We start from the raw sequence: 54,812 nt of genomic DNA, 5'->3' as shown, positions 1-54,812 counted from the left end.
CTCGGCGTCGGACTCGGCCAGTTGCTGGAGAACGGGCGCAACAACTCCAGCATGCCGCAGGTGTTCCTGGCCATCTTCCTGATCCTGCTCGTCGGTATCGCCATCGACCTGCTGATCTTCAGCCCGCTGGAGCGGTGGGTGCTGCGCAGCCGCGGCCTGCTGGTCACCCGCTGAGCGAACGGACCTCGATCGACACGAAGTGCGCGCCCGCCCCGTCAGCCACGCGCACACGGCACCGGCCCGCACAGGCATCATCGCCGCACGCGAGCCGGTGCTGTCGTGTGCGGAGGAGGCGGGTGCTGCCCGCGTTGGGGTGCGCAGGGAGAACCAGCTTTGCGAAATCTCGCGCTGAGCGCCTCGTCGGTTCTCGTGGGCCCGTAGACCCCGGCGCTGGCAGATCTCCCCGCCTGTCCGACGAAACCCCAGTTCAGGCGGGCATCTGGTCCTGTGTCAGGTGGCGCAACACTCCAGCAACACCGCTTTCCCTACCAGATAGGTATGGTCCGAAACATGTCACCCGCCGACCGCATCCGAGACCACGCCGGCCAGGGCGCGACCACCGTCGCCGCCCACCGTGCGCGGCGGCGGCTGCGTGCGGACCGTGCTCGCCAGCTCGCCGACCTCCTCCGCCACCAGCTCCTGGCCGGGGGGTTCCCGGACGGCGCACTTCCTCATGAGACGACCCTCGCCACGGACTACAGCGCCTCCCGCAACACGGTTCGCCAAGCCCTCGACCTGCTGCGCGCCGAGGGCCTGGTCGAACGCCTCCCCGGCGTCGGCACGGTCGTCGTGGCCCAGAAGTACCCCCACGGACTCGACCGCCTGATGGGCCTCGCGGAAACCCTGCGCGAACACGGCCATGTCACCAACGAGGTCCGCACCGTGGGCCCCGTCCCCGCCCCGTCCCCAGTGGCCGACCGCCTGCACGTCCCACCCGGCACCGACGTCCTCTACATCGAACGTCTGCGCCGGCTGAACGGCCTGCCCCTGTCCCTCGACCTCACCTACATCCCCCTCGACATCGGCACCGCCCTGCTCGGCGAGGACCTGGAGAACACGGACATCTTCCGGCTCCTGGAGACACTCACCGGCCGGCATCTCGGTCACGCCGAGATCAGCCTCGAGGCGGTGAACGCCGACGCCCACTCCGCCGCCGTACTGCAGGCACCGCGGGGTGCGGCTGTCCTGATGCTGGAACGTCTCACGTACCTCGCCGACGGGCGACCCGTCGACCTGGAATTCATCCGCTTCCGCGGCGACCGCATCTCGATGAGCGGTCTGCTGCACCGGTCCCTGTAAACACCCCGCTCGCGCACATTCCTGGAGACAGCCATGCCCTTGGCGCCCCAGCGGGCCGACGTGCCCGTGACCATCGACGAGTCGAAGTGCATCGACGGCTGCACGCTCTGCGTGGACATGTGCCCGCTGGACTCCCTCGCCATCGACGACAGCAGCGGCAAGGCGTACATGCACGTCGACGAGTGCTGGTACTGCGGCCCGTGCGCGGCCCGCTGTCCCACCGGAGCCGTCACGGTGAACATGCCTTACCTGCTCCGGTGAAAGGCCGAACTCCCATGAAACGCATAGCACTTGCCGCAGCCGCTGCCCTGCTCCTCGCGCCGCTCACCGGCTGCGGCGGCAACGCCGCGGCCGGCGCCGGCGGCTCCACCGTCACGGTCACCGTCGGCTACCAGTCCAAGACCATCAACACGGTCACCGCGGGCACCCTCCTGCGCTCCCTTGGCTACTTCGAGAAGCAGCTGAACTCCCTCCACGACGGCCGCACCTACAAGGTCGACTGGCAGGACTACGCCACCGGCGCCCCCATCACGGCCCAGATGATCGCCGGGAAGATCGACATCGGCTCGATGGGCGACTTCCCGCTGCTCATCAACGCCGTCCGCGGCAAGCAGCTGAACCGCCCCACCCACCTGGTCTCCATCACTGGCTACAACCTCCGCGGCGGCCTCAACACCATCGTCACCGCACCCATCTCCAAGCTCACCTCCCTGAAGGACCTCAAGGGCAAGAAGGTCTCTACGAGCGTCGGCTCCGCCGCCGACGGCACCCTCGTACGGGCCCTGCAGCGCGCCGGCATCGACCCGAACGACGGCATCGAGAAGCTCAACCAGCAGCCCGCCGTGGGCGCGTCGGCCCTGACCGCGGGCAGCGCGGACGCGCTGTCGCAGTTCGTCGCCTGGCCCGGCCTGCTCACCTACCAGGGCAAGGCGAAGGCCCTCTACGACGGCGCCCAGCTGAACCTGCCCACCTTCCACGGCGTCACCGCCCGCGAGGACTTCGCCAAGAACAGCCCGGCCGTGCTGGAGGCCTTCCTGAAGGCCCAGGCCGAGGCCACCGACTACCTCGACGCCCATCCCGTGGCCGCCGCCGAGAAGGTCGCGAAGGCCACTGGCCTGCCCGCCGAGGTGGTCTACCTCTACAACGGCGCCCATGGCATCTCCACCTTCGACCCGGCCGTCAAGCCGCAGCTCGTCTCCGCGCTGAAGCAGGACGTGTCGGTCCTGAAAGCGGCGAAGCTGACCGGCGATGTGGACGTGGACTCCTTCGTCGACGACCAGTACGTCAAGAAGGCCCTCGGCGCGTCGTACGCGAAGCAGCTCGCCGCCACGCCGCCCACCGCCGCGAGCGAGGTGTGGCCGAAAGGCGCCCAGGAGACCAAGACCTTCACCTCCCCGGCGGAGCTCCTGAGGTACGTGGCCGCCCACAGCGACGGCATCCGCGCCGCCTACGTGCCCGACGCCACCACTGGCACCCTCTGGTTCGCCGACAAGGCGGTCTGGGTGGCCGACGGCGAGAAGCTCCTGCCGTTCGTCGCCCCGGCGACCGCGCAGGCGTATGCCTCCGCGCACGGCGGTGCCCGCGTCATCACCTACGCCGACGCCCTGGAGCGTGCCGCATGAGCCGGCCCGCGCCGCGAACGGGCCGCTACCGGCGGCCACTCCCGCCGATCGGCCGGTATGCGCTGCGGGTGGCCGCCGTCGCGGCCGCCCTCGGCCTGTGGCAGCTGCTGACCAGCCTGAACGTCGACCTGTGGCTGCGCTTCTCGCAGTTCCCCACGGTCACCGACGTGGCCCACGCCTTCGCCGACCGCCTGTCCGGGGCGGACTACTGGACGGACCTCACCGACAGCCTGACCCGGATCGTCACCGGTTTCCTGCTGGCGGCGGTGCTGGGCGTGGCGGGCGGCGTGCTCGTGGCCCGCTCGCGACTGGCCGAGGATCTGCTGGGCCCCCTGCTGGAGGTGGTCCGCCCGATCCCGGCGATCGCCCTGGTGCCCGTCGCGATCCTCCTCTTCCCCTCCAACGAACAGGGCATCGTCTTCATTACGTTCACCGCCGCCTTCTTCCCGGTCCTGGTCTCCACCCGGCACTCCGTCCGGGCTCTGACCCCCGTGTGGGAGGAGGCCGTGCTCACGATGGGCGGCGGCCGGTGGCGCATCCTCGGCTCGGTCGTCCTGCCGGGCGCGCTGCCCGGCATCTTCGGTGGCCTGTCGGTCGGCATCGGCGTCGCGTGGATCTGTGTGATCTCCGCCGAGATGATCTCCGGCCAGTACGGCGTCGGCTACCGCACCTGGCAGGACTACACGATCGTCAACTACCCCGGCGTGTTCGTCGGCATGGTCACGATCGGCGTCCTCGGCTGGCTCACCTCCACGACCGTCGAGCTGTTGGGCCGACGCCTGACCCGCTGGCTGCCCCGCACGTCGTACGTCCCCGGTACCCGGCCGACGGCACCGCGCACGCTCGCGCACGCCCGGCCTGCCCCCGCCGCCGTACGGACCGGGCGGCCCTCCGACACCGAGGAGGCACGCGATGAGCACCTCGTCTGACACCAGGCCCGAACTCCGTACGGTGGACCAGGCGCCGTCGTCCGCACGCGGCACCCGGCTCATTCTCCACGCTGCCACGCTCGGCCGCCCCGACGCGCCTGTTCTGGCCGACGTCGATCTGGACATCGCGCGGGGTGAGATCCTCACCGTCGTCGGACCCTCCGGCTGCGGCAAGTCGACGCTGCTGCGCAGCCTGGCGGGCCTGCTGCCTCCGCTGGCCGGAGAGATCGACCAGGACGGACACCCCCTTGTCGGACCCTCGGCCGAACGCGCCCTGATCTTCCAGGAGGACGCCCTCCTGCCCTGGCGCTCCCTGCGCGCCAACGTCGAACTCCCGCTCGCCATCCGCCGCGTCCAGCGTTCCGAGCGCCGCGTCCAGGCCCAGGAGTGGCTGGCCCGCGTCGGACTCGCCGACCACGCCAACCAGTTGCCGCACCGCGTCTCCGGCGGGCAGCGCCAGCGCGCCCAGTTGGCCCGCGCCCTGGCCGGGCGTCCGCGCGCCGTCCTCATGGACGAGCCGTTCGGCGCCCTTGACGCCCAGACCCGGGTCGGCATGCAGGACCTGCTGGTGGAGGTGCTGCGGGGCACGGGCGCGACCGTCGTCTTCGTCACCCATGACGTGGACGAGGCCCTGTTCCTCGGCGACCGCGTGGCCCTGCTCGGCGCCGGCCGCCTGCTCGCCGTACGGGACGTACCACGCCCGCGCGACCGTACGGCCCTCGGCGCCCCGGCCCGCGTGGCCCTGCGCCGCGACGTCCTCACCTCGCTCGCCACGTGAAAGGCACCCCGGTGAACCCCCGCGCGAACACCCCCACGGAGCCCCTCCGGATCCCCGTTCTCACCGACGCCGAGGAGCTGACCTGCGACGTCCTCGTCATCGGCGGCGGCACCGCCGGCACCATGGCGGCCCTGACCGCCGCCGAGCACGGCGCGAACGTCCTCCTCCTGGAGAAGGCGCACGTCCGTCACTCCGGCGCCCTCACCATGGGCATGGACGGCGTCAACAACGCGGTCATCCCCGGCCGCGCCGAACCCGACGACTACGTCGCCGAGATCACCCGCGCCAACGACGGCATCGTCGACCAGTCCACCGTCCGCCAGACCGCCACCCGCGGCTTCGCCATGGTGCGGCGGCTGGAGTCGTACGGTGTGAAGTTCGAGAAGGACGAGCACGGCGAGTACGCGGTCCGGCAGGTGCACCGGTCGGGTTCGTACGTGCTGCCGATGCCGGAGGGCAAGGACGTCAAGAAGGTCCTGTACCGGCAGCTGCGGCGGCGCGAGATGCGCGAGCGGATCCGCATCGAGAACCGGGTGATGCCGGTGCGGGTGCTGACGGCGGGCGACGGCACGGACCGGCGGGCGGTGGGGGCGGTCGGCTTCAACACCCGCACGGGCGCGTTCGTGGTGGTGCGCGCGGGCGCGGTGATCCTGGCGACCGGCGCCTGCGGCCGACTCGGACTGCCCGCCTCCGGCTACCTGTACGGCACCTACGAGAACCCCACCAACGCGGGTGACGGCTACGCCATGGCCTACCACGCGGGCGCCGACCTCACCGGCATCGAGTGCTTCCAGATCAACCCGCTGATCAAGGACTACAACGGCCCCGCCTGTGCCTACGTCGCCAACCCCTTCGGCGGCTACCAGGTCAACCGGTACGGCGAACGCTTCGTGGACTCCGACTACTGGTCGGGCCAGATGATGGCCGAGTTCGCGGCCGAGATCGCGAGCGACCGGGGCCCGGTCTACCTGAAGCTGAGCCACCTTCCAGAGGAGTCGATCTCGGCCCTGGAGTCGATCCTGCACTCGACCGAGCGCCCGACGCGCGGCACGTTCCACTCGGGCCGCGGACATGACTACCGCACCCACGACATCGAGATGCACATCTCCGAGATCGGTCTGTGCGGCGGCCATTCGGCGTCCGGCGTACGCGTCGACGACCACGCCCGGACCACGGTCCCCCGCCTGTACGCCGCGGGCGACCTGGCCTGCGTGCCGCACAACTACATGATCGGCGCGTTCGTGTTCGGTGACCTGGCGGGGGAGGATGCCTCCCAGTACCAGGCCTACGAGGGCGAGTTGCCGCAGGAGCAGCTGCGCGAGGCGCACGAGCTGATCTACCGCCCGTTGCGCAACCCGGAGGGCCCGCCGCAGCCCCAGGTCGAGTACAAGCTGCGCCGCTTCGTCAACGACTACGTGGCCCCGCCGAAGTCCGGCGCCCGACTCTCACTCGCCCTGGAGGCCTTCGAGCGGATGCGGGACGACATCGCCGCGATGGGCGCCCGGACCCCGCACGAACTCATGCGCTGCGCCGAGGTCACCTTCATCCGCGACTGCGCGGAGATGGCCGCGCGCGCCTCCTTGGCCCGCACCGAGTCCCGCTGGGGCCTCTACCACGACCGCCTCGACCATCCCGAGCGCGACGACGCGTCCTGGTTCCACCACCTCGACCTGTACAAGTCCCCCTCTGGTGCTATGGAGTTCACGGTCCGTCCCGTGGCTCCCTACCTGGTCCCGGTCGACGGCTTCACCCCGGCCGGCGGCCCCTCCCGGCACATCGGCGAGGTCCACCCGGAACGTGTGGCGACGGCAGGGGCCCGGGAAGCGGCGCCGGTGGCGTGGCGGCAGGAACCCACCGTGGCCGACACAGCCGCCCACCCCCGGGCCGACGCGGACGCGCAGGCCACACCTCGCCTGCTCGCACTCCTCGCTCTCGCACAGGACGAGCCTGATCTCTCCGTGCTCTCCGAGTACTTGACGGACCCCGAGCCCAGCGTGCGCCGAACGGCCGTCACGGTCCTCACGGAGATCGTGCCGCCGGGCACCGGACCGGCACTGGCCTCGGCGCTCACCGATCCCGACGCCGGCGTCCGCGCCGCCGCAGTCGCCTCACTGCGCGAACTGGTCGAGACGCTGCCGCCGGAGCCGGCGCTTCGCGACGGTCTCGCGGCCGCCCTGTCCGAGACCGACGCCGCCGTCCGTGCCGCCGCACTGGACGTGCTGCGTGCCCTGCGACTCGGTGACGCCGAGCTGTTCGCGCACTCCCTGTCGGATTCCGACATCGCCGTACGCATCGCGGCCGTGCGCGCGCTGGTGTCGGTCGACGCCTCCGCAGAGGTGGCCCGCGCAGCGGCCGTCGATCCGTCCCGCGAGGTCCGCGTCACGATCGCCAAGGCCCTGGCCACCATGGACACAGGCTCGGACACGGCCCGCTCGGCCCTCGCCGCGCTCATCGACGATCCCGACGCCCTGGTGCGGGGGGCCGCCTACGAGGCTCTGGGCACGACGGGCTGCCCGGCAGGCCTGGCCGCACGCGCCGAGGCGGCCCTGTCAGACCCGGCCTGGCAGGTCCGGGCCGGCGCCGCCACCGCTCTGTCCGTCGCAGACTCCGACCTGGCCGTGCCGGCCCTCGCCAAGGCCCTCACCGACCTGAACGCCGACGTCCGCAAGGCCGCCGTACTGGCCCTGACCCGGCACCGTGCCGTCGAAGACGCCCGAGCCGCCCTGACCACCGGGACGACGGACCCGGACGCGGATGTCAGGGCCTATGCGGCGCGGGCGCTGTGACCGCGACCTGCCGTGCGGCCAGGAGGCGTCCCGTGTTCTGCAGGACGTACCGGGCCACGTTCGTGCCGAGCGTGATCCCCGCCTCGTCGACCGACCTCGTGTGGATACCGGACAAGACCCGGGCGTCGACGTTCTCGTCCGAGAGCTGCTTCCCGGCGGTGTAGGTCCGGGTCACGCCCGGCGCGGTGGGGCTGGTCAGTGGGAACGGCACGGTACACGGACCTGCGAGCACCGACAGGATGGTCAGTACGGCGCCCGCGCAGGTGTTGTGGCCGCTGGGTAGTCCGGATGCGCCGGGGGGTGTCGGTCAGGGATTCGTCCAGGCCTCGGGGTCCTCCGCGAGGCTCACGACCTCGTCGGGCAGCTTGGCCGCGGCCACGTGGGCCAGGGTGACCTCGCCGAGGATCTTGCGGACGTTGGCGCGTACGGCGATCCACAGCGGCAGCAGCGACTCCGCGGGACCGCAGTAGGAGAGCTCGGGTGGGCGCACTCCCCGCACCGAGACCAGGGGGCCGTCCGCGACGCGGATGACGTCGGCGATGGCGATCGACTCCGCCGCGCGGGCGAGCCGGTAGCCGCCCTTGCCGCCCCGCTGGCTGACCACAAGACCGCCCCGGCGCAGGTCGCCGAGGATGCCCTCCAGGAATTTGTGCGGGATGCCCTGCGCCGCGGCGATCGCCTCGGCCTTGAGCGAGGCCTCGCTCCCTGCTGCGGCCAGCTCCAGTGCCGCTCGCACCGCATAGTCCGCCCGCGCCGAGATCCGCATGCCGCGATTATCCATCACTGTCGTGTCGGCCCCCCGCACCGGTCGCCCTCCCGGTCAGGCTGGAAGGGCGAAGGGTGGGTGCGCGCCGTTGAGGAAGTAGTCGCCCACCTCGCGCAGTCTGTGGGCGACCGGCTCGCGGAGGGTGTGTGTCCGGGCGTTGCGCCAGAAGCGGTCGAAGCCGTGCCGCGCGGAGGCGGCGTCGGCGCCGAGGACGTCCAGGGCACGGGTGGTGATCTCCTGCGCGGCCCGGGAGGCGGCAGACTCGGCCACGCTCGCGAGGACGGCGATCTCCGCGCACTCCTCGTCGTCGAGATCCTCGCCCTGTACGAGGCCGCGCACCAGGGCATCCACCGCCTGCTCGGCGAGGGCGGACGCGGCACGTGCGACGACGGTGAGCTCGCCGTACACGGTCAGCGCGTAAGGATCTTGCGGCGGACTGTCGGGCCAGGGCTGAGGCGAGAAAGGCTGCCAGGGGGACCTCATGCCCCTTCCGCACTCGCGAACCTCGGCCAGCAGGCCCTCTGCCACGCCAAGACAGAACTGGACGGAGACCAGACGCGCGGTCGGCGCGGCCAGAGAGGCGAAGGGAGACAGGACGCCCTCGTCCGGCGAGAGGGAGCCGAGCACATCGTCGGCCGCGACCGGCACGGAATCGAACTCCACGCCGCCACCGGCCGCCAGCCGCTGGCCGAAGCCGTCCCCGCTGCTACCGCTCACGACGCCCGAGCGGGCGGGATCGACCAGGACGGCCAACGGCTCACCGGTGCCGTACTTGGCGGCTCGAACCATCAGCCGGTCGGCGACTCCGACTCCGGTGGCATACCTCTGGTAGCCGTTGAGCAGATAGCCGCCCGACGTGGGGGTCAGGATGAGTGGTGGTTCATGTGAGGCGATACCGCCTCCCCAGCACCACTGTCCCGCCGTCGACTCCCGCTCGATGCGGGCGGCACGGGTGCGGTCGGCGAAGAACCGGGCGCTGCAGGACAGGAAGTAGTGGTTGCCCAGCAGGTGGCCGATGGCCCCGTCGGCCGCGGCGACGGTCCGGATGACCGCGTAGGCCGTGCGCCAGTCCCCACCCCCTCCCCCGAGTTGGGCCGGTGCCGGCAGTGTCAGCAGTCCCGACTCGCGCAACCGCGCCACCTCGTCGAGCGGTGCCTTGCCGGCCTGTTCGCGCTCGACCGCGTCCGTGGCCAGGTCGTCCGCCATCTCACGGGCTATGTGCAGCCAGTCGGCCTGCCCGGCTCCCGCGTCGGTCACCTCGTCCGCCGTCACCGTCATATCCTCACCCGCTTCATGCGGCTGCGGCTGTCGCTACAGCTCAGTGCTGTGGTCATGGCGTCTTCCTTCAGGGGACCGAGGACGACGCGGTGCCCGGCGAAGCGGCGTGGGAGTGCGGCGGTGCGCAGTGACGCGTCGGCTTCATCATCCTCACTCTCCTCTCCGACCACCGTCAACACTTTCCCTAGTAATTCGATAGGAAAACTATGAAAGCTGGTGTGTTCCGGCTGATTCACGCTCCCGGATGGCGAGTTCGCGATGGCGGGCGGCCGAGTCCGACAGTTCGTCGAGTTCTGTGCGCGGCAGGATGGGTCCAGCGTCGCGCAGGGCGGCCTCGCGGGCGAACTTGGCGGCCAGCTCGGCGGCGACGGCGACCGCCTCGGCGTCGTCGGCGATCACATGGGTCATCGCGCGCTCCCGGCACCGGCGAAGGGGACCTGGGCGGCGGGGGCCACCTGCTGCCCGTACGGGTGCCGCCACAGACCCTGCGCCTGAAGCTTCGGCAGCACGCCCTCGCCGAACCAGTACGCCTCCTCCAGATGCGGATACCCGGAGAAGATGAACTCCTCGATCCCCAACGCGGCGTACTCCTTGATCCGCTCGGCAACCTCGGTGTGACTGCCGACCAGGGCGGTCCCCGCCCCACCCCGCACCAGCCCGATGCCCGCCCACAGGTTGGGATGGATCTCCAGCCCGTCCCGGCTCCCACCCCCGTGCAGGGCCAGCATCCGCTGCTGTCCCTCCGACTCACTGCGAGCAAGCCCGGCCTGAACCTGCCGCACGGTCTCCGCATCGAAGCCCGCCAGCAGCCGCTCCGCCTCGGCCCAGGCCTGCTCGGAGGTGTCGCGGGTGATGACGTGCAACCGGATTCCGAAGCGGACGCTGCGGCCCTCCTGCGCGGCCAGCTTCCTGATCCAGGCGATCTTCTCGGCGACCTGGGCTGGCGGTTCACCCCAGGTGAGGTAGGTGTCGACGTACTTGGCGGCAACTTCTCCGGCGATCGGCGAGGAGCCCCCGAAGTACACCTCGGGCACCGGGTCGGGCACCCGAGCCAGCCTGGCGTCCTCGACCTGGAGGTGCTCGCCGTGCAGGTCGACGGTCTTGCCCTCCCACAACCCGCGTACTATCGCCAGGAATTCTCCGGTACGGCGGTAACGGGCGTCCTTGTCGAGGAAGTCGCCGTAGGCCCGCTGCTCGTGGCTCTCGCCGCCGGTGACGACGTTGAGCAGGAGCCGTCCGCCGGTCTGCCGCTGGAAGGTGGACGCCATCTGGGCGGCGAGCGTGGGTGAGACGAAGCCGGGGCGGAAGGCGACGAGGAACTTCAGGCGCTCGGTGTTCTGGCTGACCATGGCGGTGGTCAGCCACGCGTCCTCGCACCACGCGCCGGTCGGGGTGAGCGCGCCGACGAAGCCGAGGTCCTCGGCGGCTCGGGCGATCTGGCTCAGGTAGGCGACCGTCGGCGGCCGGTCGCGCCCGGACTCCGTGGCGGGGGTGCCGTGGCCGCCGCCGACGACGTGGCGGCTGTCGCCGTTGGTGGGCAGGAACCAGTGGAAGGTGAGGGACACGTGGGGGCTCCGATCGGTGTTCGTCAGCGTTCGTCAGAGGAGGCCGTGCCGGGGCGGCTTGGTGCCGTTCAGCACGTAACGGCCGATGTGCTGGACCTTCCACCGGGCCGGGTCGTGCAGCGTGTGGGTGCGCGCGTCGCGCCAATGGCGGTGCAGGCCCAGGGAGTCGAGCGCCGAGCGGGTGCCGGAGACCTCGAAAAGGGCGCCGGCGACCTCCACGGCGGCCTCGGCCGCCGTCACTTTTGCGGTGGCCACCGCGATCGAGGCCTCGGCGGCCGAGTCCTCGGTCAGGTCGGCGCGGGCGTCGTCGACCGCGCGGGCGGCCTCGCGAAGCAACGCTTCGGCAGCCCGTTCGCTGATCGCCAGTTCGCCGAACCGCTGGATCAGCAGCGGATCCTCCGCGGCGGTCGCGTACCCTTCGGCGGCGCTCTCGAACCAGGGGCGGCTCTTCGTGCGGACGAACTCCACCGCCTCGGCCAACGCCCCGGAGGCGATCCCGGCATCGATGGCCGCGTGCAGCAACTGAGCTACCGCGCCATGGAGTTGGGGGCCTTGGAAGGTGAGGTGGTGCGGCACGACGCGGTCGGCGGGCACGGGCACCGACTCCAGGCGGACGGTTCCGCTGGCGGTGGTGCGCTGTCCCATGCCGTCCCAGTCGTCCACGACCGTGAGGCCGGGCGCGTCGCGCGGGACGTACGCCACGTGCAGGGTGTCGTCCTCGGTGCGGGCGAGGACGGGGATCCAGTGGGCGAACAGCGCGCCGGTGGAGTAGTGCTTGACGCCGTCGAGGACGTACGACCCGTCCGGGAGCCGGGCGAGGCGGGTGCGGATGTCCTGGACGTGCTCGGTGCCCGCCTCGGACTGGGCGTTGCCGAACCGCTTGCCGGCCAGTACCTCGCCGAAGAAGAACTCCTGCTGCTCGTCGGTCCCCTGCCGGCGCAGCACGTTGACGTACACGAAGTGGCTCTGCGGGATCTGGGCCAGGCTGGCGTCGGCGGCGGCAAGCAGTCGGAAGATCTCGGCGAGTGTGTCCGCACGGACGTCCGCGCCGCCGAACCGGGCGGGCACGGTCACGGCGAGCAGCCCGGAGGCGGACAGCCGCTCCAGCTCCGTGTGCGGGAGCCTGCGCCGCGCGTCCCGCTCGGCGGCGCCCTTGCGGAAGTCCGCGGCCAGCTCCGCGGCCACGGCAAGGGCCTCGGCGTCATCCGCGATGACGTGCGCGACGCTCATCCGGCGGCCGCCAGCAGCGTCGTACGCCCGCCCAGCGCGGCCGAGAACTGGTCCGTGACCTGCGCCAGAGCCTCGGCCGATCCCGGCGCGACGGTCAGCGTGCCGTCCTCGCCCACCGTGATGTCCTTGTCGAGCGTGAACCAGCCCGGCGTGATGTGCGCAGGGCCCATGGAGGCCAGCACCGGGCGCAGGGCGTAGTCGATGGCCAGGACGTGGGCGGTGGTGCCGCCGGTGGCCAGCGGGAGGACCGTCTTGCCCGCCAGGGCGTACTGCGGGAGCAGGTCGAGCAGGGACTTCAGCAGTCCGGAGTAGGCGGCCTTGTAGACGGGGGTACCGATCACCACCCCGTCCGCCTGCTCGAACAGGGCGGTGGCCCGGACGATCGCCGGGTGACCGAAGTCGGCCCCGAGCAGCGCCTCGGCAGGCAGGGTACGAACGTCCAGCGCAATCACCTCATGCCCCTGCGCGATGAGCCGCTCGTCCAGGTGGCGCAGCAGCCGAGCGGTGCGGGAGGTGGCGGAGGGGCTTCCGGAGACGGACAGGACAGTGGCCATGGGAGGACCTTTCGGTTCGTCGTTTCGTGTGCGGGCCGCGGTCAGGCGTGGGCGGCGGCGGGCTCGGACGCGGCTTCCTGTGCCTCCAGTTCGCGCACCAGGGGCAGCACCCGCTTGCCGAAGTACTCGACCTCCTCCAGGTAGTGCAGGAAGCCGAGGAGGAAGAGGTCGACGCCGAGCCGCTTGTAGGCGACGATCCGCTCGGCGATCTGCTCAGGGGTGCCGATCAGACCCGTGCGGAAGCCGTCGTTGTACTGGACGAGGTCCTCGAACGTGGAGTCCTGCCACATGCCCTTGCCGTCGCCGGTGGACGGCCCGGCCTGCTGGACGGCGTCGCGGAAGCCGTGCACGGCCTGCGTGTCGGCCTTGGCGACGATCTCGCGGAGCGTCTCGCGGGCTTCGGCCTCGGTGTCGCGGGCGATGAGGAAGCCGTTGAGGCCGAACTTCGGAGCCCTCCGGCCCGCTTGGGCGGCGGAGGCGCGGACGTCATTGATCTGCTCGGTGACGCCGTCGAAGTCCTTGCCGTTGCTGAAGTACCAGTCGGACACGCGACCGGCCATGGCGCGCGCGGCGGTGGAGTTGCCGCCCTGGAAGATCTCAGGGTGCGGACGCTCGGGGGTGTTCAGCGGCTTGGGCTTGAGGGAGAAGTCACGCAACCGGTAGAAGTCCCCGGCGAGCTCGGCGTGGTCCTCGGTCCAGATCTTCCGCAGGGCGCGGATGAACTCCTCGGAGCGCCGGTAGCGTTCGTCGTGTTCCAGCCAGGGCTCGCCCAGCGCGGTGAACTCGCCCTTGAACCAGCCGCTGACGACATTGACGGCGAAGCGGCCGTTCGACAGGTGGTCGGCGGTGGCGCCGAGTTTGGCGAGGACGCCCGGGTGCCACAGGCCGGGGTGGACGGCGGCGATGACCTTCAGCCGCTGGGTGGCGAGCAGCAGGGCGAGGCTGAAGCTGGTCGACTCGTGCTGGTACTCGGCGCCGTAGCTGGCCATGTAGCGGACCTGGCTCAGGGCGTAGTCGAAGCCGTTGTTCTCGGCGAGGACGGCGAGTTCGCGGTTGTAGTCGTAGCCCCAGTCGGTGCGCTGCTCGACGGTGCTGGTGACCAGACCGCCACTGACGTTCGGCACCCAGTAGGCGAAGCGGACGGGATCGGGTCCGGGGTATGCGGAGGATGCGGGCATGGGAACTCCTGGCAGGAGAATGCTGCGCGGGCAGGACGAATGGGCTCCGCGGAATTCAGGCACGCTGGAGCGGCGTTTCCGGGAAAGCCGTCGTCACGGCGGAAATGAGCCGGGACCGGAATTCACGGAAGGAAGTCACAGAGGGAGCGGGTGGGAGGGTTTCCCTCGGGTGCGCTCAGACCCGACAGCGACAGAAGGCGCTGGAAACACGCGCAAGGTCGACGTGGCGCCGCCGCGTGAGGTCCTGTCGCTTCATGCCACCGATCGAACCAGGAGGGAGTCCGGCCGGTCAAGAATGCCCGGATGTGATTCCACATGGTGAGAGTCGGTATTCACGAGGTTGTGACAGGGATTCCCTTGAACCCGGTCCCGGGAGGGCGCAGTCTCCTGTTCGTGCGCATCGAACAGCTCGAATACATCGCTGCCGTCACACGTCTCGGTTCGCTGCGGCGCGCCGCCGAGGAACTGCACCTGTCCCAGCCGGCGCTCAGCGAGACCGTACGCAATCTGGAGCGCGAGCTCGGCGTGGACCTGCTGGAGCGCAAGCGGTCCGGGGCAAAGATCAGCGACGAGGGACGCGAGCTGCTGCCGCACATCATGAGCGTGCTGGACGCGGTCGACCGGCTGCGCGGCGCGGCCGGCGGCCAGCACCGCATCAGCCGCATGGTCCGGCTCGGCACGGTGAACACGGCTACCGTGCCGCTGGTCATCCCGACCGTGCGCGAGTTCCGGGCCTCGCACCCGGTCACCCAGGTGGAGCTGGTCGGCGCGCAGCAGGCCGACATCCACCGCGGGCTGTTGGAGGGCGCCTTCGACCTGGGACTGGTGAACTACCTCCGGGGCGACGACATGCCGCCCGGCTTCGAGACGACGGAGTTGCTCTGCGGCCGGCCGGTGGTGTGCGTGCGTCCGGACAGTCCGCTGGCGGCCCTGGACGCGGTGGACGCGGACAGTCTCCTGGCCGAGCCGCTGGTCGTGATGCGGTCCGGCTATGTGATGCACCGTTTCGTGCACCGGCTGCTCCGCAGCCGGACTCCGTCCTTCTCGTACTCCACCGACGGCGCGGAGATGGGCAAGCTGATGGTGGCCGAGGGGCTCGGGGCCACGGTGCTGCCGGACTTCAGCGTCGTCGGCGACCCGCTGGAGCGACGGGGCGCGATCACTGTGCGGCCGCTCGCGGGGGATGCGACCGACGTACTGCTGGTACTTCAGCGCCGCCATTCCGGCTCCGTTCCGCGGGCGGTCCGCGACCTGCACGAGCTCTTCGTGCGCAACGCCCAGGCGTACGGCACTTCTTCGCGACGGCTGACGGAGGGATGATCCTGTGCTCATCGTCATGGGCGGCCTGCCCGGCACCGGCAAGACCACGCTCGCCCGTCTCCTGGCGGCCCGGATCGGTGCGGTCCATCTGCGGGTCGACACCATCGAGCAGGCGATCGTCCGTTGCGGGGTGGCCCGGCACCCGGTTGGCCCCGTGGGCTACGCCGTCGGATATGCCCTGGCCGAGGAACATCTGCGGCAGGGGCTGACCGTGATCGCGGAATCGGTCAATCCGCTGAGTGTGACGCGTGACGCCTGGCGGGACACGGCCGTCGGGGCGAGCGTGCGTGTCGTCGAGGTGGAGGTGGTGTGCTCGGATCCGGCGGAGCACCGGCGCCGCGTGACCTCGCGGTCCGCCGACATTCCAGATCTGCCGCTGCCCAACTGGCAGCACGTCGTCGACCGGGAGTACGAGCCGTGGGACCGCGAGCGCGTCGTCGTCGACACCGCGGGACAGAGCCCGCAACAGTCACTGGCTCTGCTCCTCCGCGGCCTGGCATCGGGCTGATCGGTACCGTGCGGCTGTGCAAGCGCCCGGCTCGGCCAAGTCGTCGCGTACGTCCGGCGGTTCAAGCACCTCGGCCTCGGGACCGAAGTCGAGGAGGCGGCATCGGGCCGCGAGCGGAGAGCCGCGGCAAAGGACGAACACGAGGTCGTCTCAGCATGATTGTCTTCACGTGGTCGTCTTCACGTGGTCGCCTTCACGCAAAAAGGTCTTCCGCTGTCGGCGCGGTGACGAGGCGGGCCGCGCCGAAGCGGTCGCGTGCAGCCGGTCGGTGGGGCACTCCCAAACATCAGCTCGACTGGAAGGAGTGACCCCGTCGACGCCATTCCTCCGCGAGCAGTTCGTACGAACGGACCCGGTCCGTGTGGTCGTGGGTGATCGTCGTGATGAGCAACTCGTCGGCGCGCGTTGCCTCCTGGAGTTGTTCCAGCTGGTCGGCCACCCGGCCCGGCGAGCCGACGAACTGGGTGTCGAGGCGGTCCTGGACGAGGGCCTGATCCTCGTCGGTCCATGGGTGGGCGCGCGCTTCCTCCGGCGTCGGGTACTCGATGGCGCCCTCGGCCGTGCGGATGCTGCGGACCCACGGGCCGTAGCCGGTGGCGAGTGCGCGGGCGGTGGCGTCGTCCTCGGCGACGACGACATCAGCCGAGACACTGACGTACGGCTTGTCGAGGAACTCGGAAGGCTGGAAGAAGGACCGGTAACCCTCCACCGCCTCCAGGACCGTGGCCGGGCTGACGTGGTAGTTGGCGGCGAAACGCAGACCGCGTGCGCCCGCGACCTCGGCACTCTCGCCACCGCTGCTGCCCAGGATCCACAGCTCGACGTCGGCTCCCTCGCCGGGTACGACGTGTGCCTCGACCCCCTCCGGGGAGCGGTAGGTGCCGGCCAGCAGGGCGAGGATGTCGTCGATCTGCTCGGCGTAGTCCTGTGACTCGGCGCCCGGCAGCAGAAGCAGCCTGCGCTGCAGCGCGATGCGGGGTGACCCGAGCAGATGCTCGAAGGAGAAGCGGGGCGGGATCAACAGGCCGTTCGGGGTGTGGCCGTCGACGACCGGGGTCGCCGTCGGCAACGGTGCGGCCGGCTGTCCCGGCGGGCGGCCGCCCGAGCGGCCCAGGCCCAGATCGAAGCGGCCCGGGTGCAGCGCGTCGAGCAGGCCGAACTCCTCCACGGTGGACAGCGCCGTGCGGTGCCCGAGCTGCACGGCCCCGGAACCGAGCCGGATGGTGGAGGTGGCGGATGCGGTCAGGGCCAGGACGACTGCGGGTGACGTGCCGGCCACGCCCGGATTGAGGTGGTGCTCGGCGAACCAGTAGCGGGCATACCCGAAGCGCTCGGCGTGCTGTGCGAGGTCGATGGAGTTGCGCAGGGCATCGGCTGCCGTCGAGCCGGAGGGGATCGGGACCAGGTCGAGAACGCCGAGGGCAATATCAGACATGGACGGACTCCTGGGTGAGCGGTGGCGCCGGAAGCACGGGTCCCCACACGAACGGCGGGTCCGGGATCTCGCGGCGCAGCACGGGGGCGACCTTGGACTGGAACAGCTCGAGGGAGGCACGGTGCTGGGACTCCGTCAGCCCGCTCGCGTCGGCGTGCAGGTGGAGCACGGTGTGCCCGAACTGTTCGTGGTAGCGGTGCACCTTGTCGATGACCTGTTGCGGGCTGCCGATCAGAGCGGAGCTGCGTTCGACGAAGTCCTCCAGGGTCTCGAAGACGACCGGCAGGCCGGCCTTCTTGAAGAACGCCAGGTTGGACTCGAAGACCGGCCGGTACGCGGCCAGCGCCTCCTGGGAGGTGGGCGCGACGTAGATGCCCGCCGTGCCCGCGCCGACGGTGATCTGCGCCGGGTCGTGGCCGTAGTGCTCCCAGCGCTCGCGGTAGTGGCGGATCAACTCGGCATACGGCTCTATGGGGTTGGTGACATTGGCCGAGAACAGCGGGTCGCCGTAGCGGGCCGCGAGATCGACCGACTCCTTGCTGGTCGCGCTGCCGTGCCAGACCCGGACGGGCTGCTGATACGGCCGCGGCCACACCTCGGCCTCCGTCAGCGGCGGGCGGAAGCGGGTCGCCGCGGTGACCTTGTCCTGCCGCCAGATCTTCCGGAACACCTCGTAGCTCTCGGCGTTGCGGTCCCACTGGTCCTCGGGCGTGACGTGGAACAGGTCGCGCTGGGCGGCGCCGTTGCCCTTGCCGATGATCAGGTCGAGCCGGCCCTCGGAGAGATGGTCGAGGGTCGCGTAGTCCTCGTACGCGCGGACCGGGTCCAGCAGGCTGAGCGTCGTGACGGCCGTGAACAGGCGGATGCGCCTCGTCAGGGCGGCCACATGGCTGAGTACGACGGTCGGGGAGGAGGAGATGAACGGCCGCTCGTGCCGCTCCCCCACCCCGAAGCCGTCGAAGCCCAACTCCTCGGCCAGCACCGCGTTGTCGAGGACCTCGCGGAAGCGCTCGTGGGTCGACTTCCGCACCCCGGTGACCGGGTCCGGCCGGTGCACGATCAGGGTGATCGCGAGGAACTTCACGACGCCACCCGCTCGTTCGACGCCTCGTCCGGGTGGGCGAGGCCCAGGTGGTGGCGGAGGGTCGGGCCCTCGTACTCGGTGCGGAAGACGCCCTGTTCCTGCAGCAGCGGAACGACCTGGTCGGCGAAGACGTCGAGGCCACCCGGGGTGATGTGCGGGACGAGGATGAAGCCGTCACTGGCGTCGGCCTGGACGTAGTCGTTGATGGTCCTGGCGACGGTGGCCGGGGAGCCGACGAAGTTCTGGCGGTTGCCGATGTTGATGACCAGGTCGCGGATGGACCAGTTGTTCGCGGCGGCCAGCTCGCGCCACTCGCGCGCGGTGGCCAGCGGGTCGCGGTACATGCGCACCTGGGCGCGGCCCTTGGAGATGTGGTCGCCGCTGACGTCCGGGTCGACGTCGGGCAGCGGGCCCTCGGGGTCGTAGGAGGACAGGTCGCGGTTCCAGACGAACTCCAGGTGCTTGATGGCGGTGGCTCCGCTGACCTGCTGGCGGCGCACCTCCCTGGCCAGTTCCTCGGCCTCCGCGTCGGTGTCGGCGAGGACGAAGGTCGCGGCAGGCAGGATCAGCAACTGGTCATGGCGGCGGCCGTACTTGGCCAGGCGGCTCTTGACGTCCGTGTAGAAGGCCTGCCCCTCCTTGAGGGTGGCGTACCGGCTGAAGATGGCGTCGGCGCCGGAGGCGGCGAACTCGCGGCCCTCGTCGGAGTCTCCGGCCTGGAAGACGACCGGTCGGCCCTGCGGGGAGCGCGGCACGTTGAACTGGCCGTGGATGTCGAAGTGCCGGCCGGTGTGGACGAAGGAGCCGGCCTTCGCGTCCCGCAGGAAGACGCCCGTCGCCCGGTCGGCGATGATCTCGTCGCCGTGCCAGGAGTCGAAGAGTTCGTGGGCGGTGGTGAGGAACTCCTTGGCGCGGGAGTAGCGCTCCTCCTGCGGCAGGAAGCCGCCGCGGCGGAAGTTCTCGCCGGTGAAGGCGTCCCAGGAGGTGACGACGTTCCAGGCCGAGCGACCGCCGGAGAGGTGGTCGAGGCTGGCGAACTGGCGGGCCACCTCGTACGGCTCGTTGAAGGTGGAGTTTATGGTGCCGGTCAGACCGAGGTGCTCGGTGACGGCGGCGAGCGCGGCGAGGATCGTGAAGGTGTCGGGGCGGCCGACCACGTCCAAGTCGTATATTTTGCCGCCCTGTTCACGCAGCCTGAGCCCCTCGGCGAGGAACAGGAAGTCGAACTTGGCGCGTTCGGCCGTCTGCGCGAAGTGGACGAAGGAACTGAACTCGATGTGGCTGCCGGCCTTCGGATCGCTCCACACGGTGGTGTTGTTGACGCCGGGGAAGTGTGCGGCCAGATGGATCTGCTTCAGCGGCTTGCTGCTCATGTCGGTGCGGTCCTTCCGGCTCAGGCGGTGGCTGCGGCGTAGCGGTTGGCGGGGCGGGCGAGGCCCAGCAGGCCGCGCAGGGTGTCGGCTTCGTAGGCGGTGCGGAAGGCGCCCCGGCGCTGGAGTTCGGGGACCAGGCCCCGGGTGATGGCCGGCAGGTCGTGCCCGGTGACGGCGGGCCGCAGCCGGAAGCCGCTCAGCCCCTCCTCCGCCAACTCCTGGATCAGGTCGGCGAGTTCGGCGGGCGTACCGGCGAAGATGTGCGCGTCGCTGGTGTACGGCTCCCCCGCGAGGGCGTCGAGGCGGGCGCGCCGGTCCTCGGCAGCGGCCTGGTCGTCGTCCAGGAAGACCACCAAGTCGCCGAAGACATGCAGGAGTTCACCGGCGCGCCCGGCCGCCTCCTGCTCGGCGCGGATCTCGGCGACGATCGCACGGGCGTGGTCGGCGTCGTGCGGGGTGACGTAGCCGACGTCGGCCTGGCGGGCCACGAGCCGGTACGGAACGGTCTGGTGGGCGAGGGCGGTCACCAGCGGCTGGCCCTGCGGCGGGCGCGGGGTGATGGACGGACCCTTGACGCTGAAGTGCCGGCCCTCGAAGTCGATGTAGTGCAGCTTCTCCCGGTCGATGAAGCGGCCGGTGGCCACGTCCCGGATCTCCGCGTCGTCCTCCCAGCTGTCCCACAGCCGGCGCACGACCTCGACGTAGTCGGCGGCCTCGTCGAAGTGCTCGGTGAGCCGTTCCTGGCCGACCGGGCTCTGGAGTTCCTCCAGGTTGATCGGCGGGAAGGTGCGACGGCCGAAGTGGTCGGCCTCGTGCGGGCGGGCGCTGATCTGCACCCGCAGGCCCGCGCGGCCGGAGCTCACGTAGTCGAGGGTGGCGATCGCCTTGGAGATGTGGAACGGCTCCGTGTGGGTGGTGATCACGGTCGGGACCAGGCCGATGTGCCGGGTGAGCGGGGCGATGCGGGAGGCGATCAGGACGGCGTCGAGTCGGCCGCGGACCTGGTCGGTGCGGCCGTCCGGCTCGCCGTAGTGCGAGGACTGCAGGCCGAGCCCGTCCTCGAAGGTGACGAAGTCGAGCAGGCCGCGCTCGGCCTCGGCGACCAGATCGGCCCAGTAGCCGGCGGTGAACAGGTCCCGGGGGCGGGCGGCCGGCTCGCGCCAGGAGGAGGGGTGCCAACCGGTTCCGTCGAGGGCGACGGCCAGATGCAGGTGGGAAACGGGAGTTGAGGACACGAGGGTGCCTTCCTGGAGGTCCGTACGAGATCGCCGGCCCTCGGACATGGGGCGAACGGCGGCTGAAAAACGGGGTCAGGAACAACAGAGGGCGCCGGCCACGCGCTGGAGGTCGATATGGGGCCGGCTGTGGAGGGGCACGGCACGCAGTACACGTGTCACGCGGCCCACCTCCAAGTCATCGCCTTCGACAAACACAACGGCACGGCTATGCCGTTTCTTCCAGGGCGGCGGCTTCGGTCTGCCGTACGAGCGAGAAGACCGTACGGCGGCGCAGGGTGAAGCCGATCGACTCGTACAGCCGGATCGCGTTCGCGTTGTCGGCCCTGGCGTGCAGGAAGGGCCGCTCGCCGCGCTCCTTGATGCCGGCCGCGACGGCGCGGACCAGGCGGGTGGCCAAACCCCGGCCGCGATACGCCGGGTCGGTGCACACGGCGCTGATCTCGGTCCAGCCGGGTGGATGGAGGCGTTCGCCGGCCAAGGCGATCAGGCGGCCGCGGTGGCGGATGCCCAGGTAGGTGCCCATCTCGACGGTGCGGGGCAAATAGGGGCCGGGTTCGGTGCGGGCGACCAGGTCGAGGATCTCGGGCACGTCGGCGGGGCCGAGCCGTACGGCCTCGGGGTCGGGCTCCGCGCGCAGGCCGGTGTCCACGGGCTGGACGCCGTGTCCGGTGCCGACGACCTCCCAGCCCTCCGGGGCCTCGGTGACGCCCCGCACCGAGGCGGTGCCGCCGGGTCCGACGAGCGCGGCAAGGTCGACCCAGGCGCGCGGGTCGTCCTCGTCGGAGACGGCGTAGAAGGGAGCTACGTCCTGGTGATAGCGGGCGGCGTGGCCGATTCGTTCGGCGATGGGGGTACCACCCATGCCCTTAAGGCTATGGGGGAGGGCGTGGGGGCCGGTGAGCGCGGCCCAGGCGGGGTTGTCCAGGATGTGCGAGGAGCTGGCGTCGAGGGTGGTGACGGACATGGTGTGGCGGTCTCCGGGGTGCGGCTGGGGGGTGTCCGGCGTGCCGGGACTCCACTGCGGGGCGGCGGTGGAGTCCCGGCACGCGGTGGTCAGGAGTTGTCGAGCGGCAGGCCCGGCGGGTTGACCTCGGACTTGGCGACGGCCTCGTCGGAGAGGTTGTAGGCCTTGAGCCACTCGGCGTACTGGCCGTTCTTGATCAGGTAGTTGATGGCGTCGGCGAGCGGCTTGGCGAGTCCGCTGTCCTTCTTCGCCGTTGCCGCGATCAGGCCCTGCAGGCTCGCGCCCGCGCCGGAGTAGGTGCCCGCCGTGCGGGTGGCGTTCGGCGTGTTGGCCACCTGGCGGTTGTGGTAGGCGAAGCCGGGGTTGGGACCGAAGGAGGCGTCGATCTTGCCGCTGTTCAGGGCGAGGTAGGTGCTGGGGCTGTCCTGGAAGTACTTGACGGTGAGCTTCTTGCCCTCCTTGGCCAGCTTGTCCTTCCACTCCAGGAGGATCTTCTCCTGGTTGGTGCCGGAGCCGACGGCGATCGTCTTGCCGGCGAGGTTCTCGTAGTTGCCGTCGAAGTTCCAGGTGCTCTTCTTCGGCACGATGAAGGCGAGGTTGTCCTGCCGGTAGGAGGCGAACTCGTACTTCTTCTTGCGCTCCTCGGTGTCGGTGACGTTGGAGAAGGCCACGTCGACCTTGCCGCTGTCGATGCCGACGAAGAGGTTCTCCCAGGTGGAGTTCTTCACCTCGGCCTTGAGCCCGAACACCGCGGCGACCAGGCGGCCGAGGTCGGGCTCGGAGCCGGTGAGGGTCTTCTGGTCGTTGCCGACGTACGCCAGCGGCGGGAACCCGGCGGGCAGGGCACCGATGCCGATCTCCAGCTTGCCGCTCTTCTTGACGGCCGCGGGCAGTTCGGCGCTGATGGACTTGACCTCGGAGACCTTGATGGTGGTCTGGGTGGCGGCGCCGTTGGAGACACGTCCGATGACGACCTCGCCCGACTTGGCGCTGTCGGTGGTGGTGGCGGCGTCGCTGTTGCCACCGCAGGCGGCGAGCCCGGTGGCCAGGGAGGCGACGGCGGTCGCCGCGGTGATGCCGCGTATCAGGCTGCGTCGGGTGAAGTGGGTGGGCATGGCCGTTCCTTGTCGCTGAAGGTGATGAGGGTTGCGTGGGGGGAGGTCTTGGGGGTGCGGCGGGTCAGAGGACCTTGCTGAGGAAGTCCCTGGTCCGCTCGTGCCGCGGTTTGTCGAGGACCTCGGAGGGCGGCCCCTGCTCGATGATCTTGCCGCCGTCGATGAAGACGACCCGGTCGGCGATCTCGCGGGCGAAGCCGATCTCGTGGGTGACGATGACCAGGGTGGTGCCGCTGGTCGCCAGGTCCTTGATGACGGCGAGGACTTCACCGACCAGTTCGGGATCGAGGGCGGAGGTGGGCTCGTCGAAGAGGATGACGCCGGGGCGCAGCGCGAGGGCGCGGGCGATGGCGACGCGCTGCTGCTGGCCGCCGGAGAGCTGGCGCGGGTAGGCGCCGGTCTTGTCGGCGAGACCGACCCGGACGAGCAACTCGCGGGCCAGTTCCTGAGCTTCGGGCTTGGTGAGTTTCCCGGTCGCGACCGGGGCGGCGGCCACGTTGTCCAGGACGGTCAGATGCGGGAAGAGGTTGAAGTTCTGGAAGACGAAGCCGATCCGGCCGCGCTGGGTCAGGATCGCGCGCTCGCTCAGCTCCTTCAGCCTCCCCCAGCCTTCGGTCGGGGGGACCCCCATCTCCCTTCGGTCGCCCTGCCGCTTCACGCCGATCAGCTCGCCGTTGATGCTGACGTAGCCGATCTCGGGCTTCTCCAGGTGGTTGATGACCCGAAGCAGGGTGGACTTGCCGGAGCCGGAGGGGCCCAGGATGACGGTGACCTCGCCGGGGCGGACGGTCAGGTCGACGCCGTCCAGTACCCGGTGGGTGCCGTACCACTTGTGCACGTCGTGGACCTCGACGGTGGCGGCCTCGACGTCCTCCACGGCTTCGAGCGTCTCGGCGGTCATACGGCGGCCTCCCTGCGGATGCGGGCGCCCAGGTCGGTGAAACCGGCGCGGAGCTTCTGCAACGGCGTCGGCGGCAGGCTGCGGGTGGCGCCCCGGGCGTAGTGCCGCTCGACGTAGAACTGGACGACGGACACGATGCTGGTCAGGATCAGGTACCAGAGGGTGACGACCAGCAGCAGCGGCACGATGTCGCCGGGGTAGGTGGCACCCATGGTCTGCGCGGAGCCGAACAGGTCGAGCAGGGAGACGTAGAAGACCAGCGAGGTGCCCTTGATCAGGCCGATGAGCTGGTTGACGTAGTTCGGGATGATGGAGCGCAGCGCCTGTGGGAACACGATCCTGCGGAACTGGTATCCCTTCGGCAGGCCGAGCGCCGCGGCCGCCTCGTGCTGGCCCTGGTCGACGGAGAGGATGCCGCCGCGGACGACCTCGGCCGCGTAGGCGGCCTCGTTGAGGCTGAGGCCGATGACGGCGACGACCATGTCGGTGGCGAGTCTCGACTCGTCGAAGGAGAAGAAGGCGGGGCCGAAGGGGATGCCGACGCTCAACGTCTTATACAGGGCGCTGAAGTTGTAGAGGAAGATCAGCACCACGATGAGCGGGATGGAGCGCAGCGCCCAGACGTAGGTCCAGCTGACCGCGCGCAGCACCGGGCTCTTCGAGAGCCGGCCCAGTGCGAGCACGATGCCGCCGACAAGGCCCAGCACCGCACTGTAGGCGGTGACTTCGAGGGTGATCAGCAGGCCGTCGAGGATGGTGGGGCGCAGGAACCAGTAGCTCCAGCGGTCCCACTGGTAGAAGGGGTTGGTGACCAGTCCGTGCACGAACTGGGCGACCAGGACCAACACGACCGCGGTAAGGATCCAGCGGCCTGGTCGCCGCCGAGGAAGAACTCGCTGGGCGGTGAGGGCTTTTGACGGTTGGTCGGTGGTAGGCGCCTCGGCGAGGGTGGCGGTGGCACCAGGGGGTTCACTCATGGTGGGCTCCGGCTGGGTGGGAACACCCCGGAAGCACGGCGGCATACGGCGGCGCACACGACGGCGAGGTACCGGGGGGGGAGGGCAACGGCACACCGCGGGCGCGGTGTTCGTCAGGACGTGCGGGGGCTGCGGGGAGGTGTCAGCCCCGACAGCGGGCTCGGCCCGGTGCGGTACACAGTGCGCTGTTCACGCGGAGCAGATCGACGGCACGATCGGCGACGAGCAGGTTCGCGTACGACGGTACGCAGCCCCGGGAGCGGCGTGCGGCCGTCCTGGGAGCTGCGTACATGGCGTCACCGTCACTGTTCCGGCCCTAGGGGCCTCGCGCTTACCGAAACTTCATCGGTCGGGTCGTCACCTGGGGCACCCCACCGCGGTGGGAGGGTTGCCGGTCAGCAAGCCAGGGCTTGTCGCTGACGCTCATGACCGTTCTGAGCAGTAGTTAAGGCAACGGCCCGAACATTTGTCAACGCCGGTCCAGCAAGTGGAACGGCCAGTGGTAAGGAGTCCGGGTGTTGAGCCTGCGCCGGCCCAGGCCGGTCAGTCCGGATACTCCGGTCCGACCGCGGTGCGGGCACCGAGCGTCCTTCCCCTGCCCCAGCCGAGTTCACGCCGGTACCCGCCGAGCAGACCGGATTCCTCGAGCTGTGTCACATCACGCAAGCGCGAGCCCGGAGCGACCGCGGTCACCAACGGGGCGACGAACAGCGCGTCGGTCGGGCAGTACGCCTCGCACTGGAAACAGGTCTGGCAGCTGTCCTGTCGCGCGATCACCGGAACGCCGTCGGCACCGCGATCGAAGACGCGCGTCGGGCACACCTCGATGCACCGGTCGCAGGCGATGCAGCGGTCCGGCTCGACGATCTCGATCATGCGGCTCGGCCTCCGATCGTGACCAGCGCCCGCGACGCCGGCTCCGGACGGCTCCAGACCTCGTCGAGCCCGCCGGTGAGCAGCCGATAGTGCTGGGCCGGATCCTGCGTCGGCCGGTCGGCCCGCTTGTGCATACCGCGCGATTCGGTGCGCTGCAGTGCCGCGTGGTACATCCAGCGGCCATGGGCCACCATCGCGGCCGCTTCCCTGGCCCGGAACAGTTCCTCACCGCTCGCCCCCAGCCCTTCGCGGACCGCGGACCACGTCCCGTGCAGCGACCGCAGAGCCGGCTCGAGACGGTCGGCGTGCCGCAGGTAGTTGCGGTCGTACGGCAGGACCTCGCGCTGGACGGCGGCGACGACCTCGCCGTGACCTACGTTCACGGCACCGGTCGGGCGGAGGCCGGCCGTCCCCACGGCCCGCAGTCGGCTGCCCGGTCGGCCCCGCCGGTTGGCGAACTCGGCGGCGCCCCGGCCCGCCCAGCTGCCCGATGACGCCGCCCATGCGGCGTTGTGGCTGCCGCCTCCGGTGAAGCCGCCGCAGATCAGCTCGCGGGTCGCGGTGTCGCCGGCCGCGTACAGGCCGGGGACGTCGGTCGAGCAGTCGTGGTCGGCGATGCGCACACCACCCGTCCCGCGTACCGTGCCTTCGGCCAGCAGAGTGATCTCGAACAGGTCGGTGAAGGGGTCGATGCCCAGCCGGTCGAAAACCAGGAAGGTGTTCGGCTGCCCCTTGCGCATCGCCCGCTGTTCGTCAGGGGTGGCCCGGTCGAGCCGGGCGTAGACCGGCTCCGTGAGCAGCGTCCTCGCGATCACCGACCGGCCGCGGGTGCTGCCCGCGCCTTCCAGCACCGAGCCGTCGGCACGGTAGAAGGTCGCCCAGGAGTAGTAGGCGGTCTTGGTCAGCGACGTGCCCTTCGGGGCGATGGCGTAGGCGTTGGAGAACTCCATCCCCGACAGCCGCGCCCCCGCCTCCACGGCCAGCAGCGCGCCGTCCCCGGTGTTGACATCGCAGCCGAGGCTCTTGGACTGGAACGCACATCCGCCTGCGGCGAGCACGACCGCCCCCGCCTCGATGCGGACGGTCTCGCCCGTCGTGCGGTCGAGCGCCCGCGCCCCCGAGACGACGCCGTCGGCATCGGTCAGGAGTTCCAACGCAGGGGTGTGGTCGAGGATGCGGACGCCCAGCCGCCGTACCCGGGTCCGCTGCCGGCGCATGTACTCGGGCCCCTGAAGGTCGCCGCGCAGCTGACGGCCGTGGGCGTCGACGGGGAACGGGTAGCGCTGGACGCGGGCGAGCTCGTCCATGCGCGCGTGGGTCTCGTCGAGGACGCGCGCCATCCAGTCCCGGTCGGCGAGGAATCCGCCGAGCGCCTCGCGGCTCGCCATGGCGGCCTCCCGCAGTTCGGGGACGTCGTCGACGTACCAGATGCCGGTGCCGACGGAGGCGGTCGCTCCGCTCGCGCCCGTGTAGCCCTTGTCGGCAAGAACGACGTCGGCGCCGGCCTGCGCGGCCTTGATCGCGGCCCAGGTGCCCGCGGGGCCGCCTCCGATCACCAACACATCGGTGGACAGGGTCTGTTCCGGTTCGTGGCTCGTCATGGCATTGCATTCCTTCCCGTATGGGTTCAGGGCTTGAGGCGGCCGGTGGCGAACATCGCCGCCGACCAGGCCGTCAGCGCCGCCGCGAGGGCCCAGACCACGGCAAGGGCCCAGCCCGCGCCTACGTCGCCATGGCCGAGGAAGCCGATCCGCTCGACCTGGACCAGCCAGAAGACGGGGTCGAGGCGGCTCAGGGCGTCCCAGAACGGCGGCAGTTGGTGGACCGAGTAGAAGACGCCGCCGAGAAAGCCCAGCGGCAGCAGAATGATCGACTCCATGGAATAGACGTGGTCGAGGGACTTCGCGTGGCCGCCCGCGATCACACCGACCTGCGCGGCGACCAGGAGCACGCCGAGCGTGCCGAGCAGCAGGACGAGAGGGCGGGCCGGGGCGCCGCCGTGGGTGAGCGGGAGTGCCACCGCGAGGACGCCCACGCCCACGACGACGCCTCGGGCGATGCCGCCGCCCACCAGTGCCGCGTTGATCTCCCACCACCTGAGCGGGCTCGCGAACACGTCGTCGATGTACTGGTCGCGGCGTGCCTCGAACAGGCTGGTCGTCCCGTTGAAGAAGCCGACGTTGACGATGGCCTGGGTGAAGAGACCGGGCACGATGAACCTGCCGTAGCCGATGCCGTCGATCGTGTCGACGTGCCGGCCGAGAGCCGACCCGAAGACGACGACGAACAGCACGGTCGACAGCACCGGGCCGACGACGCTGTAGCGCCAGATCGTGAGGAAGCGCAGGACCTCCCGCTCCAGAAGCCACAGGAACGGCGACCGCTCCGCCCGGAACGGTTCGTCGTACGCCGGGAGGGCCGGGGCCTCGGTGCCGCTCACGAGGCGACCTCCTCCGCTGTGATCACCCGGTCGTAGACCTCCGAGATGTCCCGGGCCGCGTACCGCTCCCGCAGCGAGGCGGCGGAGCCACGGTCGACGATCCGGCCCGCGCGCAGCAGCGCGATCTCGTCACACAAGGTCTCCGCCTCCTCCAGGTAGTGAGTCGTCAACAGCACCGTGGTGCCTGCCGCATTGAGGCCCTTGACGACCCGCCAGATCTCCGAGCGAAGCTCGACATCGACACCGGCCGTCGGCTCGTCGAGGATGAGCAGGCGGGGCCGGTGCATGAGGGCCCGCGCGAGGACGAGGCGCCGTTGCATGCCACCGGAGAGTTCGTAGGCGCGTACGTCGGCCTTGTCGTCGAGGCGGAACAGGGCGAGCAGTTCGTCGGCGCGCCGGGCGGCGGCCTTCCGGCCGATGCCGTGGTATCCGGCGTGGTAGATCAGGATCTGCCGGATGGACAGGAACCGGTCGACGTTGATCTCCTGCGCGGCCAGGCCAAGGAGCCGACGGGCCTGACGGCTGCGGTGGTCGTGGCCGAAGACGGAGAGGGTGCCTGCGGTGGGCCGGACGATGTTGCACACCGAGCCGATCAGCGTGGTCTTCCCGGCGCCGTTCGGGCCGAGCAGGCCGAAGAAGGCACCGTCCGGTATCTCCAGGTCGAGCCCGGCCACCGCGGTGAAGCCGTCTTCGTAGGTCTTGCGAAGGCCCTCGACCCGCAATGCGGGCGGACCCCCGCCGCTCCGGGAAGCGGAAGCGGCGGGAGTCACGAGCGGGTCAGGCATGGAACTGGTTCGCCGGGACCGGGAGCCCGTAGTGCTCACGCAGGGTCGTGCCCTCGTACTCCTCGCGGAACAGCCCCTTGCCGCGCAGGATCGGCAGGACATGCTCCACGAAGGCCGCCAGGCCCGACGGCAGGGCGGGCGCCATGATGTTGAACCCGTCCGCGGCACCGCCCTCGAACCAGGCGATGATCGTGTCCGCGATCTGCTCGGGCGTCCCGACGAACTCGAAGTGGCCGCGCCCGCCGCCCAGCCGGGAGATGATCTGTCGGACCGTCAGCTGCTCGCGCACCGCAAGATCGATGATCAGGTCGGAGCGGCTCTGGGAGCCTTCCAGTTTCGGCCTGGCGAGGATGAAGTCCGGCAGGGGCTGGTCAAGTTCGAAGGCCGACGGCTCGGTCTCGAACACGGCGGCCAGCTGGCGCAGCCCGTACTCCGGGACGCGCAGCTCGTCGAACTGCTGCGCAAGCGCCCGAGCCTCCTCCTCGGTCGACCCGATGTACGGGACGATGCCGGGCAGGACGATGACGCCGCCCGGGTCGCGGCCCGCGGCCGTGGTCCGCGCCTTGATGTCGGCGTAGAAGGCGGCCGCGCGCTCGTACGTCGTGTGCGCGGTGAAGATCGCCTCGGCGTGGCGGGCCGCGAAGTCCTTGCCGTCCTCGGAGGAGCCGGCCTGGACGAGCAGCGGGTAGCCCTGCGGTGGACGCTCGACGTTGAGCGGGCCGGCCACCTTGAAGTACCGGCCCCGGTGGTCGAGGCGGTGCAGCCGCGCGGGGTCGGCGTAGCGTCCGGTGGTCCTGTCCGCGAGGACGGCCTCGGCCTCCCAGCTGTCCCACAGGGCCTTGGCGACCTTCAGGAACTCGTCGGCTCGGGCGTAGCGTTCGGCGTGACCGGGGCGGTCGTCGAGGCCGAAGTTGGCCGCCTCGTCCGCCCCTGCCGAGGTGACGATGTTCCAGCCGGCGCGGCCACCGCTGACGTGGTCGACGGAGGCGAGCCGGCGGGCGAGGTTGTACGGCTCGTTGTACGTCGACGACACCGTCGCGATGAGGCCGATCCTGCTGGTCGCCTGGGACAGAGCGGTCAGCAGCGTCAACGGCTCCAGCTGGCCCGGCGGCCGGAACTCACCGGTACCGATGATCGCCGGGCCGTCCGCGAGGAACAACGAGTCGAACTTGGCGCTCTCCGCCAGCTGAGCCAGCCTGATCCAGTGCTGAAGGTCGAAGTCGGCCCGTGGATTGCTGTGCGGAAGCCGCCACGCCGCCTCGTGGTGACCCGCCTCCATGAGAAAGGCGTTGAGATGCAACCGGCGTCTTCTGTCGCTCATGAGCCGACCTTCAGCTTCGAGCTGTCGTAACCGGCCGGCAGGAGGTTGTCGGTGATCGACTTGACGTCGACCTTCTTGGTGATCTGACCCGCCTCCAGGAAGGCGTCGGCGAGCTTCTGCTCCAGCTCGATGTCCGGCTGCTCCACCGGAGTCACCCGGTTGGAGTAGGCGGCCAGGGACGCCTTGGCGTCGGCCAGCGGGATGCCCTGCTCCTTCGAGAGCGCCTGCGCGTACTGGTCGGGGTTCTTGACGGCCCAGGCGAACTCCCTTGACAGCCTCTTCAGGACGTCCGTGAGAGCAGCACGCTTGGTCTTGTCCTTCAGCGACGTGTCACTGGCGACGTAGTAGCTGCTCGTCTGGTCGATCGGCGGGAGCCCCTTCACCAGGATCCGCGCGCCGTTCTTGACCGCAATCGCGGACTGCGGGTTCCAGATCGACCAGGCGTCCACCTTGCCCGTGTTGAACGCCGTCGCGCCGGCCGCCGGATCGAGGAAGGTCAGCTTCACGTCCTTGGGGGTGAGGCCGACGCTCTTCAGCGCGTTCAGGGCCAGGCCGTGGGCCGAACTGCCCTGCGGCACGGCGATCTTCTTGCCCTTGAGGTCGGCGGCCGTCTTCAGCGTGGAGCCCTTCGGGACGATGATGTTCTCCCCCGCCTGGTCGGGCCTGAGCGAGCGGTTGACGGCGACGACCTTGAAGCCGTACTCCTTCGCGGCACCGGTGATCGGCGGCACGTCGCCGACGCTGCCGAGGTCGATGTCGCCCGAGGCCGCGGCCTGCACGAGCGGCGGGCCGTAGGTGAACCGGGCGAACTTCACCTTGTACGGCGCGTTGTCGAACACGCCGGTGATCTTCGCCAGCTCCTGGCTGCCGTCACCGCCGTTGTCGCCGATGGTGAAGGTGTACTTGCTCCACTCGGGGTGCTTGGCGTCGCTCGCGTCGGCGGCGTTGCTCAGCGGCGCGGCGCTGTCCGAAGACGACGATCCGCAGGCGACGAGGGTGCCCGCGAGGGCGAGCGAGCCGACGGCGCCGATGAGTCTGGTGGTTCTCTTTCGCATGGTTGTCGCGCTTTCTGTGCTGGGTGAGGGTTTTGGGGAAGGTCAGTGCTGGCCGGCGAGACCGAGGTCTTCCAGGAGCCGTGCGCGGAGTTCCTCGCGTGCGACGCTCGCTTCCCGGTCCGCAGCGGAAAGCTGGACCTCGTGCGAGGTGCCGATGCGCCCGTTGCTCATGACGACGATGCGGTCCGCCAGGGCGATCGCCTCGTCGACGTCGTGGGTGACGAGCAACATGGCCGCGTGATGCTTGGTCCGCAGGGCCCGTACGAGGTCGTGCATGCGCAGCCGTGTGATGGCGTCGAGGGCCGCGAACGGCTCGTCGAGCAGCACGAGTTCGGGCTCCGAAACCAGCGCCCGCGCGAGCGACACCCGCTGGGCCTCGCCACCGGAGAGCTCCTTGGGCCATGCCTTCTCACGGCCCGAGAGCCCGACCTCGGCGAGCACGTCGCGGGCCCGCTGTTCCGCGTCGGGTCCGTGCAGGCCGAGCGTGACATTGCGCAGGACCCGCTGCCACGGCAGCAGCCGGTCGGCCTGGAAGACGATCGCACGCCGTGCCGGGACCTCCACTCGCCCTCCGTCGGGCCGGTCCAGTCCCGCGAGCAGCCGCAGAAGGGTGCTCTTGCCGCAGCCCGAGGGGCCGAGCAGAATCACCAACTCCTCGTCGGCGATGGTGAGGTCGAGGTGGTCGAGCACCACCCGGTCACCGAACCGACGGACCACCTGCTCGACGACGACCCCGGTCCGCAGGCGGGGCTGTGCCACGGTCGTGGTGCTCATGACGCCTCATAACTGGGTCGCCACCGCAGCAGCACCCGCTCGAGAACCCGGACGAACTGGTCGGCGAGCAGACCGAGGAGCGAGTAGATCACCAGCCCCACGAAGACCTGGTTGGTCTGCAGATAGGTCTGCCCCTGAGTGATGAGGAAGCCAAGTCCCTTGTCGGCGTTGACCGTTTCGGCGGCGACCAGGCCCAGGACGCTGTACGCCAGGGAGAACCGCAGGCCGACGAGGAACCCCGGCAGGGCACCGGGCACCAGCACCCGCGTCACCAGGCGCCAGGTGCCCGCGCCCGTCGCCCGCGCCATCTCGATCAGCCGCTGGTCGACGCCCCGGATCGCGGCGAACAAATTGAGATACATCGGCACGCCGGCTCCGAAGGAGATCAGCAGTACCTTCGTGAGCTCGTCGATGCCGAACCACACGATCATCAGCGGCAGTACGGCGAGGAGGGGGATCGTGTTGAGCACCTGCACGAGGCCGTTGAACAGGTACTCGCCGCTGCGCAGCAGCCCGCCGAGCACGCCGGTGACGATGCCCACCGTCAGACCGATCGCGAGACCGATGCCGGCCCGCTGCAGCGAGATGGCCAAGTCGGGCCCGAGGACGCCCTGTTGCCACAGATCAGCGGCGGACTTCACGATCGAGGTCGGCGCCGGAGCGTAGGTCTTCGACACCACTCCCGCACGGGCGAGCACCTCCCAGGCGATGAGAATCACGACCGGAGTCGTATAGACCCCGAGGGGCCAGCGAAGGCGTTCGCGGAGCTCGGTGAGCGGCGTCCGGCGCCGGGCGTCACGCGGCAGGAACACCTCACGCTCGCGCGCGCTCGCCGTCTCGGCGTCCGGCCCCTTGGTGACGGCCGGGGCCGGGATGCGGACCTCGGTCATGCCGCCACCGCCAGCACGCTGCTGTAGTGCGAGGCATCGCCCACGAGCTGCTCGCTGCGGCGGCCGTCGGCACCGACCGGCACCTCTCCGGCGACCGTCACCCGGTTCAGGCGGCGCGGGTGGTCGTCGTAGTTGTCCACCCCGTAGTGCTGGGTGATCCGGTTGTCGAAGATCAGCAGTTGGTTCGGGGACCAGGTCCAGCGGAGGATGTTCTCCGGGCGGGTCACGTACGACTGCAGGATGCGCAGCAGATCCGCCGAGTCGCTGCTCGACAGGCCGACGATCCGCTTGGCGAACCCGCCGATGAACAACCCGCGTTCGCCCGTCAGCGGATGCACCCGCACGACCGGGTGCTCCGCCTCGTACGGCGTCGAGACGAAGGCTCGGTCGTACTCCTGCCGTTGTGCGGTCGTGGCCCCGGGGCGGGCGTAGTCGTACTGGTTGGTGTGCACGACGCGCAGCGTGTCCGCGAGGGCGCGCAGCGGTGCGGGCAGATCGCGGTAGGCCGCGGCGGCGTTGGCGATGAGCGTCTCTCCGCCGTACGGCGTGGTCACGATCGACCGGAGCGTGGTGAGTTGCGGCGGGTTGACCACGAAGGTGACGTCCGTGTGCCATTCGTTGGCCTTGGACGTCTCGCTGTCGACGGCGAGCACGTTCGTCGTGCCGTCGGTGGCCGGCACGTTGGGGTGGGCGGTGGTGAGTTCGCCGAACCACCGGGCCACGCGCTCCTGGCCTGCGTTGTCGAGGTTCACGTCGTCGAAGACGATCGTTTTGTGCTCGTTGAGGGCGTCACGGAGCGCCGTGATCGTCGCGAGATCGGGGGTCGCCGTGAGGTCGACGCCCTCCACGGCCGCGCCGATGCGGCCGGTGAGCTTACGGATGGACACAGACATGAGGGGGTCCCTCCCGGACAGACGGGCACACCAAGGGGTGCTGAGGATCGGGGAGTCGGGTGATGGGGCTGGTACTGCGCAGGACTGATCGGCCACACGCGAAGCGCCGGTGGGCGGGCGGAGAGAAGGCGCGTGGTCGCAGGACCGCTACAGCCGCGTTCTCAGCGACCGCGTCGGCGTGCGCGCACAGGCTCCCGGCTCACACGAATGCGAGAAGGAGAGGAAGCGGGAGCCCTCAGGAGGTGGATACGACGATCCCGTGGGGAGGCATCGTGGTGTGGGCGGCCTTGAACCGCCGCTGCCCGGCGCGCGTCATGGGCACGCACCGGCCGCTGCCGGGGACCACTTGCCGGATCAGCGACAACAAAACGCGCTGGAGACGTGCGCCAGATCGATGTGGCGCCGCCGGGTCAGGTCCACGCGCGGGTTCATGGGTCGGGAGTTCAGCAGATGTCCACCAGGTTGGTCAAGAACTTCCCGGACAGGTCTTGCATTGCGGACACGGAGAACTTCTCCGCTTCTTCGGGACACGCCCACGCGGTCTGTCCGCAGCAACGAACGCGAGGGCACGCACACCGGGTCGGGCGTGATCGCCTGTTCCAGGTGCGTGCCCTCGCGGGCCGTCCGATCAGCAGGTCAGTCTGGGCGACCGCGCCGTCGGTGAAGGCGCCCGAGGCGATACCGTACGCGGGCTCCGGCACGGATTCGGGCGTGAGCAGCGCCGAGCGGCGGCCGTCCACGTCCACCGGCACGTCACCGTCGATGGTGACGCGGCGCAGGGTGCGGGTGTGGTCGTCCGAGTCGTCCACGCCGTAGTGCTGGGTGGCGCGGTTGTCCCAGAGCGCGACGTCCCCGACGCGCCACTGCCGGCGGACCGTGTTCTCTGGGCGTTCGATGTGCGACTGGACTCACCGCCACCGCCGAGCCCGGCCTGGGCCGGCGCTTCGCCCTGTCCGTCGACGGGACGGACAGGGCCGTGGCGGAATCGGTCCACCAGCTGATCGGCATGGCGCCGTTCCAGGGCATCAGCGTGGGCGTGGGCCGCAAGTCGCCGGTCTCCTGGCCGCTGTACGAACAGCATGGCGTCTTCCGTTACACCGGCACCCTCCGCTCGGTCACCTACCGCCCGGGCGCCCCGGGACCGGACTCACCGGCGGCCGTGGCCCAGGCCCTGCGTGGCGCGGCGGCGGCGTTCGAGTGAGCGCCGCGATGCCGGTGAGCGCGCGGAGAGTCAGCGCGGAGCGAAGAGCCGTCCCGTGTTCTGCAGGGCGTACCGTGCCACGTTCGTGCCGAGCGTGATCCCCGCCTCGTCGGCCGACCTCGTGTGGATTCCGGAGAAGACCCGGGCGTCGACGTTCTCGTCCGAGAGCTGCTTCCAGGTGGTGTAGGTCCGGGTCACGCCCGGCGCGGTGGGGCTGGTCAGTGCGAACGGGGCGGTACGCGGACCTGCGAGCGCCGACAGGACGGTCTGCGCGGCGCCCGCGTAGGTGTTGTGGCCGCTCGGGTAGTCCGGATGCGCCGGGGTGGTGTGCAGCGGCGTCCAGTCGGCGTCGGGTTTGATGCTGCCGGTGCGGATCGCGGTCACCGGACGCCAGCGTTCATAGGCGTACTTGCTGTCGGAGGTGGCTATCTGCGTGTCCACCAGCGCCACATGGAACAGCGCGACCAACCGCGCCTGCCCGGCGATCCCCTGATGTGTGCGGGAAAGCGCCACACGCAGCGGCTCGGTGTAGAGGGTGAGGGAGGAGCCGAGCCAGAAGGTAGCGGTCTCGGTCTGGCGGGCGCTGCGCACCGTGCTGTCCGCGGCGCCGTACGCACGCACCTCCGCGAGATCGGCGGCATAGCGCTCGGAGTCCAGGGCGGGCGGCGGGGCGAGCCGGAACTGACTCTGCGTCCTGAGCAGGAACGGCTTGGCGAGACGGTTGCCGTACTGGGCCGCCGGCGCGTAGTCGGGTGGCGTCGGCTGCCACACGCCCGGCGCCGCGGGCTTGACGGGATAGGGCGCGTTGACCGCGGCGGGGTCGAGACCGTCGCCCTCCCGCGACTTCAGGACGAGATCGGCCTGCTTCTCCCCCGCCGCGACGCCCCGCTCCTCGGCCGGGCCGTCGGGAATCGCGTCGAGAGTCTCCTTGAACTTCGCGTCGAGCTGCTCCGTTCGGCTCGGGGCCAGCGTCACCAGAGCGCGGTGTACAGCCCCGGCGAGCGCTGCCTCCTGATACGCACCGCGGTCGACACCGGCGGGGACGCTCCGGGTGGCCCGGGCGGCCGCGAGCCAACTGATGGCCCATGTACGGCTGTTGGTGATCTGGGTGGATGCCCCGGCCGTCGCGATGGTCTCGGCTGTGGCGTCGTACCAGGCGAGAGCCGTGGACGTACGGCCGGCAGCCGAGGCCTGCGGAACGGCGACGGAGGCGGTCAGCAGCGCCGCCGCGCCCAGGACGACGAGGGCGGGCCGGGTTCTGGTCGAACTCACGTGTTCTCCTTGGGTTTCGGTGGGGTGAGGGGGCGACGGGGTGCGGCACCCACGCCACGGGTGGTCAGGTCGTCTCCTTGGGGCGGGGGACCACGCCGACGTGGTTCGGCGGCGCGAGTACGGACGGGTGGGGCGGCGTGGCGGCCTGGCGCAGCAGGGACAGCAGCAGGGCGACGGCGAGCAGGCCGGCGCAGACACAGGAGGCCAGCGCGTACCCGGCCCGGGGGTGGCTGCCTCCCGGCGGGCCGGAAGCGGTGTGCAGATACACCGCGGGGACGGCACTGAGGCAGACGGCCGCCGCGATACGCTGGGCCATCTGCAGGATCCCGCCGCCCACTCCCGCGGCCTCTGCCGGAGCGTGCTGGAGCACCTGGGTCTGGTTGGGTGAGACGGTGAGCCCTCCGGCGACGCCGGACATCAGCTGCGTTCCCGCCAGAGCCATGGGCAGCACCGCCGTCGGCACACAGAGCGCGACCGCCGCCCCGGCCAGGGCGGCACCGATGCCCAGCGTCAGACCGACGGTCACCGTGCGCGGTCCGATGCGCCGCACCAGCCGCCAGGCGAGGGCCGAGGAGATGCCCATCCCGACAGCCCCGGGAAGGGTGACCGCCGCCGTGAGCAGAGCGGACAGGCCCAGCCCGTCCTGAAGGAAGACGGTGAGCACGAGGAACGCGGCCAGTGAGGAGCCGAACTGGGCCATGGCGACGGCCGTGCCCAGCATGTACGGCTTCGACGAGGTCAGCGCCGGGTGCACCAGTGGCTGACGGCCCCTTCGCACCCGTAGGCGTTGATGCACGGCGAAGACGGCTGCCAGAGCGCACACCGCAGTTCCCCACAGGAGTGCCTCTGCCCCGCTGCCCGGAGTGCGGATGAAGGGCACCATCAGCGTCAGCGTGCAGCCGCACAGCAGACCGAGGCCGAGGACGTCCAGCCGGGAGTTGCGGGCGGTGCGCCGGGGCGGGGGCAGCCATCTGGCAGCGAGGGTCAGGGTGAGTACCGCGCACGGTGAGCTCAGCAACAGGCAGCACCGCCAGCCCGCCTCGGGGCCGAGTCCGGCGACGAGCGCACCGCCGAGTGGCGGGCCGAGGGCCGTGGCCACGCCGCCGGTGACCGCGTAGAGGCCCAGCGCACGACCGCGGGCCTGACCGTGGAAGACGTCCTGAATGGTGCCGATCACCTGCGAGTTGACGAGCCCGGCCGCGGCACCCTGCACCAGCCGGGCACCGATCAGGGTCCCGGGCCCTCCTCCCGTCGCGGCCGCCACCCCGGCCAGGAGGAAGACCGCCACCCCGGCCAGGAAGAGACACTTGCGCCCGTGCAGGTCACCGAGGCTGCCGCCGGGGACCAGGGCGAGGCCGAAGGCCAGCGAGTACCCGGCCACGATCCACTGGACGTCCGCCCCGGTGGCTCCGATGGACTGGCGCATGCTCGGGACCGCGATGTTCAGGACGGCCTGGTCCAGCAGGGTCGTGGCGCCCGCGGCCATGCACACCAGCAGCACCCGTCGTGCGGCGCGGTCTTCTCCCGGGAGCATCTACGCCTGCCGGGACGGCCGCGGCAGGCCCAGGTGGTCGCGCCGCGTACGACCCGTGCAGTGGGTGCGGAGCAGGCCGCGTCGGCGCAGCTCGGGGACCACGAGCTCGGTGAAGTCGCACGCCGTCACGGCCAGGCCGGCCAGGACTGCGGTGGCGGCGAGCCGGACGACGGTGCTGCGGCGCATGGCGGATCCTGCTCCTTGGATGCGTGAAGTGGGTTTCATACGACGGCTGCCCGCAGACCGGTTTCGAGGTCGGCGATCAGGTCGTCGACGCCCTCGATGCCGACCGACAGCCGCACCAGCCCGGGCGTGACACCGGCCGCGAGCTGCTGGTCCGGGGCGAGTTGGGCGTGAGTGGTGGAGGCCGGGTGGATGACGAGACTGCGTACGTCGCCGATGTTCGCGAGATGGCTGAACAGCCAGACCCCTTCGACGAAACGCCGGCCCGCCTCCAGACCGCCCGCAAGTTCGAACGCGAGGACCGCTCCGGCACCGCGCGGCAGATAGCGCTTGGCCTGCGTCTGCCACGGGCTGGTCGGCAGCCCGGCGTAGTGCACCCGCGTCACCTGCGGCTGCTCCACCAGCCATTCCGCGAGCAACTGGGCGTTGGAGACGTGCCGTTCGATGCGCAGGCTGAGCGTCTCCAGGCCCTGGAGGAGCAGGAAGCTGTTGAAGGGCGAGACGGCCGGTCCCAGATCCCGGACCAGCCGGGTCCGCAGACGCAGTGCGTAGGCGAGGCCGAGGTCGGAGAAGGAGTCCCAGAAGGACAGCCCGTTGTACGTCGGATCCGGGCGGGTCAGCCCGGGCCACCGGTCGGGATCGGCGCCGAAGTCGAAGCGCCCGCTGTCCACGACGACTCCGCCGATGCCGGTGCCGTGGCCGGACAGGAACTTGGTGGTGGAGTGCACGACGATGTCGGCGCCGTACTCGAAGGGCCGCAGCAGGTACGGGGTGAGCACGGTGTTGTCGACGACGAGTGGGACGCCGACCTCGTGGGCGATGCGGGCGACCGCCTCGACGTCGAGGACGTTGCCGCGCGGGTTGCCGATGGTCTCGCCGAAGAAGGCCTTCGTGGTGGGACGTACGGCCGTGTACCACGCGCCCAGGTCGTCCGGGTCGTCGACGAAGGTGACATCGATGCCGAAGTCGGCGAACGTGTGCTCCAGGAGGGTACGGGTACCGCCGTACAGGGACGACGAGGCCACGATGTGATCGCCTGCGCGTGCCAGGTTGAGCAGGGCGAGCGTCGTCGCGGCCTGGCCGCTGGCCACGGCGACTGCGGCCGATCCGCCCTCCAAGGAGGCGATCCTCTCCTCGGCCACGGCGGTGGTCGGGTTCGACAGCCGCGTGTAGGCGTGGGTGGTCAGGTCGGCCAGTTCGAAGGCCGCGGCGGCGTGCGCGGTGTCCCGGAAGACGTAACTGGTGGCTGGGTGGATCGGCACCGCCCGGGCGCCGGTCGTGGGGTCGGGGACGGCACCGGAGTGGACCTGGCGTGTCTCGAAGGCCCAGTCGGTCATCGTCCGGCCTCCGGCTTGGCCAGGACGTCGGACCACCAGCGCTCTGCGACCCGGGGATGTGAGCGGAGCCAGCCGACGACCGCGTTCTCCCCGAAAGCGGCGAGGAGCGGGTTGTCCGGGTCGTCGGTGACCCCTCGACTCAGCGCTGCCAGCTCCTCAGGGAGGTGCAGTGGCTCGACGACCGCGTCCAGACGCGGGCCGAGGAAGAAGGGAATCGAGTAGCGGTGGACGCCCGACCGCGGGCTCACGACCCGGTGCTGAGTGGCCTTCAGATATCCCTGGGTGGCGATCTCCAGCATCTCTCCGATGTTGAACACGAAGGCGTCGGGCACCGGCACCGCGTCGATCCACACCCCGTCCTCGCGCTGCACCTGGAGCCCGCCGACCTCGTCCTGCTGGAGCAGGGCGAGGTAGCCGTAGTCCTTGTGCGCGCCCACCCCTTGGTCGGCGTCCTCGGCGGCGCGCGGAGGATAGTGCACGATCTTCACGTGCACGGCCGCCTCGTCGTCGAACCACTGGTCGAAGTAGCCCTCGTCCTGTCCGAGCGCCGCCGCGAGCGCCCGCAGCACCTCACGGCTCACCCGCAGCGCCTCCGCCTGCCAGCGCAGCACGATGTCCCGCAACTCCGGTAGTGCGGACGGCCATTGATTGGGACCGATCAGACGCAGGTAGTCGGGATCGTCCGGGCCGACATCGAGCGCCGTCCGCTCGGGACCGATGTCGATCTGCTCCCGCCAGTCGGCGCTGCCCGCGGTGTATTCGGTGCCGGTGCGCGTATAGCCCCGGAACTGAGGCGAGTTGAGGTTCTCGATCTCCAGCCGCTGCTCCTCCGGCAGCGCGAAGAAGCGGCGTGCCGCGCTCAGCACCTCCTCCCGCAGTGCTGCGGGGACGCCGTGCCCGGTGACGTAGAAGAAGCCCACCTCGTGCGCGGCGGAGCGGAGTTCGGCGAGGAAGGCGTCACGGTCCGCGTCCGGGGCGTGGAAGCGGGAGATGTCGATGACAGGCAGGGCTGTGGACTGGGCCATGGGGGTTTCCTTCACGGCAGGGCGAACGCGCGCGCCTCACAACTACGCCCGGAGAGCGGCTGGTTGAGGGCAAGAGAAAGCTGCAGGCAGAAAGAGAAGAGCTAGATCGCGAGCCGTCGAACGGCGATCAGCAACAGACCTGGTCGAACTGATCGGCGCGGCGGCTCACCCAGAACGGGTCGAGCAGCACCGTGTGCGCCGGGCCAGTGGTCTCCATGGCCGGATCAAAGCACAACGGGAAAGATGCGTCCACCACGCGTCCCAGCGGATCAGATGCCCCTTGGCCATGGTCGACCTTGACACTCACAGGGGCGGGCGACGTACGTTGAAAGGGAAAGTTCCTGACAGGTGGAGGGTTCGATGCACGTACTGGGCGCGGCACCGCGCGGTGCGTGCACCGGTGCACGGCTCATCACCCGGCGGCATGTCGACTACTGCCGTACCTCCTCCGCCGTCTGTCCTTCCGTACACGCCTGACCCCTGCCGGCCGTCCCGTCGGCTGTCTCGTCGCGGCCCTGTGGCCGCGAGTCCTCGTGTTTCCCGGAAGGAACCCCATTGACCGGCCCCGCCCTGCACCTCGCCGTCGAGATCGACGGCGACGGCGCCCACCCCGCGGCCTGGCGCCGCGCCGCCCACTCCCCCGATCAGCTGCTCACACCGCGCCGCGTGGCCCAGGTCGCCGCCATCGCCGAGAACGCCGGGTTCACCCTGATCACCCTGGATGACGGCGTGCTGCCGCCCGGCGCCTCACCGGATCCGGTGGGCCGTATCGGCGCGGTGGAGCGGGCAGCCTTCGTCGCGGCGTCCACGAGCACCATCGGGATCGCGCCCGTCGTCCCGGTCACGTATGCCGAACCCTTCCATGTCTCCAGCCAGTTGGCGTCCCTGGACCACGTCTCCGCCGGTCGCGCCGGGTGGGTGGTGACGGAGGAGGAACGTCCCGAGGCAGCGCGTGCCTGGGGGCGGCCGCTGATCGCCGACGCCGCCGCGCGGGCCCGGGAGTCCCGGGACGGTGTGGAGGTGGCCCGCGCCCTGTGGGACTCGTGGGAGGACGACGCGGTCATCCGGTCCGTGGCCACCAGCCGCTACCTCGACCGCGAGCGGCTGCACTACATCGACTTCACGGGCGAGACGTATGCCGTCAAGGGCCCGGCGATCGTGCCGCGCCCGCCTCAGGGGCAGCTGGTCGTCCTGGGCCGGCCGGACCGGGTTCCCGCCGCACAGCTCGACGTCGCTCTCGTCGAGGGGCGCGACCTCACGTCGGTCGCCACGGCCGCTGCCGCCGCCGCTACGCCCCGCGTCTTCGCCGAGGTCGAGGTGGCGCTGGACACACCGGACGCCACGGCCGCCGAGCGCGTCGCCGATCTGGAACGGCACACGTCGTGGACCGACCGGGGGTGGCTGCGGCACGTCGGCTCAGCGGACCAACTGGTCGCGCAATTGGCCGAGTTGAGCCGTCACGTCGACGGCGTACGGCTGCATCCGCTGGTGCTGGACGAGGACCTGCCCGTCCTCTCCCGCGTCGTGCTGCCGGCCCTGTCCGAGCGGCGCCTCGTCGCCCGCCCGCTGCCCGGTACGTCCCTGCGCTCGGCCCTGGGTCTGGAGCGCCCCGCCAATCGCTTCGCCGCCGCTGCCGTGGCCGCCCAGGAGGACGCCCGATGACCCGCACCGATCCCCTCGACGTCCCCCGGCCGCACGCCCAGCTGCACTTCGGGGTGTTCTTCCAGGGCGTCAACCACTGGACCATCTGGTCCGCCCCCGAAAGCGGCTCCCAGATCGACCCCGCCTCCTTCCGCCGGGTCGCGCAGACAGCCGAACGGGGCCTGTTCGACGCATTCTTCCTCGGCGAGGGGCTGCGGCTGCGCGAGGTCGACGGCAGGATCCACGATCTCGACGTGGCCGGACGGCCGGACGCCATCACCCAGCTCGCGGCGCTGGCCGCGGTCACCCGCCGGATCGGCCTGGTCTCCACCTCCAACTCCACCTTCAACGAACCCGCCGATCTGGCCCGCCGCCTGTCCGGACTCGATCTGCTCTCCGAAGGCCGCGCCGGCTGGAACGTGGTGACCACGGACAACGCCTGGACCGGCGCCAACTTCCGCCGCGGCGGCTACCTGGACCACGCCGACCGCTACCGCCGCGCCGAGGAGTTCCTCACCGTGGCCCGCGCCTTGTGGGACGGCTGGGAAGACGGAGCAATCGCCGACTCCGCGCTTGCACGGGAATGGTCGGTGCCCGGTGCCGTACGACGAGTACACCACCGCGGACCGCAGTTCGACGTCGACCTCGCCCCCACCCTGCCGCGCAGCGCCCAGGGCCACCCCGTGATCTTCCAGGCCGGGGACTCCGGCGAGGGGCGCGACTTCGCCGCCCGCAACGCCGACGTCATCTTCTCCGCGCACGGCAACGACTTCGACGACGCACTGGCCTTCGCCGACGACATCCGCAACCGCCTGCGCGCCGTCGGCCGACCCGACGACGACCTGCGGATCCTGCCCGGCACCGAGATCATCCTCGGCGCCACCGAGGAGGAGGCCCAGGAGAAGAAGCACTGGATCCGGCTCCAACAGGTCACGCCGGCCACGGCGTTGGGGATCGCCGGGCTGCTGTGGGGCATCGACCTCTCGGACCGCGACGCCGACGGGCCACTGCCGAAGGAGGATCCGGTCGTCACCGAGAACGACGGCTCTTTCGGCGCCCGGCGCATCGCCGATCCGCGCGCGGTCGTGGCCGAATGGCGGGCGAAGGCGGAGGCGCACGGCTGGTCGCTGCGCGAGACCGTCATCGCGCTCGGCCCGCAGCGCGGGCACGTCGGCACTCCGTCCGGCCTGGCCGACAAGTTCGCCCACTTCGTTCGGCACGGCGCCATCGACGGCTTCAACGTCACGCCGTACCTCATCCCCGACGGCCTCGACGACATCGTCGACCTGCTCGTCCCGGAACTGCAGGAACGCGGGATCTACCGCACCGAGTACACCGGTACGACGCTCCGCGACCACCTCGGTCTGCGCGAACCCCTCACGCACCGGTCCGCGCGGGACCGACGGCAGGCGGGCTGAGCACCGGGATGGCCCTTCCGCTCAGGACTGAGTACACATGACTGACAAGAAGCTGTCACACACAGACCGGAATGCGGGTTCGACCGACGCCCGTTCTGACTGACATGACTGTTGGAGTAGCGCTCAACGCGTCCGACGCGCCGAACCAGGTCGACGCCACCGTGCAACTGGCCCAGGAGGCCGCGGGCGCCGGTCTGCGGTCGGCCTGGTTCGGGCAGACCTTCGGCGCGGACTCACCTCAGCTCGCGGCGATCGTCGGGCGGGAAGTGCCCGGACTGCAGGTCGGCACCTCCGCGATCCCCGTCTTCGGCCGCCACCCGCTGCTGGTCTCCAGCCAGGCCCAGACCGCTCAGGCCGCGACCCACGGCCGCTACCACCTCGGCCTGGCGCTGGGCACGAAACTGCTGACGGAGACCGGCTTCGGCCTGCCCTTCGAACGCCCCATCGCGCGGCTGCGTGAATTCCTCACCGCACTGCGGCAGTTGACCGAGACCGGCACGGCCGACTTCCACGGTGAGCTGCTCACCGCGACCACCCCGGTCCCGGCGCGGGTACCGGGTGCCGAGAGCGGTGTCCCCCTGCTGGTCGCCGCGATGGGGCCGCAGGCGCTGCGGGTCAGCGGTGAGCTGGCGGACGGGATCCTGCCCTACCTGGCGGGACCGCGCGCCCTGGCGGACCACATCGTGCCCGCCCTGACCGCCGCGGCCGAGGCCGCCGGCCGCCCCGCGCCCAGGATCGTGGCCCTGGTGCCCGGCGTGGTCACCGACGACGTGGACGCGGTGCGGGCCAAAGCCACCGAGAACCTCGCGTTCTACGAACAGATCCCGTCCTACGCCCGGGTCATCGAGCTCTCCGGCGGCCGGCGGGCCGCCGACCTGGCCGTGATCGGCGACGAGAAGACCGTCGAGGCCGAGGTACGCCGTTACCGCGACGCCGGCGCCACCGAGGTCGTGTTCTCGGGCACCGAGATCGCGGGAGAAGCCGACCGCCGACGCACCTGGCGTCTCCTCGGCGAACTGGCCCGCTGAACACGCCGGTCGAACCGACGGCCCGACCGGCCCCCCTGCACCCCCGTGACGAAGGAGAACCCATGACCACCGAGGCCACCGCAACGGACCTCCAGGCCTTCACCGAGAACTGGCTGGAGTGGTACCGCGCCCAGGAGGCCCGGCTCGCCGACCCGCACGGGTTCCTGGCGATCACCGGCCTGCACTGGCTCGACGACCGGCCCCAGCGCTTCCCGGACGCGCCCGGTGCGTGGCGCACCGGCCCCGACGGGGTCGTCGTAGACCTCGACGACGGCGAGGAACTGATCGTCGACGGAACGCCGGTCCACGGTGAACACCGCTTCGGCGTGCTTCCCGAACGCGGTGGCGTCGACGCGGTCTGGGGAGACGCCGTCATCGAGGTCGCCAAGCGCGGCGGCAACGACATCGTGCGCCCCCGGCACCCGGACGCGCCGCTGCGCACGGCCTTCACCGGAACGCCCGCCTACGCCCCCGACCCGCGCTGGGCCGTGACGGGCCGCTACATCCCCTTCGACACGCCGCGGCCGACCACCGTGGGCGCCGCGGTCGAGGGCCTTGAGCATGTGTACGACGCTCCGGGCAGGGTCGAGTTCGAGCTGGACGGGCGCCCGCTGTCGCTGACCGCGTTCCCCGGCCATGGCGCGGGCCGACTGATGGTGCTGTTCACCGACGAGACCTCCGGGGTCACCACCTACGCCGCCAACCGCTCCCTGTCCCTGGAGCCGCCCGCCGCCGACGGCACGGTCGCCCTGGACTTCAACCGCGCCGCGAACCTGCCGTGCGCCTACACGGACCTGGCCACCTGCCCGCTGCCCCCGGCCGAGAACCGACTGCCGGTGGCGATCGAGGCCGGCCAGAAGATCCCCCGCGAGCGCGGCGGTTCCTGAGCCGCGCTTGGCCGTTGACCAACGGAAAGATCTCTCCGTACGATCACAAGTGGCATTGAGTGTCAGCGTCAAGCCCTGGCTCGCTGACCGGCAACCCTCCCCCGCGGTGGGGTGCTCCAGGTGAAAGCCCGGCAGGATCACCGACGATCCCGCAAGCGCGTGGCCCCGTGACCGGGGCCGGAAGTGTGGAGGACCGGCATGCGCCACGGTGGTGACCTCAGCGCCCGCTTCGTCGGCGCCACCGTGTTCTCCCGGCTCTCTCGTCGGCGCCACATCGACCTCAAGCGCTCGACCAGCTGTCTCTGTCAGGCCTGACGGGCCTTCCCACCGCTGGTCGCAGTCCGGCACCAGTTCTCGCCGCATCCGTCTGCGCCTGATCCTCGTTTCCCCCTGATCCCTGTCTGCACAGCGCTCCCGGCGTCGGCATCGCGCCGAACGGGGCCGCACGCCCACGCACGGCCATGTCTCGCACAGCCACCGTGCCTGGTGACACGAGTAGGAGAAGCCCTCCGTGATTGCACTTCCCCATGTCAGAACTTCTCGGTTGGCGGCGCTGACCGCCCTTGTCACCACCAGTGTTCTGCTGACCGCCTGCGGCTCCAGCGGCGGCGATTCCGGCAGCGGCACCGGGCAGCCCGAGTCCGGCGGCACCCTGACCTTCGCGGTGGGCTCGGACGCCGGCTGCGTGGATCCGCAGCAGGTCGCCAGCAACGAGACCATCTATTCGGTGCGCCAGATCGTAGACTCGCTGACGGACCAGGACCCCAAGACCGGCAAGATCGTGCCGTGGCTGGCGAAGAGCTGGGACATCAGCTCCGACGCCACGACGTTCACCTTCCGTCTGCGCTCGGGTGTCACCTTCAGCGACGGGTCGAAGCTGACCGCGCAGGTGGTCAAGGACAACTTCGACGCGGTGCCGAAGCTCGGCGCCCTGGGAACCCTGGCCGAGGGCTATCTGAGCGGCGTCAAGAGCACCACCGTGATCGACCCGCTCACCGTCAAGGTGACCTTCAACCAGCCCAACACCCAGTTCTTGCAGGCCACTTCCACGCACTCACTCGGCATCGAGTCGTCGGCGAGCGTGAAGAAGACCCCGCAGCAGAAGTGCAGTGAGGGCGTGATCGGTTCCGGGCCCTTCGTACTGAAGCAGTACGTGCAGAACCAGTCGCTCACCCTCGCCAAGCGCACCGGATACGCCTGGGGTTCCTCGCTGTGGACCAAGAAGGGCGAGGCGTACCTGGACAAGCTGGTGTTCAAGGTCGTACCGGAGGCGGGTGTACGGGCGGGCAGTCTCCAGTCCGGCCAGGTGGACGCGATCAGCAGCGTCGGCAAGGCCAACGAGGCGGCGCTCAAGGGCGGCCAGGTCACCCTCCAGCGACGGGCCAACCCCGGCGTCGTGTTCGGCCTCGGCCTCAACAACTCACGGCCGTCCCTGAAGGACGCGCGAGTGCGCCGGGCGATCCTGTACGCCACCGACCGGCAGCAGATCGCAGACACCGTGTTCCCGACCGGCACCCAGGCGGCCACCAGCGTCCTCGCGCACACCACGCCCGACTACACCAGCCTCGCCTCGGGCCTGACGTCCGACGCGGCCAAGGCCAAGTCCCTGCTGAACGCGGCCGGTTGGGAGACCGGAAGTGACGGCATCCGCACCAAGGACGGCAAGAAGCTCAGCCTGACCATCGACTGGATCCCCAACGCCGCCACCAACCAGCCCGCGTTGGAGCTGATCCAGCAGCAGCTCAAGGCCGTCGGCGTCCAGGTGTCCCTCAAGCAGCTCCAGGTCACCCAGCTCGCGCCGACGCTGCAGTCGGGCGACTACGACGCGGCCTGGGGGAACGTCACCCGGGCCGACCCGGACATCCTGCGCAGTTCCTTCTCCACGAAGCTGGCCAACTTCTACCGCGTGCCGACGAGCAGCCTGGACACGGCCCTGGCCGCGCAGGCCGCGACCACGGACACCGCCAAGCGCAAGCAACTGATCGGCCAGGCACAGCAGTTGATCGTGCAGAACGCCTACTACGTGCCGGTCGTGGAGCTCCAGACCCAACTGGGTGTGTCGAAGAAGGTGCACGACCTGAACTTCGACGCCTCCAGCCGGCTCCAGCTGCACGACACCTGGATCGGCTAGCGCATGCGCCGCTACGTGATCAAACGGCTCGCGCAGGCGGTAGGCGTGCTGTGGGCGGCGTACACGGTCTCGTTCCTGGTGCTGGACTATCTGCCGGGCGACCCGGTCACGGCGATGGCCAGTGCCGGGATGGACTCGGGGCAGGTCGACCCGAAGCAGATCGCCGCCCTACGGCACGAGTACGGCTTCGACAAGCCGGTGCTGGTGCAGTACGCCGACTATCTGGGACGGGCGGTGCGCGGGGACTTCGGCGACTCGGTGTCCACCGGTCGCCCGGTCACCTCGACGCTGGCCGACGCGCTGCCGCAGACCCTCCAACTGACCAGTGCCGCCCTGCTGTTGGCGGTGCTGCTCGGCGGTGGTCTGGCGGTGCTGGCGACCTACACCACCCGGCGCTGGCTGCGGCAGCTGCTGCTGTCGTTGCCGCCGCTGGGGGTGTCCGTTCCGACGTTCTGGGTGGGGCTGCTGCTCGTCGAGACGTTCTCCTTCCGGCTGCACTGGTTCCCCGCGTTCGGCAACGACGGCCTGAAGGGGCTGGTCCTGCCGGCCCTGACGCTGGCGGTCCCGACCGGCGCGCAGGTCGCCCAGGTGCTCGCCAAGAGCCTGCTCACCGCGCTGGACCAGGCGTATGTGGAGACCGCGCGGGCGAAGGGCGCCGGCCGTTGGCGGGTGCATCTGCGGCACGCGCTGCGCAACGCGTCCCTGCCGGCGCTGACGGTCGTCGGCCTGCTGGTCGGGCAGCTGATCGCCGGTTCGGTGGTCGTCGAGACGGTGTTCTCCCGCGACGGCCTCGGGCGCGTGACCGCGGCGGCGGTCACCGCCCAGGACATCCCGGTGGTCCAGGGGGTGGTGGCCTTCGGGGCGCTGATCTTCGTGACGACGAACCTGGTCATCGACCTGGTCTATCCGCTCCTGGATCCGCGGATCGTGGTGGCCTCGGGCAGAAGGGCGGCACTCGCATGAGCCAGAGCCTTGTCGACGACCCGGCCGAGACGGCGCTGGGACCGGCCCGCCCGGTCGAGGCGGGGTCGGGGCCGGAGCCGGGACGCCGCGTGGATGTACGGCGGCTGCTGCGCTTCGTGGTGCGCCGCCCGGGTCTGCTGCTGTCGGTGGTCGTCCTCGTGCTGGTGGTGCTGGCCTCGTTCTGGCCCGACTTGTTCGCCTCGCAGGACCCGTTGAGGGGCGTGCCGTCGCAGAACTTCCGCGGCCCGAGCGGAAGTCACTGGTTCGGCACGGACGAGCTGGGCCGCGATGTGTTCTCGCGGGTCGTCCATGGCGCCCAGCTGTCCCTGAAGGCCACGCTGATCGCGGTGCTGGTGGCGTTCGTGGTCGGCGGGTTGCTCGGGGTGGTCGCCGGGTTCGTGGGCCGCTGGGTGGACGACGTGCTGATGCGCTTCGTCGACGTACTGCTGTCCATCCCCGCGCTGTTCATGTCCCTGGCCCTGGTCACCGCGCTGGGCTACGGCACGGTGAAGGTGGCGGTCGCGGTCGGCATCGCCAGCGTCGCCGCGTTCGCCCGGGTGGCGCGCGCGGAGGTACTGCGCGTGCGGCAGGCGGTGTTCGTGGAGGCGTCGCGCGCGAGCGGGGCCCGCTGGTACTCGGTGCTCAGCCGACACGTGCTGCCCAATGCCGCAGGCCCGGTGATCGTCCTGGCCACCCTCGACTTCGGCTCCTCCATCCTGGCCGTGTCGGCGCTGAGCTTCCTCGGCTACGGCGCTCCCCCGCCGGCCCCGGAGTGGGGCACGTTGATCTCCGACGGCCGCAACTACCTCGCCAACGCCTGGTGGCTGACCGCACTGCCCGGTCTGGCGATCGCCGCGACCGTGCTGGCCACCAACCGCATCGCCCGGGCGCTGGACGGCGAATGGTCCCGGCAGCGATGACAGACGAACGTGAGAACGGTGACGACGTGACCACACCCCTGCTGGAGCTACGCGGCCTGTCGGTGTCGTACCGCACCCGGGGCGGCACGATCCCGGCGGTCCGGGGCGTCGACCTCGACGTATGGCCGGGACAGGTGACGGCGGTGGTCGGCGAGTCCGGCTCCGGCAAGAGCACGACCGCGCACGCCATCACCCGGCTCCTGCCGGCGAACGGCCGTATCGACGCGGGCACGGTCCGCTTCGGCCGGCACGATCTCGCCACCCTCTCCGAAGCCGAACTGCGCACCGTACGCGGAGCACGGATCGGACTGGTCCCCCAGGACCCGACCGTCTCCCTCAACCCGGTCAAGCGGATCGGCGACCAGGTCGCCGAGGTGCTGCGCATCCACGGTCTGGCGACCCGCCGCTCGGCTCCCGCCGAGGCGGTCGCCGTGCTGGACCGGGCCGGGCTGCCCGACGCGGCCGTCCGGGCCCGGCAGTATCCGCACGAACTGTCCGGCGGCATGCGGCAACGCGCCCTGATCGCCATCGCCATCGCCGCCCAGCCCGAGCTGATCATCGCCGACGAGCCCACCAGCGCGCTCGACGTCACCGTGCAGCGGGTCATCCTCGACCATCTCCAGCGCCTCACCGAGGAGTCGGGCACCGCGGTCCTGCTCGTGACCCACGACCTCGGGGTCGCCGCCGACCGGGCACAGCGGCTGGTGGTGATGTCCCAGGGCAAGGTCGTCGAGGCGGGCCCCACCCGTGACATCCTGGCCGACCCGCAGGACGACTACACCCGGCACCTGCTGGCCAGTGCCCCGAGCCTGACCACCGCCCGGCCCCGCACCCCGGTCTCCATCCCCGACGCGCAGACGGCGCCCCTGGTCGAAGTGCGCAACCTGGTCAAGGAGTTCAGGCTGCCCCGCACCGGGGACGGGCCCCGCACCCTGCGCGCCGTCGACGACGTCAGCCTCACCCTCCACCGGGGCCAGACCTTCGCCCTGGTCGGCGAGTCGGGCTCGGGCAAGTCCACCACCGCCCGCCTGGTGCTCCGCCTTGCCGACGCGACCGCGGGGCAGATCCTCTTCGACGGCACCGACGTCACCACCGCGCGTGGCGCCCAGACCAGGCAGCTGCGCCGCCGCGCCCAACTCGTCTACCAGAACCCGTACGCCTCCCTCGACCCCCGCTTCTCCATAGCCGAGGTGATCACCGAACCACTCCGGGCCTTCAAGGTCGGCGACCGCGCCTCCCGGCTCGCCCGCGCCCGCGAACTGCTCGACCGGGTGGCGCTTCCCTCCGCCACGCTGGAACGGCGTCCGGCGGAGCTGTCCGGCGGGCAGCGTCAGCGGGTGGCGATCGCCCGCGCCCTCGCCCTCTCCCCCGACCTGGTGGTGTGCGACGAGCCGGTCTCCGCGCTGGACGTGTCCGTGCAGGCCCAGGTCCTGGACCTGCTGGCCGAGTTGCAGGCCGACACAGGGGTGGCCTACCTCTTCATCTCGCACGACCTGGCCGTCGTACGGCAGATCGCGCACCAGGTCGCCGTCATGCGGACCGGCCGCGTCGTCGAGACAGGCCCGCCGGAGGAACTGTTCACCCACCCTCGCCACGAGTACACCCGCGAACTGCTCGCGGCGATCCCCGGCGGCCGTGTCCCCTCCCTCACCCCCGAGACCACCACGAGCCGAGGACCAGCGTCATGAGCACTCCCACCATCACCTCGTTGGCCTTCCTCACCCCGGGCAACTTCGCCGACGACGACCCCTATACCGGCCTGGAGGAGACCCTCCAGCTGTTCGAATACGGCGAACGGCTCGGCTACGACGGGGCCTGGATCCGCCAGCGCCACCTCGAGCACGGCGTCGGCTCCGCCGCGGTGTTCCTCGCCGCGGCCGGCCAGCGCACCGAGCGGGTCGAGCTGGGGACCGCGGTCATCCCCATCGGGTACGAGAGCCCGTTCCGCCTGGCCGAGGACCTCGCGCTGGCCGACGTACTGTCCCGCGGCCGCCTCCAGGTCGGCTTCAGCACCGGCATGCCGCACGCCGAACTGCTCGGCGACCTGGTGTACGACGGGGACTGGCGCGGCTTCGACCTGTCGTACGGCAGGATCGCCCGCCTCGTCGACAACCTGCGCGGCGACTACCTCGGCGGCCCGGACACGGTGATCCACTCGCCCGGCAACATCCAGCGGCCGCGGCTGCAGCCGCACAACCCCGGTCTGGTGGAGCGGATCTGGTATGGCGGAGGCAGCCTGCGCTCGGTGCGCTGGGCCGCCGAGAACGGCCTGAACCTGCTGTCCGGGAACATCGTCAGCAGTGAGGACACCACCGACTTCACCACGGCCCAGCTGAACCTGCTCGCCGAGTACCGGCGGGCCCTGGGCGGCGTCCGGTCGGCACCACGGGTGGCCCTGGGGCGGGTGATCGTGCCGTACGACAGCGCCGACGCGGCCACCCGGGCCCGCTACCGGGAGTACGCGGCGAGCCGGCACGAGCGCACCCTGGCACCGCGGGCCTTCGGCCCCAAGCAGATCCTCTTCGCCCCGGACGTGGTGGGCACCGCCGAGCAGATCCTCGAGCAACTGGCCGCCGATCCCGTCCTCGCGCAGGTGTCGGAGCTGCGCCTGGAGCTGCCGTACGAGTTCCATCGCGAGGAGTACGAACAGATCCTGCACGACGTACGGCACCTGATCGCCCCCGAGCTGGGCTGGCGCCCCGCTTCCCCGGCGTTTCCGGAGACGGGCCGGTGAGTCCTGTTCCGGAGCCCCCGGTCCGACTGGAGATGCACGCCCGCGAGCCGTTCGCCAAGGCCCACCGCTTCCACGGCGCCGGGGCGTACGAGACGCTCACCACCACCGCCCACTACGCCGTGGATCCGACGGCGCCAAAACTGGTAATGCCAGCCGGTTGAGCCGCCACAACCGGTCACGGCGTCTACTCGGCAGGGCGGGTCCGCCGACAACCGCAGCCCGACACCTGCACCGCGGCGGTCGTAGAAGCGCAGCGCCCGGCCCTGGGCATGCCATACCTCAACAGCCATGGCGTCAGCGGCCTGCCACTCATGCACGACGACATCGCCGGCAACGCACTTCGAAGTCATGAACAGCCCTCACCTCTCCCTCCTCCGACAGGAGGCCCAGGCAGGGGCGAGCCCACCCGTTCACGGCCGGTGACGCCCCGCCGACTTAGGATGCACCATCGGTGCTCAGCCTCAGCCAGAGCAGGCCGACAAGGAGACACCTCGTACATGTACTTCCGAGTGCACAAGAATCCGAGATGTCTGCCACAGAGCCACACTGGATCACATTTGGCATCCAGAATGCCCGGATATGCCGCATGGACGGCAGACAGAAACGACGATACCTACACCCCAGATTCGCCCCGGATTCGACCCCAAGAGTCTGTTTAGGCAGTAAACATGGCCTCTGACCTGCGAATATGAAGAGCGGCAGACGAGTCGGGCTGTACGCCGGGTTCTGTTCCGAGGGGTCCTCGCGGGCCCCTCGGCGACGGCCATCCATCTAGGACCGGCGTTGCCGCCGGCCTCGTGCGGTCTACCCGCGGACTCGGGCGGGCAGCCCTCGAACGTCCGCGCAGGAACGCCCCTTCTTCCGAAAAGGCGGTCCCTTTTGACCTTGCTCCGGGTGGGGTTTACCTAGCTGCCCAGGTCACCCTGGGCACTGGTGGTCTCTTACACCACCGTTTCACCCTTACCCAGCGCCTGAGCGCCGGGCGGTTTGCTTTCTGTGGCACTGTCCCGCGGGTCACCCCGGGTGGCCGTTAGCCACCACCCTGCCCTGTGGAGCCCGGACGTTCCTCGGGGAGGTCCACAAGGACCCCCACGCGGCCGTCCGCCCGGCTCGTCTGCCGTGTCGACCATGGTACCGGGCGTCCGCCGCGCCTCGGTCCGGCGGCCGGTCCCGCCGTCGCGAGCACCGAGCCCGCCAGGATCAGGGCGAAGGAGGCGAGGATCCCGGCCGTGAGGCGTTCGTTCAGGAAGAGCGCTCCGGCAGCGACCGCGACCGCCGGATTGACGTACGTGATGACCGTCGCCCGGGTCGGGCCCGCCTCCTTGATCAGTTCCAGGAAGGCCACGAAGGCCACGGCCGTGCAGATCACGCCCAGACCGGCCAGCGCGGCCAGGACCTGCGCGGACGGCAGGGCGGACGGCCAGGTGGCCGCGGCCGCCGGGGCGTAGACCAGTGCCGCGAGGGTCAGACAAGGCGCCGTGAGCTGGAGGGAGGGGACCTCCTTGAGATGCCGGGCGGCTATCAGCGGCGCGGTGGCGTAGCCGAGGACCGTCAGCAGCACCTCCGCCAGCGAACGCGCGTCGCCGCCGGTCAGATGCGGGACCGTGAGGACCCCCACCCCGCCGAGGCCCAGCGCGAGCCCGGCCACCCGACGGACGCCCAGCCGCTCCGTGTCGCCGAAGAACCGGGCCAGCACCACCCCGACGATCGGCACGCCCGCGATCAGGAGTCCGGCCGTGGAGCTGGACAGATGTCGCTCGGCGTCGGTCAGCGTGAACCAGGGGCCGATGATCTCGATGCACGCGAAGGCCAGCATGGGCCGCCAGTGCGCCCGTACGGTCAGGGACAGGCCCCCTTGCCGTATCGCGAACGGCAGCAGGAGCGCGGCGCCCAGCGCACAGCGCGTGAACACCACCATGGACGGGGACACGGCGTCCACCGCCACCTTGATCATCAGATAGGGGATGCCCCAGATCACTCCCATCAGGGAGAACAGAAACCAGCCACGTGCAGTCATGCAGCGAGTTTCGGCCGCGTCAGGCCCGGGTGTCTTGAACGCTGTTGCGGTACGCCGCCGGGGTCACCCCGAGCACCCGCCGGAACCAGCGCGTGAGGTGGGCCTGGTCGGCGAAGCCGACGAGCAGGGCCACCTCGGCGGGGCGCATGCCCCTCTCCAGCAGACCGCGGGCCCTCGTCACCCGGTACTGGGCGAGCCAGGCGTACGGCGGTATCCCCATCGTCGTACGGAAAGCACGCAGCAGCTGGTAGCGGGACAGGCCCAGATCGGCGGCCAGGTCGGCGAGGGAGGGCGGGGTGGTGAGTTCGTCGGCGAGGCGGTCGCGTACGACGTGCGCGACGGTGACGGCCCCCGGGATCGTGTCGGCCGTCGGGCGGGCCGTGGAGTGGCGGCGGGCGAGGGCCGTGAGCAGCCACGGAAGGCGGGACTCGGTCTCCAGGGGGTCCGGGCAGGCGCTCAGTTCGGTGTGCGTGGCACGCAGCGCGGCGACCAGTTCGGGGTCGTCGACGACGGGTTCGCGAAAGTGCGGGAGGCCGCCCACGATGCCGTCGGTGAGCAGGGAGGGTTGCGCGTACAGGGCACGGTAG

Annotated in this window: 53 protein-coding genes, 1 other RNA gene, 4 pseudogenes and 2 riboswitches (1 of these 60 only partly in view); of the genes and pseudogenes, 21 read left to right on the top strand and 37 right to left on the bottom strand. The window is 70.7% G+C overall.

Annotated features, from left to right (window positions below; all coding sequences use genetic code 11):
- The 7 genes and pseudogenes from ABT186_RS20685 to ABT186_RS20655 form a co-directional block, all read left to right on the top strand.
- Positions 1 to 174: pseudogene (locus ABT186_RS20685) on the top strand (ABC transporter permease); the annotation flags it as partial.
- Between the two features lie 336 nt (positions 175 to 510).
- On the top strand, positions 511 to 1,299 hold the full coding sequence (locus ABT186_RS20680) for a GntR family transcriptional regulator (protein WP_351225053.1): 789 nt from the start codon (positions 511 to 513) through the stop codon (positions 1,297 to 1,299).
- A gap of 33 nt (positions 1,300 to 1,332) precedes the next feature.
- On the top strand, positions 1,333 to 1,560 hold the full coding sequence (locus ABT186_RS20675) for a 4Fe-4S dicluster domain-containing protein (protein ID WP_016437651.1): 228 nt from the start codon (positions 1,333 to 1,335) through the stop codon (positions 1,558 to 1,560).
- A 14-nt stretch (positions 1,561 to 1,574) separates the two neighbouring features.
- Positions 1,575 to 2,921 carry an ABC transporter substrate-binding protein gene (locus ABT186_RS20670; RefSeq protein WP_351926190.1) on the top strand — a complete coding sequence of 449 codons (1,347 nt, stop codon included), beginning with the start codon at positions 1,575 to 1,577 and terminating at the stop codon, positions 2,919 to 2,921.
- Complete coding sequence (locus ABT186_RS20665; protein WP_351225049.1) at positions 2,918 to 3,850, top strand: ABC transporter permease; 933 nt, start codon at positions 2,918 to 2,920, stop codon at positions 3,848 to 3,850. Before ABT186_RS20670 ends, ABT186_RS20665 begins: the two co-directional genes overlap by 4 nt.
- On the top strand, positions 3,834 to 4,628 hold the full coding sequence (locus ABT186_RS20660) for an ABC transporter ATP-binding protein (protein ID WP_351926188.1): 795 nt from the start codon (positions 3,834 to 3,836) through the stop codon (positions 4,626 to 4,628). The genes ABT186_RS20665 and ABT186_RS20660 overlap by 17 nt, the downstream gene beginning before the upstream one ends.
- Complete coding sequence (locus ABT186_RS20655; protein ID WP_351926186.1) at positions 4,625 to 7,414, top strand: fumarate reductase/succinate dehydrogenase flavoprotein subunit; 2,790 nt, start codon at positions 4,625 to 4,627, stop codon at positions 7,412 to 7,414. The genes ABT186_RS20660 and ABT186_RS20655 overlap by 4 nt, the downstream gene beginning before the upstream one ends.
- On the opposite strand, the gene ABT186_RS20650 is transcribed toward ABT186_RS20655, so the two are convergent.
- From ABT186_RS20650 to ABT186_RS20610, 9 genes are all read right to left on the bottom strand, one after another.
- Positions 7,386 to 7,652: a hypothetical protein gene (locus tag ABT186_RS20650; protein ID WP_502973265.1), complete on the bottom strand. Its 267-nt coding sequence runs from the start codon at positions 7,650 to 7,652 to the stop codon at positions 7,386 to 7,388. The genes ABT186_RS20655 and ABT186_RS20650 overlap by 29 nt on opposite strands.
- Before the next feature lie 69 nt (positions 7,653 to 7,721).
- The gene (locus ABT186_RS20645; protein WP_023551199.1) at positions 7,722 to 8,180 is read right to left on the bottom strand and encodes an RrF2 family transcriptional regulator; all 459 of its coding nucleotides are present in this window, start codon (positions 8,178 to 8,180) and stop codon (positions 7,722 to 7,724) included.
- A 54-nt stretch (positions 8,181 to 8,234) separates the two neighbouring features.
- Positions 8,235 to 9,386, bottom strand: a complete 1,152-nt coding sequence (locus ABT186_RS20640) for an acyl-CoA dehydrogenase family protein (protein WP_502973264.1) — start codon at positions 9,384 to 9,386, stop codon at positions 8,235 to 8,237.
- A 276-nt stretch (positions 9,387 to 9,662) separates the two neighbouring features.
- Entirely contained in the window at positions 9,663 to 9,866 is a 204-nt protein-coding gene (locus ABT186_RS20635; RefSeq protein WP_351225039.1) for a hypothetical protein, read from the bottom strand.
- A complete protein-coding gene (locus tag ABT186_RS20630) occupies positions 9,863 to 11,023 on the bottom strand; it encodes an LLM class flavin-dependent oxidoreductase (protein ID WP_351225037.1) in 1,161 nt (386 codons plus the stop codon). Before ABT186_RS20630 ends, ABT186_RS20635 begins: the two co-directional genes overlap by 4 nt.
- Before the next feature lie 33 nt (positions 11,024 to 11,056).
- Entirely contained in the window at positions 11,057 to 12,253 is a 1,197-nt protein-coding gene (locus ABT186_RS20625) for an SfnB family sulfur acquisition oxidoreductase (RefSeq protein ID WP_351225035.1), read from the bottom strand.
- Positions 12,250 to 12,807 (bottom strand): NADPH-dependent FMN reductase, encoded by a 558-nt coding sequence (ssuE, locus tag ABT186_RS20620; RefSeq protein WP_351225033.1) that lies wholly within the window; start codon positions 12,805 to 12,807, stop codon positions 12,250 to 12,252. The genes ABT186_RS20625 and ssuE overlap by 4 nt, the downstream gene beginning before the upstream one ends.
- Before the next feature lie 41 nt (positions 12,808 to 12,848).
- A complete protein-coding gene (gene sfnG / locus ABT186_RS20615; RefSeq protein WP_351225031.1) occupies positions 12,849 to 13,985 on the bottom strand; it encodes a dimethylsulfone monooxygenase SfnG in 1,137 nt (378 codons plus the stop codon).
- A 175-nt stretch (positions 13,986 to 14,160) separates the two neighbouring features.
- Positions 14,161 to 14,241 carry a putative leader peptide gene (locus ABT186_RS20610; RefSeq protein ID WP_351225063.1) on the bottom strand — a complete coding sequence of 27 codons (81 nt, stop codon included), beginning with the start codon at positions 14,239 to 14,241 and terminating at the stop codon, positions 14,161 to 14,163.
- 137 nt (positions 14,242 to 14,378) lie between these two features.
- On the opposite strand from ABT186_RS20610, the gene ABT186_RS20605 reads away from it, so the two are divergent.
- Positions 14,379 to 15,305, top strand: a complete 927-nt coding sequence (locus ABT186_RS20605) for a LysR family transcriptional regulator (protein ID WP_351926180.1) — start codon at positions 14,379 to 14,381, stop codon at positions 15,303 to 15,305.
- A 4-nt stretch (positions 15,306 to 15,309) separates the two neighbouring features.
- A complete protein-coding gene (locus ABT186_RS20600) occupies positions 15,310 to 15,813 on the top strand; it encodes a P-loop nucleotide/nucleoside kinase family protein (protein WP_351225027.1) in 504 nt (167 codons plus the stop codon).
- On the opposite strand, the gene ABT186_RS48000 is transcribed toward ABT186_RS20600, so the two are convergent.
- From ABT186_RS48000 to ABT186_RS20505, 20 genes and pseudogenes are all read right to left on the bottom strand, one after another.
- Positions 15,775 to 15,954, bottom strand: coding sequence for a WCX domain-containing protein (locus ABT186_RS48000; protein WP_502973262.1), 180 nt, complete (start codon positions 15,952 to 15,954; stop codon positions 15,775 to 15,777). The genes ABT186_RS20600 and ABT186_RS48000 overlap by 39 nt on opposite strands.
- A 145-nt stretch (positions 15,955 to 16,099) precedes the next feature.
- The gene (locus tag ABT186_RS20595; protein WP_351926178.1) at positions 16,100 to 17,248 is read right to left on the bottom strand and encodes an LLM class flavin-dependent oxidoreductase; all 1,149 of its coding nucleotides are present in this window, start codon (positions 17,246 to 17,248) and stop codon (positions 16,100 to 16,102) included.
- Complete coding sequence (locus ABT186_RS20590; protein ID WP_351225023.1) at positions 17,241 to 18,332, bottom strand: LLM class flavin-dependent oxidoreductase; 1,092 nt, start codon at positions 18,330 to 18,332, stop codon at positions 17,241 to 17,243. Before ABT186_RS20590 ends, ABT186_RS20595 begins: the two co-directional genes overlap by 8 nt.
- Positions 18,329 to 19,705 carry an NtaA/DmoA family FMN-dependent monooxygenase gene (locus ABT186_RS20585; RefSeq protein ID WP_351225021.1) on the bottom strand — a complete coding sequence of 459 codons (1,377 nt, stop codon included), beginning with the start codon at positions 19,703 to 19,705 and terminating at the stop codon, positions 18,329 to 18,331. The genes ABT186_RS20590 and ABT186_RS20585 overlap by 4 nt, the downstream gene beginning before the upstream one ends.
- Positions 19,706 to 19,725: 20 nt before the next feature.
- Complete coding sequence (locus ABT186_RS20580) at positions 19,726 to 20,940, bottom strand: LLM class flavin-dependent oxidoreductase (RefSeq protein ID WP_351926176.1); 1,215 nt, start codon at positions 20,938 to 20,940, stop codon at positions 19,726 to 19,728.
- Positions 20,941 to 21,015: 75 nt separating this feature from the next.
- Entirely contained in the window at positions 21,016 to 21,081 is a 66-nt protein-coding gene (locus ABT186_RS20575; protein WP_351225061.1) for a putative leader peptide, read from the bottom strand.
- 67 nt (positions 21,082 to 21,148) lie between these two features.
- Positions 21,149 to 21,907 carry a GNAT family N-acetyltransferase gene (locus ABT186_RS20570; protein WP_351926174.1) on the bottom strand — a complete coding sequence of 253 codons (759 nt, stop codon included), beginning with the start codon at positions 21,905 to 21,907 and terminating at the stop codon, positions 21,149 to 21,151.
- A gap of 89 nt (positions 21,908 to 21,996) precedes the next feature.
- Positions 21,997 to 23,022, bottom strand: coding sequence for an ABC transporter substrate-binding protein (locus ABT186_RS20565; RefSeq protein WP_351225015.1), 1,026 nt, complete (start codon positions 23,020 to 23,022; stop codon positions 21,997 to 21,999).
- Between the two features lie 64 nt (positions 23,023 to 23,086).
- Positions 23,087 to 23,923: an amino acid ABC transporter ATP-binding protein gene (locus ABT186_RS20560; RefSeq protein ID WP_351225013.1), complete on the bottom strand. Its 837-nt coding sequence runs from the start codon at positions 23,921 to 23,923 to the stop codon at positions 23,087 to 23,089.
- Positions 23,920 to 24,900, bottom strand: a complete 981-nt coding sequence (locus ABT186_RS20555; protein WP_351926170.1) for an amino acid ABC transporter permease — start codon at positions 24,898 to 24,900, stop codon at positions 23,920 to 23,922. The genes ABT186_RS20560 and ABT186_RS20555 overlap by 4 nt, the downstream gene beginning before the upstream one ends.
- Positions 24,901 to 25,222: 322 nt before the next feature.
- A riboswitch (SAM riboswitch) is annotated at positions 25,223 to 25,331 on the bottom strand.
- A gap of 112 nt (positions 25,332 to 25,443) precedes the next feature.
- Positions 25,444 to 25,776, bottom strand: coding sequence for a 4Fe-4S binding protein (locus ABT186_RS20550; RefSeq protein WP_351225009.1), 333 nt, complete (start codon positions 25,774 to 25,776; stop codon positions 25,444 to 25,446).
- Positions 25,773 to 27,377, bottom strand: a complete 1,605-nt coding sequence (locus ABT186_RS20545; protein WP_351225007.1) for an FAD-dependent oxidoreductase — start codon at positions 27,375 to 27,377, stop codon at positions 25,773 to 25,775. The genes ABT186_RS20550 and ABT186_RS20545 overlap by 4 nt, the downstream gene beginning before the upstream one ends.
- A 26-nt stretch (positions 27,378 to 27,403) precedes the next feature.
- Positions 27,404 to 28,216: an ABC transporter permease gene (locus ABT186_RS20540; protein WP_351225005.1), complete on the bottom strand. Its 813-nt coding sequence runs from the start codon at positions 28,214 to 28,216 to the stop codon at positions 27,404 to 27,406.
- Entirely contained in the window at positions 28,213 to 29,001 is a 789-nt protein-coding gene (locus ABT186_RS20535; RefSeq protein WP_351225003.1) for an ABC transporter ATP-binding protein, read from the bottom strand. Before ABT186_RS20535 ends, ABT186_RS20540 begins: the two co-directional genes overlap by 4 nt.
- Complete coding sequence (locus tag ABT186_RS20530; RefSeq protein WP_351926168.1) at positions 28,994 to 30,322, bottom strand: LLM class flavin-dependent oxidoreductase; 1,329 nt, start codon at positions 30,320 to 30,322, stop codon at positions 28,994 to 28,996. The genes ABT186_RS20535 and ABT186_RS20530 overlap by 8 nt, the downstream gene beginning before the upstream one ends.
- Positions 30,319 to 31,377, bottom strand: coding sequence for an aliphatic sulfonate ABC transporter substrate-binding protein (locus tag ABT186_RS20525; protein WP_351224999.1), 1,059 nt, complete (start codon positions 31,375 to 31,377; stop codon positions 30,319 to 30,321). The genes ABT186_RS20530 and ABT186_RS20525 overlap by 4 nt, the downstream gene beginning before the upstream one ends.
- 42 nt (positions 31,378 to 31,419) lie before the next feature.
- Entirely contained in the window at positions 31,420 to 32,151 is a 732-nt protein-coding gene (locus tag ABT186_RS20520; RefSeq protein WP_351224997.1) for an ABC transporter ATP-binding protein, read from the bottom strand.
- The gene (locus ABT186_RS20515; RefSeq protein WP_351224995.1) at positions 32,148 to 33,041 is read right to left on the bottom strand and encodes an ABC transporter permease; all 894 of its coding nucleotides are present in this window, start codon (positions 33,039 to 33,041) and stop codon (positions 32,148 to 32,150) included. Before ABT186_RS20515 ends, ABT186_RS20520 begins: the two co-directional genes overlap by 4 nt.
- Entirely contained in the window at positions 33,038 to 33,934 is an 897-nt protein-coding gene (locus ABT186_RS20510) for a TauD/TfdA dioxygenase family protein (RefSeq protein WP_351224993.1), read from the bottom strand. The genes ABT186_RS20515 and ABT186_RS20510 overlap by 4 nt, the downstream gene beginning before the upstream one ends.
- Positions 33,935 to 34,578: 644 nt before the next feature.
- Positions 34,579 to 34,839 (bottom strand): annotated as a pseudogene (locus ABT186_RS20505) (TauD/TfdA dioxygenase family protein); the annotation flags it as partial.
- Between ABT186_RS20505 and ABT186_RS20500 the strand changes: the two are divergent.
- Positions 34,806 to 35,135: pseudogene (locus ABT186_RS20500) on the top strand (arylsulfatase); the annotation flags it as partial. The pseudogenes ABT186_RS20505 and ABT186_RS20500 overlap by 34 nt on opposite strands.
- 30 nt (positions 35,136 to 35,165) lie before the next feature.
- Here the strand turns inward: ABT186_RS20500 and ABT186_RS20495 are convergent.
- The 5 genes from ABT186_RS20495 to ABT186_RS20475 all read right to left on the bottom strand — a co-directional run bounded on the left by ABT186_RS20495 (position 35,166) and on the right by ABT186_RS20475 (position 40,486).
- Positions 35,166 to 36,407: a vanadium-dependent haloperoxidase gene (locus ABT186_RS20495; protein ID WP_351224991.1), complete on the bottom strand. Its 1,242-nt coding sequence runs from the start codon at positions 36,405 to 36,407 to the stop codon at positions 35,166 to 35,168.
- Between the two features lie 64 nt (positions 36,408 to 36,471).
- Entirely contained in the window at positions 36,472 to 37,941 is a 1,470-nt protein-coding gene (locus ABT186_RS20490) for an MFS transporter (protein ID WP_351926166.1), read from the bottom strand.
- The gene (locus ABT186_RS20485) at positions 37,942 to 38,127 is read right to left on the bottom strand and encodes a hypothetical protein (protein WP_351926164.1); all 186 of its coding nucleotides are present in this window, start codon (positions 38,125 to 38,127) and stop codon (positions 37,942 to 37,944) included.
- A gap of 35 nt (positions 38,128 to 38,162) precedes the next feature.
- Positions 38,163 to 39,461, bottom strand: a complete 1,299-nt coding sequence (locus ABT186_RS20480; protein ID WP_351926162.1) for an O-acetylhomoserine aminocarboxypropyltransferase/cysteine synthase family protein — start codon at positions 39,459 to 39,461, stop codon at positions 38,163 to 38,165.
- The gene (locus ABT186_RS20475) at positions 39,458 to 40,486 is read right to left on the bottom strand and encodes an isopenicillin N synthase family dioxygenase (RefSeq protein WP_351224983.1); all 1,029 of its coding nucleotides are present in this window, start codon (positions 40,484 to 40,486) and stop codon (positions 39,458 to 39,460) included. Before ABT186_RS20475 ends, ABT186_RS20480 begins: the two co-directional genes overlap by 4 nt.
- A gap of 555 nt (positions 40,487 to 41,041) precedes the next feature.
- Between ABT186_RS20475 and ABT186_RS20470 the strand changes: the two genes are divergently transcribed.
- The 11 genes from ABT186_RS20470 (at position 41,042) to ABT186_RS20420 (ending at position 52,369) form a co-directional block, all read left to right on the top strand.
- Positions 41,042 to 42,148, top strand: coding sequence for an LLM class flavin-dependent oxidoreductase (locus ABT186_RS20470; RefSeq protein ID WP_351926160.1), 1,107 nt, complete (start codon positions 41,042 to 41,044; stop codon positions 42,146 to 42,148).
- Positions 42,145 to 43,545, top strand: a complete 1,401-nt coding sequence (locus ABT186_RS20465) for an NtaA/DmoA family FMN-dependent monooxygenase (RefSeq protein WP_351224979.1) — start codon at positions 42,145 to 42,147, stop codon at positions 43,543 to 43,545. The genes ABT186_RS20470 and ABT186_RS20465 overlap by 4 nt, the downstream gene beginning before the upstream one ends.
- Positions 43,546 to 43,649: 104 nt before the next feature.
- Positions 43,650 to 44,573: an LLM class F420-dependent oxidoreductase gene (locus ABT186_RS20460; RefSeq protein WP_351224977.1), complete on the top strand. Its 924-nt coding sequence runs from the start codon at positions 43,650 to 43,652 to the stop codon at positions 44,571 to 44,573.
- A gap of 62 nt (positions 44,574 to 44,635) precedes the next feature.
- Positions 44,636 to 45,460: a DUF1684 domain-containing protein gene (locus tag ABT186_RS20455; RefSeq protein ID WP_351224975.1), complete on the top strand. Its 825-nt coding sequence runs from the start codon at positions 44,636 to 44,638 to the stop codon at positions 45,458 to 45,460.
- A 51-nt stretch (positions 45,461 to 45,511) separates the two neighbouring features.
- Positions 45,512 to 45,624: riboswitch (SAM riboswitch) on the top strand.
- Positions 45,625 to 45,658: 34 nt separating this feature from the next.
- The gene (locus ABT186_RS20450; protein ID WP_351224973.1) at positions 45,659 to 45,775 is read left to right on the top strand and encodes a putative leader peptide; all 117 of its coding nucleotides are present in this window, start codon (positions 45,659 to 45,661) and stop codon (positions 45,773 to 45,775) included.
- A gap of 196 nt (positions 45,776 to 45,971) precedes the next feature.
- A complete protein-coding gene (locus ABT186_RS20445) occupies positions 45,972 to 47,591 on the top strand; it encodes an ABC transporter substrate-binding protein (RefSeq protein WP_351926158.1) in 1,620 nt (539 codons plus the stop codon).
- A 3-nt stretch (positions 47,592 to 47,594) separates the two neighbouring features.
- Positions 47,595 to 48,554, top strand: a complete 960-nt coding sequence (locus ABT186_RS20440) for an ABC transporter permease (protein ID WP_351926157.1) — start codon at positions 47,595 to 47,597, stop codon at positions 48,552 to 48,554.
- Positions 48,551 to 49,474 (top strand): ABC transporter permease, encoded by a 924-nt coding sequence (locus ABT186_RS20435; RefSeq protein ID WP_351224967.1) that lies wholly within the window; start codon positions 48,551 to 48,553, stop codon positions 49,472 to 49,474. Before ABT186_RS20440 ends, ABT186_RS20435 begins: the two co-directional genes overlap by 4 nt.
- The gene (locus ABT186_RS20430) at positions 49,456 to 51,162 is read left to right on the top strand and encodes a dipeptide ABC transporter ATP-binding protein (RefSeq protein ID WP_502973257.1); all 1,707 of its coding nucleotides are present in this window, start codon (positions 49,456 to 49,458) and stop codon (positions 51,160 to 51,162) included. Before ABT186_RS20435 ends, ABT186_RS20430 begins: the two co-directional genes overlap by 19 nt.
- Positions 51,159 to 52,208 (top strand): LLM class flavin-dependent oxidoreductase, encoded by a 1,050-nt coding sequence (locus ABT186_RS20425; protein ID WP_351926155.1) that lies wholly within the window; start codon positions 51,159 to 51,161, stop codon positions 52,206 to 52,208. The genes ABT186_RS20430 and ABT186_RS20425 overlap by 4 nt, the downstream gene beginning before the upstream one ends.
- Complete coding sequence (locus ABT186_RS20420; RefSeq protein ID WP_351224961.1) at positions 52,205 to 52,369, top strand: hypothetical protein; 165 nt, start codon at positions 52,205 to 52,207, stop codon at positions 52,367 to 52,369. The genes ABT186_RS20425 and ABT186_RS20420 overlap by 4 nt, the downstream gene beginning before the upstream one ends.
- A 538-nt stretch (positions 52,370 to 52,907) precedes the next feature.
- Here the strand turns inward: ABT186_RS20420 and rnpB are convergent.
- The 3 genes and pseudogenes from rnpB to ABT186_RS20405 form a co-directional block, all read right to left on the bottom strand.
- An RNA gene (rnpB, locus tag ABT186_RS20415) (RNase P RNA component class A) lies at positions 52,908 to 53,321 on the bottom strand.
- Positions 53,322 to 53,445: 124 nt separating this feature from the next.
- Positions 53,446 to 54,162: pseudogene (locus ABT186_RS20410) on the bottom strand (DMT family transporter); the annotation flags it as partial.
- Positions 54,163 to 54,244: 82 nt separating this feature from the next.
- Positions 54,245 to 54,812, bottom strand: the 3' portion of a protein-coding gene (locus ABT186_RS20405; protein WP_351224959.1) for a helix-turn-helix transcriptional regulator. Its footprint extends 263 nt past the window's final position; only the last 568 of its 831 coding nucleotides appear in the window; its start codon lies off the right edge, out of view — the gene reads right to left on this strand; it ends in the stop codon at positions 54,245 to 54,247.

Origin of the sequence: Streptomyces sp. NPDC001634, assembly GCF_040298185.1 — a bacterium.
Classification (GTDB): domain Bacteria; phylum Actinomycetota; class Actinomycetes; order Streptomycetales; family Streptomycetaceae; genus Streptomyces.
Note: the sequence above shows the minus strand (reverse complement) of the source record. Positions and strands in the feature narration are given on the sequence as shown.

Bases quoted from the DNA above. Each gene is read 5' to 3' on its own strand.
- ABT186_RS20660 (WP_351926188.1), top strand. From the start codon at position 3,834: ATGAGCACCTCGTCTGACACCAGGCCCGAACTCCGTACGGTGGACCAG.
- ABT186_RS20595 (WP_351926178.1), bottom strand. From the start codon at position 17,248: ATGTCTGATATTGCCCTCGGCGTTCTCGACCTGGTCCCGATCCCCTCC.
- ABT186_RS20440 (WP_351926157.1), top strand. From the start codon at position 47,595: ATGCGCCGCTACGTGATCAAACGGCTCGCGCAGGCGGTAGGCGTGCTG.
- ABT186_RS20525 (WP_351224999.1), bottom strand. From the start codon at position 31,377: ATGCGAAAGAGAACCACCAGACTCATCGGCGCCGTCGGCTCGCTCGCC.
- ABT186_RS20530 (WP_351926168.1), bottom strand. From the start codon at position 30,322: ATGAGCGACAGAAGACGCCGGTTGCATCTCAACGCCTTTCTCATGGAG.
- ssuE (WP_351225033.1), bottom strand. From the start codon at position 12,807: ATGGCCACTGTCCTGTCCGTCTCCGGAAGCCCCTCCGCCACCTCCCGC.
- ABT186_RS20435 (WP_351224967.1), top strand. From the start codon at position 48,551: ATGAGCCAGAGCCTTGTCGACGACCCGGCCGAGACGGCGCTGGGACCG.
- ABT186_RS20450 (WP_351224973.1), top strand. From the start codon at position 45,659: ATGCGCCACGGTGGTGACCTCAGCGCCCGCTTCGTCGGCGCCACCGTG.
- ABT186_RS20570 (WP_351926174.1), bottom strand. From the start codon at position 21,907: ATGTCCGTCACCACCCTCGACGCCAGCTCCTCGCACATCCTGGACAAC.
- ABT186_RS20485 (WP_351926164.1), bottom strand. From the start codon at position 38,127: ATGCGCCGCAGCACCGTCGTCCGGCTCGCCGCCACCGCAGTCCTGGCC.
- ABT186_RS20625 (WP_351225035.1), bottom strand. From the start codon at position 12,253: ATGAGCGTCGCGCACGTCATCGCGGATGACGCCGAGGCCCTTGCCGTG.
- ABT186_RS20455 (WP_351224975.1), top strand. From the start codon at position 44,636: ATGACCACCGAGGCCACCGCAACGGACCTCCAGGCCTTCACCGAGAAC.
- ABT186_RS20490 (WP_351926166.1), bottom strand. From the start codon at position 37,941: ATGCTCCCGGGAGAAGACCGCGCCGCACGACGGGTGCTGCTGGTGTGC.
- ABT186_RS20680 (WP_351225053.1), top strand. From the start codon at position 511: ATGTCACCCGCCGACCGCATCCGAGACCACGCCGGCCAGGGCGCGACC.
- ABT186_RS20635 (WP_351225039.1), bottom strand. From the start codon at position 9,866: ATGACCCATGTGATCGCCGACGACGCCGAGGCGGTCGCCGTCGCCGCC.
- ABT186_RS20460 (WP_351224977.1), top strand. From the start codon at position 43,650: ATGACTGTTGGAGTAGCGCTCAACGCGTCCGACGCGCCGAACCAGGTC.
- ABT186_RS20550 (WP_351225009.1), bottom strand. From the start codon at position 25,776: ATGATCGAGATCGTCGAGCCGGACCGCTGCATCGCCTGCGACCGGTGC.
- ABT186_RS20515 (WP_351224995.1), bottom strand. From the start codon at position 33,041: ATGACCGAGGTCCGCATCCCGGCCCCGGCCGTCACCAAGGGGCCGGAC.
- sfnG (WP_351225031.1), bottom strand. From the start codon at position 13,985: ATGCCCGCATCCTCCGCATACCCCGGACCCGATCCCGTCCGCTTCGCC.
- ABT186_RS20425 (WP_351926155.1), top strand. From the start codon at position 51,159: ATGAGCACTCCCACCATCACCTCGTTGGCCTTCCTCACCCCGGGCAAC.
- ABT186_RS20555 (WP_351926170.1), bottom strand. From the start codon at position 24,900: ATGAGTGAACCCCCTGGTGCCACCGCCACCCTCGCCGAGGCGCCTACC.
- ABT186_RS20535 (WP_351225003.1), bottom strand. From the start codon at position 29,001: ATGCCTGACCCGCTCGTGACTCCCGCCGCTTCCGCTTCCCGGAGCGGC.
- ABT186_RS20430 (WP_502973257.1), top strand. From the start codon at position 49,456: ATGGTCCCGGCAGCGATGACAGACGAACGTGAGAACGGTGACGACGTG.
- ABT186_RS20480 (WP_351926162.1), bottom strand. From the start codon at position 39,461: ATGACCGACTGGGCCTTCGAGACACGCCAGGTCCACTCCGGTGCCGTC.
- ABT186_RS20545 (WP_351225007.1), bottom strand. From the start codon at position 27,377: ATGACGAGCCACGAACCGGAACAGACCCTGTCCACCGATGTGTTGGTG.
- ABT186_RS20645 (WP_023551199.1), bottom strand. From the start codon at position 8,180: ATGCGGATCTCGGCGCGGGCGGACTATGCGGTGCGAGCGGCACTGGAG.
- ABT186_RS20465 (WP_351224979.1), top strand. From the start codon at position 42,145: ATGACCCGCACCGATCCCCTCGACGTCCCCCGGCCGCACGCCCAGCTG.
- ABT186_RS20475 (WP_351224983.1), bottom strand. From the start codon at position 40,486: ATGGCCCAGTCCACAGCCCTGCCTGTCATCGACATCTCCCGCTTCCAC.
- ABT186_RS20675 (WP_016437651.1), top strand. From the start codon at position 1,333: ATGCCCTTGGCGCCCCAGCGGGCCGACGTGCCCGTGACCATCGACGAG.
- ABT186_RS20565 (WP_351225015.1), bottom strand. From the start codon at position 23,022: ATGCCCACCCACTTCACCCGACGCAGCCTGATACGCGGCATCACCGCG.
- ABT186_RS20610 (WP_351225063.1), bottom strand. From the start codon at position 14,241: ATGAAGCGACAGGACCTCACGCGGCGGCGCCACGTCGACCTTGCGCGT.
- ABT186_RS20665 (WP_351225049.1), top strand. From the start codon at position 2,918: ATGAGCCGGCCCGCGCCGCGAACGGGCCGCTACCGGCGGCCACTCCCG.
- ABT186_RS20520 (WP_351224997.1), bottom strand. From the start codon at position 32,151: ATGAGCACCACGACCGTGGCACAGCCCCGCCTGCGGACCGGGGTCGTC.
- ABT186_RS20670 (WP_351926190.1), top strand. From the start codon at position 1,575: ATGAAACGCATAGCACTTGCCGCAGCCGCTGCCCTGCTCCTCGCGCCG.
- ABT186_RS20640 (WP_502973264.1), bottom strand. From the start codon at position 9,386: ATGGCGGACGACCTGGCCACGGACGCGGTCGAGCGCGAACAGGCCGGC.
- ABT186_RS20585 (WP_351225021.1), bottom strand. From the start codon at position 19,705: ATGAGCAGCAAGCCGCTGAAGCAGATCCATCTGGCCGCACACTTCCCC.
- ABT186_RS20510 (WP_351224993.1), bottom strand. From the start codon at position 33,934: ATGTCTGTGTCCATCCGTAAGCTCACCGGCCGCATCGGCGCGGCCGTG.
- ABT186_RS20560 (WP_351225013.1), bottom strand. From the start codon at position 23,923: ATGACCGCCGAGACGCTCGAAGCCGTGGAGGACGTCGAGGCCGCCACC.